This window comes from Sinomonas mesophila (assembly GCF_001999765.1).
GTDB classification, from domain to species: Bacteria; Actinomycetota; Actinomycetes; order Actinomycetales; family Micrococcaceae; genus Sinomonas; species Sinomonas mesophila.
Map to the genome: position 1 here is coordinate 1 of NZ_MTIC01000003.1, position 56,318 is coordinate 56,318.

Sequence of the window (56,318 nt, forward strand, 5' to 3'; positions counted from 1 at the left end):
CGCTCACCCATCCACCCAGCCAACCGCAGACTCGGCCTCGATCGGTTTAGCAACACGCCCTAGGCCCGGGAGCCGGTGAGGGTGGCATGCAGCGCCTCGACACGCGCCTTGATGTCGTCGCGGAGCAGGCGCATGCGCCCCATGCCTTCGATGCCGCGCGTGGACGGCTCGTCGGTCTCCCAGAGCTCGAATCGCGTGTCCTCCCGCGGCTCGAGCTTGGCCTCGGTCCCGAGCACGACGACGACGTCGACCGCGCCCAGGACGTCCTCCGTCACGGGCTTGGGGTGCTCGCCGGCGACGTCGATGCCGAGCTCCTCGAGGGACTCGACGGCGAGCGGGTTCAGCTCCCTGCCCGGCTTCGTGCCCGCCGAGTAGACGTCGACGGCCCCGCCCGAGAGCTGGCGCATGAGGCCCGCGGCGAGCTGGGACTTGCCTCCGTTCTTGCTGCAGACGAACAGGACGGCGGGCTTGCGGCCCTCGACAGCGGCGGTGGCGGGATCGGTCATGAAGAAGTTCCTTCCGTAGACGGGGCGGGCTTGTCGAGCAGGGACGCGACGAGCGCCCTGACGTGGTCGTGGATCTCGTCGCGGACGGCGCGCACGGCCTTGAGGGACTGCTGGGCGGGGTCAGCCAGGTCCCAGTCCTCGTAGTGCTTTCCGGGGTAGATCGGGCAGGAGTCGCCGCAGCCCATGGTGATGACCACGTCCGAGGCGCGCACGACGTCGTCGGTCAGCGGCTTGGGGTAGCTGGCGGAGAGGTCCAGGCCCATCTCGGACATGGCGGCAATGACGGCGGGGTCCAGCTCCGCGGCGGGCATGGACCCGGCGGAGCGGACGCGGATCCGTCCCTTGGCCTCGACGGTCAGCAGGGCCGCGGCCATCTGGGATCGGCCGGCGTTCCGGACGCAGACGAAGAGCACCTCCGGGACCTCGGACGGCGCGGGGTCCCTGGACGTCGCGAGGGCGCTGAGGCGGTCGTTCGCGAAGTGCTCGGTGGTGGCCGGCAGGTGGGTGCTGATCCTCGCGGTGCGGGCGAGGGAGGTGTAGGACTCGAAGACGTAGCGCTCGACGGTCTCGGCGGCGAAGACGCCGGCGAACCGTTCGGCCAGTCGTGCGCTGATGCGGTAGAGGACCTCGGTGCTGTCCTGCAGCCCTAGGGCGGTGTGCTGTTCGGTCATGGCAGGTGTCCGTTCCTCGCAGGGTTTCAGTTCTCGCCGGACCGGCCGTGGGCCAGCCCGGTCGGGAAGCCGATCAGCTGCGGCTCCGGGGCCGTGCAGCATCCGGCGTCCGTCGCGGCGGCGGTCTTGGCTTCGGCGCCGACTCCCAAAGACGACGGCGCGTCGCAGCTCGTCCCCGCGCCGGCGGAGCAGACCCCAGTCTCGGGGAGCTCGAGCTGCACGGTGTCCGCGGCCTCGCGGTCCCCGGCCAGGGCGGCGACGACTGAGCGGACCTGCTCGTAGCCGGTGGCCAGCAGGAACGTGGGGGCCCGGCCGTAGGACTTCATGCCCACGATGTAGAAGTCCTTCTCCGGGTGGGCCAGCAGCCTGGCCCCGTGCGGAGGGACGGTTCCGCAGGAATGGAACTCGGGGTCGATGAGCGGCCCGAGCTCCCGGGGCGCCTCGACCGCCGGGTCCAGCTCGAGGCGCAGCTCCCGCAGGATGACCAGGTCGGGGCGGAAGCCGGTGCAGGGGACGACGACGTCGACGTCGAGCGTGCGCCCGTCGACGGCCTCGACGACGACGTGGGTGTCGAGCGCCTTGAGCGAGCCGACGCCGAAGCCCGTGTACAGTTCGATCGTGCCGGCCTCGACGAGGCGGCGCAGGCGGGAGCCGAGCTGGCCTCGCGCGGGCAGCCCGTCGGCGTCGCCCCCGCCATAGGCCTTCTCGGCGGACGCGCCGCGGACGGCCCACAGGATAGTCGTGTCAGGCTCCGCCCTGGCGAGGTCGGCGAGGCTGACGAGCGTGTTCGCCGCCGAGTGGCCCGCGCCGACCACGAGGACCCGGCGCCCCGCGAAGCGCTCCCGGTCGCGTCCGACGACGTCGGGCAGCGGCGAGGAGATCCGCGCCTCGGCCGCCACCTCGCCTTCCGCGGGCAGGCCGGAGGTGCCGAGGGGGTTGCGGAGGGCCCACGTGCCCGAGGCGTCGACCACGGCCGAGGCGGCGACGTCCCGGACGGTCCCGTCGGCGTGCCGCACCCGGACGGTGAACGGGGTGCCGTCGCGGTCGCTGGAGTGGGTCTTGTCCAAGCCGCGGCGGGTGACGGCGACGACGCGAGCGCCGGTCTGCAGCCGCGGGGCGATCTCCGGCAGCGCGGCGAGGGGCGCGAGGTAGCGGTCGACGAGCTCGCCCCCGTAGGGGAGGGCAGTCGGCCGGGGAGCCTCCCAGCCGGACGCCTTGAGCAGGCGGACGGCGGCGGCGTCGAGGTTGAACCGCCAGGGGGAGAAGAGGCGGACGTGCCGCCACTGGTCGATGGCCGCGCCAGCGGCATGGCCGGCCTCCAGGATGAGGGGCTCGAGCCCGCGTTCGAGCAGGTGGGCGGCCGCGGCGAGCCCGACGGGCCCGGCACCGATCACGACGACCGGGAGCGTGGCCTTCTCATCCATGGGGTGTCCTCTGCGTGCTCTAGGCGTGAATGGGTTCGTCGATGAGTGCGGTCGCGAGGCTGTCGGCGTCCGCCAGGGCGGCGAGGTACCGTTCGGCGTCGAGCGCCGCGGCGCAGCCCGTGCCGGCCGCGGTGATGGCCTGGCGGTAGCGGTGGTCCACGGCGTCGCCGCATGCGAACACCCCGGACAGGCTCGTGCCCGTCGTGGGGGAGTCGACCTTGATGTACCCCTCGGGGTCGAGCTCGACCTGCCCGGCCACGAGGTCCGTGCGCGGTACGTGACCGATGGCCACAAAGACGCCGCTGGCCGCTTGCTCGCGCGTCTGGCCGGTGCGGGTGTCCGTCAGCGTGACGCCCGCGACCTTCCCGTCGCCGTGGATCGCCGTAATGGCGGAGTTCCAGGCGAAGCTGATCTTGGGGTTGTCCTTGGCCCGCTGGGCCATGATGCGCGAGGCGCGCAGCTCGTCGCGGCGCACGACGACGGTCACGGACTGCGCGAACCGGGTCAGGAAGGTGGCCTCCTCCATCGCGGAGTCCCCGCCGCCGACGACGACGATGTCCTGGTCCTTGAAGAAGAACCCGTCGCACGTGGCGCACCAGGAGACCCCGTGCCCGCTGAGCCTCTTCTCCTCGGCCAGGCCGAGCTCCCTGTAGGCCGAGCCGGTGGCCAGGATGACAGCCGGAGCCTCGTATGCCTGTCCGCTGCCGGTGACCACGCGCTTGAGGTCGCCCTTCAGCTCGACCTGCGTGGCGTCGTCGAACACCACCTGCGCGCCGAACCTCTCGGCCTGCTCCTGCAGCCCGTCCATGAGCTCGGGGCCCTGGATGCCGGACGCGAAGCCCGGGAAGTTCTCCACCTCCGTGGTGTTCATCAGCGCGCCGCCGGCGGTGACCGACCCGGCCACGACCACGGGCTTGAGGCCCGCGCGGGCCGCGTAGATGGCCGCCGTGTAGCCGGCGGGGCCCGAGCCGATGATGATCAGCTGCTCGGTGCTGGGGGTCTCAGTGCCCATGGGCCGTGCTCCTCGTCGCTCCTCGTCCGTTCCGGCTACTGGGCGTCCGGGTGCCGGGCCGGCAGGAGCTCGGCGACGAGGGCCTCGATGCGGCCGCGGATCTCGTCCCGGATTGGCCGGACGGAGTCGACGCCCTTGCCGGCCGGGTCCTCGAGGACCCAGTCCTCGTAGCGCTTGCCGGGGAAGTACGGGCACTCGTCGCCGCAGCCCATGGTGATCACGACGTCGGACTCCTTGACCGCCTCGGTGGTCAGGACCTTGGGGATCTCGGCGGAGATGTCGATGCCGAGCTCCGACATCGCCTCGACGGCCGCCGGGTTGACCGTGTCCGCGGGCTGGGACCCGGCGGAGCGGACCTCGATCGCGCCCCGTCCGAGCGAGGTGAGGAACGCCGCGGCCATCTGGGAGCGGCCGGCGTTGTGCACGCAGACGAACAGGACGGAGGGCTTCTTGGCGGTCTCGGTGGTCACAGTGGTTTCTCCTGGATTCGGTGGTGGTTCTGTTCGGTTCAGGCGACGGACAGCCGCCCCGCGAGGTCGCCGACGCGACGGGACAGGTCCTCGTAGGCGTGCTCGAACGCCTCGTCTGTCCCCCGGCGCACGGGATCGGGCACGGACCAGTGAACCCGGCCGAGGCCGGCGAGCTCCTCGTGCGCGTTGTCGCAGACGGTCACGATGAAGTCGCCCTGCCCGAGCACCTCGTCGAGGCGGCGGGGGGATGACTTGCCGAGGCTGAGCCCGTGGCGACGAGCGACGGCGGTGGCCCCCGCCGCGATCCGCTCAGCCGGGTGCGTGCCCGCCGAGGCGGAGGGGATGGCGCTGGCTCGGGACCACAGCGCCGTCGCGAGCTGCGAGCGCGCCGAGTTGGCGGTGCAGACGAAGACGACGCGCCGCGCGTCGTGCCCGATGCCCGGAACCAGCCCATGCAGCGCGCCGTCGGCGAGCCGGAGGTAGCTGCGCCGTCGGTCACCCTCGGAGCGGTGCCGCGTGACGAGGCCCGCGCCCTCGAGCGTGCGCAGGTGGTGCGAGAGCAGGTTCGAGGGCATGCCGAGCTCGGCCTGGAGCTCCGTGGGGGAGAGGTCCCCCACTGTCAGCAGGTCGACGATGCGCAGGCGCCCCGCATCGGCCAGGGCCGCGTGCTTGGCGACGCGCTCCCTGAACCCCGGAGTTTGCTCAATGTCCATTGGTTCAAGTTTGACTGAGCTAATTCCTCTGGGTCAAGCTGGTTCGCATGACTTCCTCCCAGCCGCCGCTGTGGCGCCGCGCCGTCGCCGAATTCCTCGGCACGGGCCTCCTCGTGACCGTCGTCGTCGGCTCGGGCATCGCCGCCGAGCAGCTCTCCCTGGGCGACGTCGGCCTGCAGCTGCTCGAGAACAGCACCGCCACGGTGTTCGGGCTGACCGTGCTCATCCTGGTGCTCGGGCCGGTCAGCGGGGCGCACTTCAATCCCATCGTGTCCCTCGCGGACTGGATCCTCGGCCGGCGCAGCGGCACGGGGCTGAACCTTCCCGAGCTCGGCGCGTACGTCGCGGCCCAGGCGGCCGGCGCCGTCGGCGGCAGCGTCCTCGCCAACGCGATGTTCGAGGTCGGCACCTCCATCTCCGGCAAGGAGCGGGCGACGCCGGGCCACCTCCTCGGCGAGGTCGTCGCCACCGCGGGGCTCATCCTGCTGGTCTTCGCCCTGGCCCGCACGTCCCGCGGGCTGCTCGCCGCCCCGGCCGTCGGCGCCTACATCGGGGCCGCGTACTGGTTCACGTCGTCGACCTCGTTCGCGAATCCTGCCGTGACGCTCGGGCGTGTCTTCAGCGACACGTTCGCCGGCATCGCGCCGGGCTCGCTGCCCGGGTTCGTCGCCGCGCAGCTCGTGGGCGCCGCCGTCGGCCTCGGCCTCGTCCTGGTCCTCTTCCCGGCGGCGGGGCGCTCGGCGGGCGACGTCGTCGTCCCCCATGCCGCAGAGGCCGGCCCCAGACATTGACGGCCGTCGGTGCGGGCGGCCAGTGTCGCTTGGACCGCCCCACCCCGCCGATAGAGTAGCCGCATGGCTATCATCGGCATCGGCGTGGACGTCGTGGACATCGCACGGTTCGAGCGGCAGCTCGAGCGCACCCCCGGCCTGCGGGACAGGCTCTTCGTCCCCGCCGAGCGAGAGCTGCACCCGCGCTCCCTCGCTGCCCGTTTCGCGGCCAAGGAGGCCGTGGCGAAGGTCCTCGGCGCCCCGGCCGGCATGAACTGGCAGGACTGCTGGATCGGCCTGAGCCCCGCCGGCCCCGAGATCCAGGTCAAGGACACCGTCCTGGCAGTCGCCGAGGCCCGCGGCGTGAAGCGCTGGCACCTGAGCATGAGCCACGACGGCGGGATTGCCACCGCGATGGTCGTCGCCGAGGGCTGAGGCCAGCGGCGCCCTCAGCGCGACAGTCGCTCACATCACCATCGAGTCGGCGCTGAGCGAGTGCCAGGACCGGTTGTGGTAGACGAGCGGACGGGCCTGCTCGGCGTCGGGGTGCGCAGCGGATTGGCTCTTGACCTGCAGCACCTGTACTGCGACCACCGTCGAGTCGCCGACGTTCATCTCGCTGACGATCCTGCCACGGAGCCAGGCGCTGGCCCTGGGCAGGACGGGCTCCCCAGTGACCAGGCGTGACCACATGGAGGTGTCCTCAAAGCGGTCGATGCCGCCGGTGGCGAACGTCGTGGCGAGGTCAACCTGATCTGCCCCCAGCAGATGGACGACGACCGTCCCGGCCTCGCGGATTGCGGGTGCCGCGGATGAGTGCGCGGAGAGCGAGAAGACCAACGTCGGCGGGTTGGCGGAGACGGAGAAGACTGAGCTTGCCGTCAGGCCTACCGGACCGCTCGGGCCTTGGGCGGTGATGATGGAGACGCCGGCAGGATGGTTGCGGAAGGCTGCCTTGAAGTCGTCGACGGCGACCATGTCTGCGGAGTGGTCGACCGTGCGAGGCAGCCGGCGGGCTGCGAGGACGTGCTGTGTTGCCATACGAGTGCCTTGGGGTTGTGGGCGACGAAAGAGGGACCGCCTCCAATGCTCGACCGCGGCGATGGCCAACCCCCTGGCACATCACAGCTCGAGATTGAATGTTTCCTGGCGTCCCCTTCCATCTACGATCACCGGACAATGTGCTTTAGGTAAGCCTTACCTTGTTCCGCTCAAGGTAGCAGTGTTCTGAATTACCTCACAACCGCGTGGCGTAATAGAAGGACTAGCGTCTGATGGTCAGCGCGCGCCCTTCCCGCCGTGGGGGGCACGGGCCTACCATCGGCGCATGCGCTGGGGGTCAGGCACGGCCAGCGTGCCGGGGGCGGGGGCTCTGGGCCGGCGACGGGTCTCTCCGGTGGCCATCGGAATCGCCATGGCCCTCGGCGGTGCCCTGTGGTATCTCTACGGGCTCTCCCTCATGGAGCCGATGGGCGCGGCGGTGGTGTGGCGCGAGGAACTGCGCTACACCCAGATCCTCCAGACGGGACTGTGGGTCCTCTACAGCCTTCCGGGGATTCTCGCCGTCGTCCTGACCGCAGGGGCAGGCCTGGTGGCGCTGCCGGCATGGGCCTCAGCCGCAGGCGGCCGCTGGCTCCGGCAGGCGGGCCGAGCGTTGCTCGTGGCAGCGCTGGGCTTCGCCGCGCTGGCCGTCCTCGGCCTGGCGGTCCGTCTCGATGCGCCGGTGACGGGGGGCCTGTCCTTCGGCACTGTTGCGCTGGGGACCGGGATGCTGCTCGGCGGGCTGGGGCTGAGGCGGGCGGCCACCGGCCAGCAGGGCACGGTGCCTGCCCTGATGATCGCGGTGGGCCTGCTGGGAGTGCTCTCCCTGCTCATGTGGCCTCTTCTGTATGCGCTCCGGCTGCTGCCCGTGTACATGGCCCTGATCGTCTACGCGGTCTTCGGCCTCTCCTGGGCCGTCCTCGGACTCAGGGCCCGCGACGTGGCCGAGACAGGCCTGTAGGACCGCACCGCCAATGCCCGCTTCGTTTCGCCCGATGCTGGGCTAGCGGAGGGTTTCGTGGATCTCCCGGCGGATGAGGCGCCGGGCGCTCTCGTCCAGGTCAAGGTTCAGAATGGCGTTCAAGGCCCTGGCCATCTGGGGTGCGGCGGCCAGGAGCTCGGCGAGCTCGGGGTCGTGGGCGAGGTCAAGAGATGCCACGTCGGTAGCGGAGAGGCGATCCGCGACGTGCGGGTTGGTCAGGACAGCGGAAACGGCCATGGGGGCTTTCCTCCACTCGAGCCAGTGCTTGCACCCATGGTGGCTTCCGTGGCGTTCGCGCCGCACGCCGAAACGCCGGTCTTCACGCGAAGTTCACCGGACCTTTGGCCGGTGCCGGGCGCTGGCGTTCAGGCTACCGCCCCGCCGGCTGCGGCACGGTCTGTGGCAGGCCCGCGCCCCGGAAAGCGGGGAGCGGGCGCGGCACCGCGGCGGCGGGGCGGGCGACGGCGTCCTCCGCGGCCGGGCGCAGGGCGTTGCGGTGCGCTGTACGCGCCTGCCGGACGGAGGCGAACCCGAGCACGAGCCCGAACAGGCCGACGGAGGCCCACACCAGGAATCCGAGATCGAGCGCAGGCCCCGCCAGAAGACCGGCGACGGTTGCGGCAAGAGCAGTGACGGCAGCGGCCAGCGCAGCGCGCTTCATGTATGTGTCCCCCCATGGAACCCGGCGGAGCCGGTGCTTATACGACGTCGCCGGAGACTGCAAGTCACATCCGGCGGCTCTGCCATCCTATCTCGGCCCGAGCCCCCGTAAATCCACTCGACGCATTTTTTGCGCCCAGTTCAGCCTCCACGACCCACGGTCACGTCCCGCCGCATGCCATGACCGGTCTCGCTCCGAGGCCGGTCCTTTCCTGCGAGGCCGGTCTGCCGAGGACCGGTGTCGCGGCAAGGCACCGCTCTCATGACGAGACCGGCGCCAAAAAGGCAGCCAGTTCCGCCCGCTGGACCGGAGGAGAAGAAGGGCACGGTTTTTACGCAGGGCGTCTGCCGAAATTTTCCTGAGGGTCTTGTAAGGGGCACCGGGGATAAGTGTCAATAGGAGTGACAGGATTCCGGGTCCAGTGGGGGAGAACGCGGTTGGGAGAATCTCGGGGCAGGGATGCGCGGCCGTCGGCAGCACACAGGTTCTTCTACGAGATGTCTCCCAGACGACGGGTCATCCTGAGCCAACTGCCCCTGACCCTGGCCACCGGCCTTGCGGCAGTCATCGTCGCGGTCTGGCACCCTGACATGGCGGCAGGCCCGCTGTTCCAGATAGGGCTGCTCTTCCACGGGGCCATGCTGGCCCTCGCCTGCGCCGTCCCGTGGCAGAGGCTGCCGGCGGCAGCTGCGCTGGCCATGCCGCTGCTGGACTTCATCCCGGTCGGCATGGTCGGAGTCGCCGGGTTGGGCACGGTCATCCAGCTCGGCGTGCTGGCCGTCATCCCTGTGGTCTGGCTGGCCTGGTCGGGGGTCCTGACGCGATTCTGCCTGGCCATGACGTTCCTGGGCCCGCTGGCCGTGGTGTGGCTGCCGGTGGTCGCGGCCGGCTCCAGGGAGCCGGCCGAGTACGCGGACGTCCTCATGCTCCCGGCGATGATGCTCGCCACTGGCTGGGTGGTCCACATGCTCTCGACCAGTGCCAGGGACCAGCATGAATCCGTGGCCGCGGCCCGAGACGATCTCCAGAGCGCCCTGGAGGCCCTGCGCCGCGAGCAGCGCCTGCGCGATGCGGTCCTGGAGACGGTGGACGTGGGCGTCCAGGCGATAGACAGCGAGGGCCGCACCGTCTTGGCCAACCGGCAGCAGCTCCTGAACGAGGCCCGTGCCGGCAGCGTCCCGGGCAACCAGGGCCGCGAGTGGCCCGAGGTCTACGGGCCGGAGGGAGAGCCGCTGCCCCCGGAAGCCCAGCCCGCGGTCCGCGCCCTGCGGGGCGAGACGTTCTCGGACCAGGTGGTCCGGCTGGGCACGGGCGCCTCCCAGAGGGTCTTCTCCACGTCGGCCAGGCCGATCCCCGGTCCCAGCCCTGAGGGGGCCGTCCTGGCGTTCACGGACGTCACAGGGCTCGTGCAGGCCCTGGCGGTGAAGGACGACTTCCTCTCCAGTGTCTCCCACGAACTGCGCACGCCGTTGACCTCGGTGCTCGGCTATGTCGACATGCTCCTGGCCGCGGGCGACCTGCCCGACCACACCAGGGAGGGCCTGGACATCGTGCGCCGCAACGCCGAGCGCCTCCAGCGCCTCGTCGCCGACCTCCTCGCAGCGGCCTCAGGCACAGGGAACCTCCGCCCCGAGCCCACGGACCTGGGTCAGCTCGTCCGCGAGGCCGTCGAGGCCGCCGCCGAGGAGGCCGACGCCGCCGGGGTCTGGCTCAAGCACAGGACCGAAGGGCCCCTGCCCGCCGTCCTCGACCCCGTGCGCATCTCCCAGGTCCTGGACAATCTGCTCTCCAACGCGCTCAAGTACACCCCTCCCGGCGGCCGGGTCACGGTCCGGGCCTACCGTGCGGACAGCGGGCACGTCATTGAGGTCGCTGACACCGGCATCGGGATGGGCGCCGGTGAGGCAGCAGGCCTGTTCGAGAAGTTCTACCGCACTGAGACGGCCCGCAAGTCCGGCATCCCCGGCATCGGGCTCGGGCTCTCCATCGCCAAGGCCATCGCCACCGCCCACGGCGGCACCATCGCCTGCACGAGCTCCCCCGGACAGGGCAGCACCTTCGCAGTCCACCTGCCCGACCGCCACCCCGTCCCCGGCCACCGCACGCCGCCCGAAAGGGAGAGGGGGACCCATGCCCGCTGAATGCACCGCCCTGGTCATCGAAGACGACGACGACGTCCGACGCCTCATCTCGGCCCGGAGCAGCGCTCACTAGACTGGCGAACCATGATCGAGGTCTTCACCGGTGCCCAGGTCCGCGCCGCGGAGCGCCCCCTGCTCGACGCCGGGGCCGGCCCCGCGCTCATGGCGAGGGCCGCGCACGGGCTCGCCGGCGCCGTCGTCCGCGAGCTCAAGCGCACCCGGGGGCGCGTGTACGGCGCGCGGGTGGCCGCCGTCGTCGGCAAGGGCAACAACGGCGGCGACGCGCTCTTCGCGCTCGCGGGGCTCGCGCGGCGCGGAGTGCGCACGACGGCGGTGCTCGCCGCCGGATCGGCGCACCCCGAGGGCCTCGCGGCCTTCGGGCGCGCGGGCGGGCGGGTGACGGAGGAGCTCGAGGCGGCGGAGGTCGTCGTGGACGCCGTGCTCGGCACGGGCTTCTCGGGGGACTACCGGCCCGTGCTGGAGCGGCCGGACGCGCTCGTCGTGGCCTGCGACGTCCCGAGCGGGCTCGACGCGGACACGGGCGAGGCCGGGAAGGGCGTGTGGCGCGCGGACGTGACGGTGACGTTCGGCGCGGCCAAGCTCGGCCTCCTCCTGGGCCGGGGACGCGAGCTCGCGGGGCGCGTGGAGGTCGTCGACATCGGGCTCGGCCCGCACCTGCCGGAGCCCGAGGCGCGCGGGCTCGGCCCCGCGGACGCGGCCGCGCTCCTGCCCGCCCCGCGGGACGGCTGGCATAAGTACTCCCGCGGGGTGCTCGGGATCGTGGCCGGCTCGGAGCGGTACCCGGGCGCGGCGGCGCTCGCCACGGCGGCGGCGTCGGCGGCCGGGGTGGGCATGGTGCGGCTCGTCGCGCCGGACGCGGTGCGGATGCTCGTGCTCGCGGAATGCCCGGAGATCGTGGGCTCGCCGGAGCCGGAGGGGCGCGTGCAGGGCTGGGCCGTCGGGCCGGGCATCGCGGACGACGCCGGCCAGCTCCTCGCGCTCGAGGCCGCCCTCGCGTCGGGCCTCCCTGCGGTCGTGGACGCGTCCGGGCTCGAGGCGCTGGGCGAGGGGACCGCGCTGGGGGAGCACGTCGTGCTGACCCCGCACGCGGGGGAGCTCGCCGCGCTCCTGGGCCGGCTATGGCCTGACGCCCCGGACCGGGACGCCGTCGAGGCCGAGCCCCTGCGCTGGGCGCGCGAGGCCGCCGCCCGCATGGGGGTGACCGTCCTGCTCAAGGGCCCGACGACGGTGTGCGCGGCGCCGGACGGGACCGCGTTCGTCCAGCCCGAGGGGCACCCGTACCTGGCCACGGCCGGCTCGGGCGACACGCTCACGGGGCTGCTCGGGGCCCTGCTCGCCACCGCGGGCGGGGGAGCGGGCACTGACGACGGCGGCGCCCCCCGGCCGGTCGAGCTCGCCGCCGCCGCGGCGCTCGTCCACGGGACGGCGGGCCGGATCGCGGCCGAGGCCGGGCCGTTCGGGGCGAACGCGCTGGCCGTGGCCGTGCGCGAGGCCGTGAGGCGGCTGCGCCCGGCGTGAGGCGAGACGCCCGGAGCCACCTCAGTTCTCGACAATCCATTCCGACCATTCCAAGAGGTCCGCGGCACTTGCGCTCTGAAGAGTCCTCGCACTCACGTTGCTCGCGTATCCCGCCCCCGAGGGCAGAGACGCGCGGATCTTGCTGGCGAGCCTCTTCTCCGCTGTCTCAATAGTGTGGTGATCGAAGTCAACGGAGGGCGCCTTCCACAGTCCGCATGCCTTGGCTGTGGCCTCACTGATCAGGGGGATGAAAACGACCCGCTTGTCGTTTCCACCCAGATACCAGCTGCTTGTGGCCCCAACGAGGCGGACCTCCGGATCCTTGCGATCGCCCGCTGCGTATCTCGCGGCCAGGTCCCGGATGATCTTCGCTGCCTTTGGGAGGACGTCCCGCTCTAGGTTGTCGGGGTGCGGAACGCGGGCGTAGCGCGCGCCCACCCACCGGCCGAATCCGGCCCGCTGCGGGGCAGACAGTGGGTGCAGCACTCTGACGCTTTCGTGCAGGATCGCCGTCTTGTCGACACTCGTCACGAACCTCAGATCCGCCACTGGCAGCAGCCCGTCCAACCCCGGGAGCTTGTTGGAGTCCGGGAACGCGAAGAACCGTGGCGACGTAGGTCCCGACGCGAATCTCTGCCACTCTTGCTTCGGCACGTACTTGATCGGGCAGACCACCAGACAGGGCTCGATGCTCGGGTCGCGAACTATGTCACAGTCCTGAGTGATCACGACGTACCACTCGACGTCGCTTTCGATGCTCAGAGACCAGAGTTCTTCTCCGGGCTCCCGCTCAGGCATGCCCTCGTGTTCAGCGATCGAATGCCACGCAGCACTCGCACCCACCCCAACAATGTTCACCGCTCCCAAGGAGATGACATCACCCTGCCCGATCGTCTTGAGGATCTGACCGACTCGGCGTAAGTCAGGGGCTGAATGCTGCGCGACATTCTCGTTCATTTTGTCTCTTCCGATTTTGAGGGCGGGGCCTCCGTCTCAGCTATCTGCCAGCTGCGACCAATACCCGTCGTGAATGAAACAGTACTTCGTCAATTGCAGAATTCGGCTCCTCATCAACCGGCTCGGGAAGCTCCATTTCCTTCGCAGTTCGGGTGGCGCGGAGATCTTCTCTAAGGCGGGACTGCGGGCTCATCGCCACTTCGGGGCCGGCAACAAGCCGCCGGCTCCCCGCAGGCCGTGCCTGCAGCCTTTCCTTGGCTGAGGACCTCTCGGAAGCTAGAGCCTCCATGACCTCCTCGATGTCAAAGCGGCGGTGGCCCTTAGGTGTCGTGTCGAACGGGATCAGGCCTTCTCGTGCATACCTGCCCACCGTGTCAACGGAAATCCCCAAGGCTGTTGCAACTTCCCTGGGGAGGTGCGTGCGGGAAACCTTGGTATTCATGGTTTATCCTTTTGTATTTCTTGCTATTTCAATATGATATTTTTAGATGATGAGAATTGTTCTTTATTCATATCAATTGCTCATGGGTCTTTGAATGTCGCTAGTGGCAGCACCTAGTCACACAGGGTTCGCAGGTTTTGCGGCATTTGCAGGGTTCCATCATGGGTCAGCCCGGAGGAGGAGTCAAGGGGGCTGCAGGTCGCGATCGCCGGGTCGCCCAACCCTCTGGTCAGACCACCCTATTGGTCCCGCCGTGTGGCTGTGCCTCCCGGCTCAACGGCAGTTAGGGGAGCTTCTCGAGGATCTCGGCCGCGGCCCGGTAACCGGAGCGGATGGCCCCGTCCATGTAGCCGTTCCAGACCGTGGAGGTCTCCGCGCCGGCCCAGTGGATCCGGCCCACGGGCACGGCGAGTGCCCTGCCGTACTGGGTCCAGACGCCGGCTCCGAGCCGTCCGCCGTAGCAGCCCCGGGTGAACTCTTCGGCCGTCCAGTCTTGCTCGACGATGTCGAACGGGTTCGCCGCCTTCGGACCGAAGTACTTCACCAGTGCCGCGATCACGAGCTCGCGGCGCTCGTCGGCGCCCATCAGGCTCGCGGTGCGGGCGTGGGCGCCCTCCAGAAAGCCGACCAGCACCCCGCAGGAGCCGTCGTGCGGGCTGTTGTCCAGGACCACGGTCAGCGCGTCGTCGAGGCTCAGCACCAGGCCGCTGAGTCCGTCTTCGCGCCAGAACGGGGCGTCGTAGCCGACCTGGAGCTTGATCACCGACCCGGCCGGCATCTGCTGGGTGAGCCCGTCGCGCAGCGCCGGCAGCGGGGGGACGTAGCGCAGCCGGCCGGCCAGCGTCTGCGGAACGGCGACCACGACGCGCCCGGCCGTGATGCTGCCGCCCTCGTACTCGACGAGCACGCCCGACTCGTCCTGGCGGATAGTCCGGACCACGGCGTTGAGCCGCACCGCGTCGCCCAGGTCGGCGGACATCCGCTCAGAGATCTGGTGGGTGCCGCCGAGGACGCGTCTCTCCTGGGCGCCCCCTGTGGTGGCCGCCAGTGTCTCGAGGCTGGTGCCGGACCTGACGTAGAAGAGGAAGTGCAGGAACGAGAGCTCGGGGGTCTCGGCCGAGAACAGCACGGGCACCAGCACGCGGAAGAACCGCCGCGCGATGCTGTCCTCGGTGTTGGCGACCAGCCACCCGTCCAGCGTCTGCCGGTCCAGCTCCTCCGCGCCGTCAGTGTCCCACGGCGCCTCGACCGCGACCGCCGAGGCCAGGGCCTCCAGCTGCTCCCAGAGTCGGCCGACCTCCGCCGCCGATTCCGGCGGAAGGCCGAAGTCCTCATCGGAGTACCGAACGACGTTGCCGTCGAAGACGGTCAGGGCGTCGCCCTCGTCGAAGGTGGGGAAGGTCTTCAGGGCCAGCTCCTCAATGAGCTCAAGCGCCGCCAACTGCGTCGGACCAACCCATTGGCCGCCCATCTCCACCGGCACACCGTTGCTGAGGAAGCCTCCCAGTGTGCGCCCGGCCACCCGGTCGCGCGCCTCCAGCACGGCAACAGTCCGACCGGCCCCAACCAGCGTGCGGGCCGCGCTCAGGCCGGCCAGCCCCGCACCCACGACGACGACGTCCACATCGTGCATCCCGGGATCCTCCCCACTCGGCTCAGTTGCACGTACGAGCTTGGATGACGAGCCTACAGAAGTAGGTTTCGGGATGCTCACCACAGGTCCGATGTTTGCCGGAACCGGGGCTCGGCCACTTCCGGCGAAGCAGGAAGGGGTGTCATCGTGGCGTCATGAGCGGTGCAGCCGGTGGTCCGGTCTCTTCGGGGGGTGCAAGCGCTCCCGGGGGTGGCGGGCGGAACAGCGTCCGGAGCCGTCGCCTCCTCGCTGCCGCTGTGGCCCTCGTGCTCGTGCTCGGCGCTGCGCTGGTGGCGATCCTTCTCGCCACGCAGCGCCTGTCCCCTCCAGCGGCCGGCCCTACCCTGCCGGAGCTCCGGCAGGGGCCCATGAACATCCTGATCATGGGCAGCGACATCCGCGGGAGTGCGCAGCAGGCCCTGCAGGGCCAGGCGGCCACCGGGGGAACCACGGACCAGCACGCCGACATGATCATGCTGATCCACATCCCGGAGGATCGTCGCCGGATCTACGGGATCTCCATCATGCGCGACAGTTGGATTCCCGTCCCGGGCCACGGCGACTCGAAGATCAACGCGAGCCTGGGGTCCGGCGGGCCCCAGCTCGTTGTCGACGCCGTCAGCGGGCTCCTGAAGACCCGTATCGACCACTATGTGCTGACGGACTTCGACGGCTTCAAGGCGCTCACGGACGCGCTTGGAGGCGTCGACGTCAACGTGACGGTGCCCTTCACCGCGGACTTCGACACGCATCACACGTTCACGCCGGGGATGAACAAGCTGGATGGCCAGGCTGCCCTCGAGTTCGTCCGAGCGCGCTACGTGTTCCCTGACGGCGATTTCCAGCGTGTTCGGAATCAGCAGACTTTCGTCCGCGCGGTCATCGGTCAGTTGCTGAGCACCGGGAAAGTCCGGGATCCAGCGAGTGCCATCGGGATCATCGCCGCCGTTTCGCCTCATCTCGTGGTGGACAAGTCCTTCGACCCGATGACCATGGCGGCCCTTGGCTACGCGCTGAGGGACGTGGATCCGGCGTCGTCGGTCTTCTTCACCCTCCCGACGTCCGGCACAGGCACGTCGCCGGACGGGCAGTCCATTGTGCTGCCCGACCACGCGGGGATCGCTGAGGTCTCGGCGGCCCTGGCCTCCGATGGGCTCGCAGACTACGCCGCGGCCCACGGGTTGTGACGGAATCGTAGAGGCGTCTGAAACTGCACAACTCAGGGCGGAAACAGGGCGCAGACCTGCGGCCAGCCGCCTGAATTATGCACCTTCTGACACCGGACCACCCGGGCGGGCTCGGGGTGGGGGAACGAATCACCCCATCCCTGGCATCCCCGGCATCATTGGTGTCACTGGCGTCAACGCCACGCCAACCGCGATCGCGGCCAACGCGAAGGCGACCGAACGGTTGGCAAGCCGCTGCCATGGAAGCATCTTCTCCACGGCGATGAAGGCCCCCACCACCGCCATCCAGCCGACACTCATGACCCCCAGCGCGAACAGCGCCACCATGAGCGCCCAGCAGCACGTGATGCACCACGTGCCGTGCTCAACTCCCAGGCGCAGCGCTCCGACGTACCCATGCCGGAAGCGACGCAGGATGAAGTCAATGGGCGTCCGGCATTTCATGAGGGCCATGTTCTTGGCCGGCGTGAATTGGTAGATCGCCGCTCCAAGGATCACCCCCGCTGCCACGTAGCGGCCGCCCGGCTCCGAGGCGAGGAAGCCTGGGGCGAGGGCCGCGACTGCCGCGTAGAGCGCATAGGCAGCGAGGCCGAACACCGTCCACGCGATCAGGTAGCCAGCCACGAAGACGGTCGTGGAACCCAACGGGGCATGACGCCCAGTCGCGCGACGATGGCGGCTGATCCGAGCGTACGCGACGACCATGGGCGCGACCGACGGAAACATCATCGCGGCCAGCATCACGACCCACGTGGCGAGGAAGAAGCCCAACGATCCCGGGTCCGTCCAACGCCCCATGTCCATCCCGGACATCTGCACGGCATTGACGGCCCAGCCCACGGCGGCGAGCACGAGCAGGACCACGACCAGGCCGGCTGCCCGCAGATCAACTCCGAAAAGCGTGGCGCGCGCCGAAGCACGCGCCACGTTTCCCGGGTTCAGTTCCCGGCCCATGTGCCACCCGCGATCATGCCCGGCCCTTGGGGGCGCCTTCGGCCATCTCGCTCGCGAAGGTGAACTCTGCGCTCTCGCCGTAGACACCTTCAAAGTCGAGGCCGAAGAGACCCATAGGCCCTGGTGACCTTCCGATCATGAACTCGGGGGCGAAACCGAACATCGCGTTCTTGACCGTGGTCACGCCGCCGTCAGGTCCGCGCAATGGCTCGAACTGGATCGTCTGCCCGGTCACAGTTCCCTCGCCGTCCGAGACCGCGACTCTCCCGCGCTCGACGCCCAACCACTCCCCGAACAGCCCCGCAAACTCGGCGAACGGTCCGCCTTCGTCGCCGTGCAGGATGCGTTCGAGAGCGGCCGCCTGGCCATCCGACGCCCCTTCATCGATGACGATGCCCACCTTCCAGCCGCCTGCGCTCAAGTTCGAAGGAAACCAGTTCGCGAAGGCGAAAGCGACTCCCGAAAGATCCGTGCCATCGGAATTCCCGCTCGCAATATGGAACAGGGCGACTCCGCGGCATTCGCCGTTCGGACCGGTGGGCGGACCGTCATACGGGCACGGACAGATCAAGGAGCAGCTGCAGCTTTGCACATATTTCCCGGACATTTCCCACGACATTTGGGACCCTCCTCGCTGGCGATATCGCCTAGCGGAGCGCCCCCAGCTGCGCAGCGCCGGACACACATGCTGAACGGGGCCGGAAGCCCGTTCATGGAAAAGGTACTCCCGCTCTCGGGCGTGTCACAATAGCCCGCTCAGCGGAGTGGCCGGAGCGCCGTCGGCATGCCCGTCGCGGCGGCGACGGGCCGTCCGGGCGTGCACCTCGACCCCTTGAGAGCGAGGCAGAGCGCATCCCTGCATATCGTCGCGTGCTCCACCCAGGAAGCCCACAGCCAGTTCGACTGTCTTCGCTACGCTGGTTGGGCGCAGTGGTGCGGCCGACGTTGTCTCGGGTCGAGCCAGTCCGCATAGAGTTTGTCGGCGGATTCGTCGGTACTGAATTGACGGCTAGTGATCAGACTAGATGCTTCGCGTTTTTCAAAAGGGCAGCCCCAAGATGAGCCTTGTTTAGTCAAAACCTTCCGGGAGGCGGGACGGCCCGGGTGGGAGGTTTTTGGCGGCTGGTCCTTGGATGACGGTGCCGTCGGTGGCGAATCGGGAGCCGTGGCATGGGCAGTCCCAAGTGTTGTCGGAGGGATTGAAGCCGACGGTGCAGCCCAAGTGGCTGCAGGTTGCCGAGAGGGTGTGGACCTGCCCACCTTCGTCTTTGTATACAGCAGTCTCCTGGCCGCCGACGTTGATGACTGCTCCCGCCCCGGGGGCCAGGGCCAGGACCTGGTGGCCAGGTCGCCCGCTGAGCTTGCCCACCAGGACTGCCATCGTGGTTTTGACGTTCTCCCTGATGAACCGGTTGGCGCTGGCCTTGGGGGTGATCCGGTTGCTGTTGAACACTCGGGCCCACCGGTTCTCCTGGCCGCTTAGGGTATCGGCGAGAATAAGGGCTGCGGCGGTTCCGTTGGACAGGCCCCACTTGCGAAGGCCTGTGATGACATACACGTGCTTGGCGAGGGGGGACATGAGTCCGACGTAGGGCAGCCCGTCGAGCGGCATCCCGTCCTGGGTTGACCAGCGGTAGTCCACTTCGCCGACGCCGAGGCGGTCGTGAGCAAAGGCTGCGAGTCTCCTGTAGCGCCCCGCTGTGTCTTCGGCCTCCGACACGCGATGGCCTTCGCCGCCGGCAAGCACGTAACTCGTGCCGCCGACGTTGACAGTCAGAATGGATCTCAGCGGTTCGTCGGCGCTGATGAAAGTTGCGTCCAGCGTCGAGGTGTCCCCCCGTCCGGCGACGATGTAGGAACGGTGCGGGTGGCAGCGCAGGTAGAACAGGCCGTGGCCGCCGAATGGCACATTGGTGGCCACGATAACGTCATGAGCGTGGACTGTGCCATGCTCGGCGTCGACCATCCCCGGGGAGCCGTCGTGCACTTGGTGCGCACGTGTGTCCTCGAAGACGAAGCTGCCCTCGCCGTTGACCGCCCGGGCAAGTCCTTGGAGGTATTTCACGGGGTGGATTTGCGCCTGCCCGTCGAATCGGATCGCGCCCTTGACCGGGAAGGGCAGCGGCACGTCAGTCGTGAACGTGGAAGGTAGGCCGAGTCGCGCGGCAAGGGAGGCTTCGGCACGGACGAGTTCGAGCGCGTCATCGGATTCGGCGTAGGTGTAGTTTGCGACTCGGCGGAAGTCGCAGTCGATGCCCTCGTCGACCACGACGTGCGCGACGTGGTCGATCGCCGCCTCGTTCGCCTCCCCGTAGGTGCGGGCAGCGTTGGTGCCGTGGCTGCGCGCGAGTCCTGTATAGACCTGACGATGCAGGGAAGTGATTTTGCCCGTCGTATGGCCGGTGACGCCGGTCCCGACGCGGGCGGCCTCGATGACCGCGACCGTGCGGCCCGCGCGTTTGAGCGCAAGCGCGGCGGTCAGGCCCGCGATGCCCGCGCCGATCACCGCCACATCGACTTCTATATGCCCGCGCAGGGCGGGGTAATCGGTGGTTCCGGCGGTAGCAACCCAGAGCGAGACGGGCTCACCTTCTGGCCGTGCATCGTTCGATGGGGGAGTCACTCCGACACCTCCGGATCATTCGGCAACACTTTGCAGCGTTGAGGCCATCAGGAGCGGCCGATTCCAAGGGCCGTCAGTAACACCAGCACGATGGTCGTGACAGCAAGCAGGCCATGACCGTAGACGAGGGCAACCGGGAACCGCGCTTCCGGGGTGGCCTCCTTCCGGCTACGCCACCAGCGCAGGAACATCACATCCCCGAGGATCGCGACGACGATCAGGAGACCAAAGGCGATCCAGGTCAAAATATCGCTGTCGATGATGACGTAGACGATCCACAGAACCAGGCCGCCGCCCGCGAGGAGGAAATGAGAGAAGATCAGCGGCGGTACAAGTCGCGTGGGGATGGTCGCGTCGCTTTGGGCGGCACGCAAACCTCCTTTGCTCAGCCATAGGCCGAGCATGGTGGACCCGAGTGCAGCAGTGAGTATCCAAGTGACGAGCGCTGCGATGGCCATGCAAGTTAGTCCTTCGCTGTAGAGGTCGGGTCGAAACCGGCGGCCTGGGCTTCCTGGTCGACTACGCGGATGCCGTATTGGAAGGCGAGCTTGCCGCCGAGGTACCCGGAAACGCCAAGCGCAGCGATGCTAAGGGCGGACATGACGATCAGTCCGGTTGGAACCGGACCTTGCCCGAGTCTCAGGAGGAAGTTGACCAGATAGGCGGCGGTGATGGTCACGTTGAGACTCATGTGGACCATGGCAGTGCGGAAGGCCGGCGTACGCGTGGGGATGGCAAACAGGTCCAGGAACCCGATCAGCGCCGCTGCCGCCGCGCCCAGCACGCCGATCGCGATCAGCCACCTCGAGCCGGTCGCCAGTGCGGCCGCATCACTGTCCACGAGGCGTGAGCCGATATCGAAGACGAGGCTGGCCACCCACGCGCCGATCGGGACGGTGACCAGAATCGGGTGGAAGGGGTGGCCGTATGGGCCAGCGAGGACAGTTACGGGTTCCTTACCCCGACCTAGACCATTCATGGACATCCCCAAAATGGGGCGTCCAGATTCGCGTCGTACTCCTTCAGGACAGAATCGAGATCCACGGAAACTCTCCTGCAATCCTCGTGGGACCAGCGAGTCTACCTCCGCCATTGCCTTAGGTGTAGGGATGAGAGGCTGAGCTTCAGGGCCAATAAGCCACTCCGGAATAGTCGTCTATGCCGGTAGCCAGAATTCGGTGAGCCGCCCGGCAAGGTCTCTGCCCTGGTCGTAGCCGGCTCGAGCAGCGGGCGGACGCAGGGACAGATCCATCGCATTGGCGCCGAACATGTGCTCGGAGTCGCTGCCCGGGAAGATCGTTTCGACCCTGCTGCCGCGTGCGCGGAGTTCGTCGACCTGTGCTGCGAGATGCATGCCCCAGTCCACTGGAGTCCGTGATCTGCCGCCGAAAGGTGACAGCACCAGCACCCGTGCGTATCCGGTGGCCAGATCGGCATTCTCGGCGTTGGATCGGTAGCCGCCGTCGATGTATCGGCCACCGCCGATCTTGTAGGCGAAGCCACTGGCACAGCTGGCGGCCACTGCGTCCACCAGGTCGACCCCGCTGTGGCGGTCGAACACGACCGGCTCACCGGTATGGGCATCGACCGCCGTGATGAGCACCGTTCGTTGCGGCCAGTGCTGGCTGGGCAGCCGGGCGGCGACGGTGGCGCGCCACCGCGTCTGCCCGGAGCCGTCTGACGCCGCATCCATCTCGAGCGCCGCCGCGCCCATTCTGCGGCGCATGTCGGCCGCGTCCTCAGCGGCGGCGATGATCCTGCCTGTCCTCTCCAGATGGTCCGCTGCCGATCTGACCGGCACGCGTCCGCCGTCGGCTCCGGCCGGAGCTGTACGTGGCTGGGGTGCCGCGGCAAGGATGGCGGCAAGCAGGTCGGCTGGGGCCGCGCCGGTGATCTGGGCCGCGGCCGTCGAGCCGGCCGACGTCCCGACGATCAGATCGGCCTCGGTCACGTCCAGCCCGGCATCGAACAGGCCGGCGACGACGCCGATCAGCCACGCGTTGCCTGTCGACCCGCCGCCGCCGAGGACCAGCGCTCGCTCGCCCGTGAAGCGCGGAGCTGAAGAAGGGGTGGTGTTCATGGGAGTCGCCTTTCGCGAAGTGCCTGACGGGCGCTCCCGGTGGCGACTACCTCAGTCGCGCGATCGTGGACTGCGGGGGAGCACCCACTGCGGATACTGCGTTCATGGGTCTCACCTCCTGTCCTGGAACACGATCGCCACCACGATGGCACACGGGCGGCGCAGGCGCAATCGCCTCACGCCGACTGCCATTCATGGGCCTACTCCAGGTGATCAACTCTCCACCCCATGCGAAAACCGCGAACACGTTTGAGAGCGGCCCGTGACTATTGTTCCGTCAGCGCGGGCGGCGGGCGGGGGCGGACGACGGCGGCGTCCCCCGCCCGGTCGAGCTCGCCGCTGATGGTCTGGCGCAGGAGGATGGTCATTGCACGGGAGTTCGTTGGAGAATCGCGCCATGGGCGGATCGATGTCCATGAAGGACTTTGACCAGCTACAGGCACAGCTTGGGCGGGTGTGGGCCCTGAACCGGCCGGGCATGGCTGTCGAGCACGTGCTGGTGGTGCTGCCGTCCTTCAGTCTTGGCGAGTCACTGCTGCACCACTACGCCTCTCGGATTCCGGCGCTCGAGCATCGCTATCTGGTCACCCACCTCATGCTGCACCGGATCCAGTCATGTGAGCTGGTGTTCCTGACCTGTCAGGCACCCGGCCAGGAGGTGATGGACTATTACACCTCGCTGGTGCCTGCAGACCTTCGGGCAAGCGTGCGAGCCCGCTTCCGGCTGACGGTCGTGCCTGACGACACGCCCCGTCCCATCGCGGCCAAGTTGCTTGACCGGCCCGAACTGCTCAAGGAGATTCGGAGTTCGTTCGGGGATCGGCCTGTCCTTATTGCGCCGTGGAACGTGACCGACAGTGAGGTCGAGGTGGCCCTGCAGCTGCAGGCGCCGATCGAGGGCACCGCGCCCAACCTGTGGCCGCTTGGCTACAAGAGCGCAGGCCGACGGCTGTTCGCCGAGGCAGGGGTCCCGGCCCCCGTCGGATGTGAGGACGTCCGCAGCGTCGAGGATGTGGTGGCCGCCATCGCCGCGATCCGGGCTGCGCGGCCAGCCTCCCCTGGCGTTGTGATCAAGCACGACAACAGCGGCGCCGGTGACGGCAACGTCGTCGTCGACCTGCGGCACGTTGGCGGCGGACCCGCAGCGGGCGAGCATGTCCGCAAGCGGGTGGCGGCGCTGCCGGAGTGGTATCTGCGCGATCTTGGTGCCGGGGGCGTGGTCGAAGAACTGATCGCCGGCGCCCGGTTCGCCAGCCCCAGCGTGCAGCTGGACATCTCGCCGTACGGTGAGGTTGCGGTGGTGTCCACCCACGAGCAACTGCTCTCCGGAGAAAGCGGCCAGGTGTACGTCGGGTGCCGGTTCCCAGCCGACCCGGCGTATGCGCGCGACCTCGCGCGTCACGGGCGGGCCGTCGCCACCCAACTCGCCGCGCGTGGCGTCATCGGGCGCTTGAGTCTCGACTTCGCGGCCGCGGGCGATGGCGCCGGCGGCTGGCAGCTGTTCGCGCTGGAGGTCAACCTTCGCAAGGGCGGCACCACCCATCCCTTTGCCGTGCTTCGCAACCTGGTTCCCGGCCACTACGACGCCGACGCCGGGCAATGGGTGGCCGACGATGGCACCGCTCGTTGGTACTGGGCGACTGACAACCTGGTCGACCCGGGCTGGCTCGGACTTCCGCCCGCCACGGTGATCAAGGCCGTCGCTGACGCCGGCCTGCAATTCGACTACCGAACTGGGACCGGTGTGGTGCTGCACATGCTGTCCTGCCTGGCCATCGACGGCCGTTTCGGTCTGACCGCGATTGGGCGGACCCCCGAGCAGGCGGCCGACCTCTACCACGCCACCAAGGCCGCCATCGACGGTCACGCCAACCCTGCCAGACGTGATAGTCCGCACCGCTGAGCTCTTCCGTGGACGAGATTCACTCAAGGGATTCCCCGGTCGGCTGATGCAGCTCCCTCGATGCATTTCATTGGGTAACCCTGGAAATTGATAAAGGCAAAACTGAAAAGGGCCGACGGCAGCAAATATCCGCCCGATGGCGAAAACCGCGGAAGAATAGAGAACGGCCCGTGACGAATAATCCGTCGGTTCGGCCGAAGCTCTTCAGCAACGCCAGGTTAGCCGGCAGCCGGTTGTGCTGGCATCCAACCCCCCAAAACATCCCCCATGTACGCGCCAAGCGCAACCAATATTAGCCCTCTCGGCTAGCTCGTCAAGCCCTCCGGCGATCCTGTTGAGCTATTGACACTGATCACTCGACTTGCCAGCATTCGGTCTGTCAGTTCGATTGGTCCCAGCGAAATTCCGGATCAGTCGACGGCGGTCTCGAGAATTTTGATCAACACCGTATTTTGATCAGCCCTGTATTTTGATCGACAGTGTATTTTGATCAGCACTGTATTTGGAATCAGACTGCGCCTCCGGGGGGACGGGACGGGATGATTGGCTGGCCAGTTCGTTGTAGCTCCTGGCTTGAGCTTGCGCCTGAACGTTCTCGCCGTGGCGTATCTGCCGGCTGCGCTCCACCACGCCATGACGCCATGAGTCGGCCAGGAGCCTGCGGTCGGCGTGGACCGGCGGAAGAGCTCGCCGCTTCCCGGCCCGACACATCCGCCCGAAAGAAAACGGAGTCCAGCAATGAGCGCGTCCACCACGTTGTCCGTCATGCCCGCCCGCACGAGCCGGCCGACCGGCACGACTCAACCGCGGGCGACCGTCCAAAACTCCTTTGCCCCGGGAGCGGTCGATCTGCCGTCGCTCGTCCCGACCATGTTCACCTTCATGTTCCGGAACATCGCCAGCGACGGCTTCATCTTCAGTGATCCGCAGTCGCCGGGCGACGTCTCCCGGGACTCGAGGCCGGGCTGCATCATCGCCGCCCCCTCCTTCCCGGCTGAAACCCCCGGCACCGACGAGGACTACGTCTTCAACTGGGTGCGCGACGGGGCCATCACGGCCATGGAGGTGGCCAAGGCCATCCTGCCCACCGACCAGGACGGGTCGGTGCAGACCCTCAACGACTACGTGACGTTCGCCAACCTCTGCCACTCCAACGCCCAGCCGACCAAGGGCCACGCCTGCTTCGCCATCGCCGGCGACGCCCGCCCCTGGACGGAGCAGAACGACGGCCCGGCCCTGCAGTCGATCACGCTCCTGGCCGCCTACGACCAGCTCGATCCCAGCACGCAGAAGGTGGCGGTCGGGCTGGTCAACGCGAACGTGGCCTTCCTCCTCGGCGTCTACGAGGACCCCACCACGAACCTGTGGGAGGAGCACACCGGCTACAGCTTCTTCGCCCGCTCCGCCCAGCTGCGCTGCTTCGAGGAGATCCAGGCCTCGACCGTCGCCGGCATCGAGAAGCCGGCCGGGCTGCAGCCGGCCATCGACTGGCTGCGCCAGGCCATCGCAGGCCACTGGGACGGGAGCAAGTACGTGAGCATGATGGCCGATCCGGGCAACGGCGCCCCGCCGTCGCCGCAGGACCCGGTCGTCGCCGGCTACGACCCGAACATCGACATCGTCCAGGCGGCCGTCTACGGCGCCGTTTCCGTCACGGACCCCAAGCTGCTGGCCACGGCGGCCCAGCTGCGGTCCCAGTGGGAGGAGGGCGGGATCGCCTTCTACCCGATCAACAAGGTGGACAAGGAACAGTTCGGCATCGGGCCGATGTTCGGCCGCTACCCGGGCGACGTGTACGACGGCGACGCCGCGCACCCGGCGCTCGGGGAACACCCCTGGGCGCTCTCGACGTGCAACGTCGCCGAGCTGCACTACAGGCTGGCCGCCGAGATCGCCTCCAGCGGCACGGTGCCCGTGGACGAGCTGTCGGCACCTTTCTTCGCCCAGTCCGGCATCGACGGGACGACGAAGCCGGCGGCGGCCGCGGCTGCCCTGGCGGCGACCGGCGACGCCATGGTGCGCGCCGTCGTCTACCACAGCGACCACCTGGAGCTCTCCGAGCAGTTCGACGGCACCACCGGCTACGAGCGCAGTGTCCGCAACCTGACGTGGAGCTACGCGGCCTACCTGTCCGCCATGCGGGCCCGCGCCGACGTCGTCTGAGCCGTCGCAGAAGGAGGGAGTGACATGTACGTGAGATTCCCCCACGGGGCGGCGAACCGCACCGATCCCGCGGCGGCGGCCGAGGTCCTCTACGACGCCGTCATCGTCGGCGGCGGGATCGCCGGCTCCATCATCGCCTCGCGGCTGAGCGAGGCCGGCAGGAGAGTGCTCATCCTCGAAGCGGGCTCGGCCCAGGACCTCACCCTGAAGGGCTACGAGGCCTACCTCGAGCGCTTCTACTCCGCGACGAGCAAGGACAACCAGGCGCCCTACCCTGTGGTGCCCAACGCCCCGATGCCCCGCGGCACGGACGCGCGGCGGATCGCCCCGGGAACGCCCGACTCCTCCTCCTACATCGTCCAGAGCGGACCCTTCGCCACCGACACCACCTACACGAGGGTTCTCGGCGGCACGACCATGCACTGGGAGGGCAAGACGCCGCGGATGCTGCCCGAGGACTTCCGCATGCGCACGCTCTACGGCGAGGGTGCCGACTGGCCGCTCACCTACGAGGACCTCTCCCCGTACTACGACGAGGCCGAGCGCGAGATCGGCGTCTCGGCCGACGTCGAGGACCAGGCCTACCTCGGGACCACCTTCGACGAGGGCTACGTGTACCCCATGAAGGGCCTGCCCCTCTCGTACCTGGACCAGATGGTCGCCAGGGACGTCGACGGGATGCCGGTCGAGCTCGACGGGGAGAAGCGTCAGCTGCGCGTCCGGCCGTGGCCGCAGGGCCGGAACGGGATACCGAACCCGGCGTACGACGGCGGGAAGGGTTACGTTCCGCGGGGGGCGGTGAGCACCTTCCAGGTCGAGCTCGGCCAGCGGTGCCAGGGCAACAACAACTGCGTGCCCATCTGCCCGGTGCAGGCCAAGTACAACGCCGGCAAGACCCTCGCCGTGGCCCTCCAGAGCGGCCGGGTCGACCTGGTCGCGCAGGCGGTGGCCTACAAGGTGCACGTCGACGAGCAGACCGGACGGGTGACCGAGATCGAGTACCGCCGCTACGAACGGCCCGACAGCACCAGCTTCACCACCCTGAGGGCCCGGGGCCGGCTGTTCATCCTGGCCACCAACGCCGTCGAGAACCCCCGGCTCATGCTGGCCTCCGGCCTGCGCAGCTCGAGCGGCCTCATGGGGCGGAACTTCATGGACCACGCCTACCTGCTCGCGTGGGCCCTGCTCCCGGAGGTGGCCGGCACCTTCCGCGGCACCAACTGCACCGGCGGCATCACCGACCTGCGCGGCGGCCACTTCCGCCGCCGCCAGGCCGCCTTCAGCGTCGACATCCACAACGACGGCTGGGGCTGGGCCCGCGGGGCACCCATGACGGACCTGATCGACCTGGTCGACGCCGGCGGCCGCTACGGCGAGACCCTCCGGCAGGGCCTCGTGGACCGGGTGTCACGCCAGCTGCAGCTGGCCTTCATGGTCGAGGTCCCCGCCAACCCGAGCAACCGGATCACCGTGGACCCGGCCTACACCGACCATCTGGGGAACATGCGGCCCATCCTCACCTACGACATCCCCGACTACACGATGCGCGGCGTGGCCTACGCCAGGCAGCTGTCGAAGCGGATCTTCGCCCGCCTCGGGGCCGAGGACCACACCGAGTACGATCCCACCTTCTGGGGCTACGCCGTCCACGAGGGCGAGGGGTACGAGATCCGAGGAGGCAACCACCTCGCCGGCACCCACATGATGGGCCGCGTCCCGACCAATTCCGTGGTCAACCCGGATCAGCGGTCCTGGGACCACGCGAACCTCTACCTGGTCGGCGGGGGGAGCATGCCGACCGTGGGCACCTCGAACATCACGCTCACCCTCGCGGCCCTGTGCCTGCGGAGCGCCCGCGCCATGCTTGCCCAGCTCGACGCCGAGAGCGCACCGATCGAGGTCTCCTCGAAGGGCGCCACCCGTCCTCAACACCAGGAGGTGTCCCAGTGACCGCATCGACCATCAACACCCGCGACGACCTGATCGACTACCTGCACGTGGCGATCGCCCTCGAGCACGCCACCATCCCCCCGTACCTGACCGCGCTCTACTCCATCCATCCCGCCACCAACTCTGACGCCGCCCACGTCATCCGGGTAGTCGTGGTGGAGGAGATGCTGCACCTGACCCTCGCCGCCAACGTGCTGAACGCCATCGGCGGGTCTCCCGACCTGACCCGTCCCGGCTTCGTGCCCTCCTACCCGGCCCGTCTGCCCGACGGGGAGGACGACTTCTACGTCGACCTGCGGCCCTTCTCCCCTGAAGCGGTGGAGACGTTCCTCAATATCGAACGGCCGGGCGCCGCTCCCAGCGGCAGGTCACGGCTCGTGCCGACGCCGGACGGCGGGAGGCCGTTCCTCGTCTCCAGCCCGACGGTCGAGGGGATGCACTTCTACAGCATCGGCGAGTTCTACGAGGAGATCATCGAGGGGCTGGAGAAGGTGGCTGCGGCCGACCCCGGGCTCTTCAGCGGGGACCCGGCCAGGCAGGTGGGGCCCGAGTACTTCTACTCCGGCGGCGGGGCGGCGATCCCCGTCGTCGACCTGGACTCGGCGCGGCGGGCGCTGCGCTTCATCGCCGAACAGGGCGAGGGCCTCGACTCGGGCATTTACGACGACGACGGCGAGCTCGCGCACTACTACCGGTTCCGGCAGCTGAAGCTCGGCCGCTACTACCAGGCTGGCGACCACCCCGACTCGCCCTCCGGCCCGCCTCTCAGCGTCGCGTGGGACGAGGTGTTCAGGGTGAAGGTCAGCGCCAAGCTGGCCGACTATCCGCCCGGATCGGAGCTCGAGGCTGCAGCGCTGGACTTCAACGCCGACTACGAGGCTTTTCTCGCCCTCCTCACTCAGGCGTTCAACGGCCAGCCGGGCCTCCTGCTCGATGCCGTGCCCTACATGTTCCGCCTGCGCGACGCGTTCAACCGCCTCGTGCGCAACCCCCTGCCGGGCAGCGGCGGGCACCATGCCGCCCCCACCTTCGAGGTCCCGACGGTGGCCGGGTCGGGCCCGGAGGCCTCCCAGGCCGCCAGCGACACAGCCCAGGCGGTGGGGCGGTGAGCACCGAGCCGTTCGACGAGTTCCTCCGCCTCTCGGCCGAGCTCACCGCCTTCGAGGAGACCGACCTGCTCGGCACCGGGCTGGCCCACCAGTACCTGGCCAAGGTGCGCGCCGCCTGCGGTGACGACGTCGTCGTCGCCCTTCTGGACGCCTACCGCGCCGCCCGCGCCGACGCGGAGGACGACGGCGGACGCCGCGACCCGATCCTGCTCGACCGGGCCCTGCGCCACCGGATCTTCAGCGACGACCGCCTCGGGCCGGTGGCCCGCAACGTCGTCAAGCTCTGGTTCGCTGGGATGTGGTACGGGCTGCCACCCGAGTGGACGGACCGCTACGGGGCCCACAGCGCGGCCGAAACCTCCACCGTCACCTCCGCCTCCTATCAGGAGGGGCTGCTGTGGCGGGCCATCGCGGCCAACCCCCCGGGCGCCAAGGCGCCCGGCTACGGCTCCTGGGCCGAGCCACCCCGCATCGAGCAGCGCTATCTGAAAGGGGCAGGAAAATGACAACACTAGCGGATGGCCTCGGTCCGGACAGGGTGAAGCTCGGCGTCTGCTGCACGCTCTGGTGGAACGATGATTTCCCCACCATCGACGCCGGCATCCCCTTCGGCCAGGCCGTGAGCGAGATGGCCCTCGCGGGCTTCCAGGGCTGCAGCATCGGGCACAAGTACCCCTCCGACGCCGCGGTGCTCAAGGCCGCCCTCGACCTCCGCGGACTGCAGGTGTCCGAGCCCTGGACGAGCACGTACTTCACGATCAAGAACATGCGGCAGAAGACGATCGACGCCTTCGAGCAGACGCTGGCGCACATCAAGGCCCTCGGCGGAACCGAGCTGGTCGTGGCCGAGTTCGGAGCCTCCTCGCACCTGCTCCCCATCGACCTGTTCGCCAATCGCCCGGTCTTCACCGACGCCCAGTGGGACGACCTGACCTCCGGCCTGGAGGAGCTAGGCAAGATCGCCAACGCGGCCGAGATGAGGCTCAGCTACCACCACCACATGGGCACCGGCGTCATGTACCGGGCCGATATCGACCGGCTGATGGCCTCGACGGATCCGGAGCTGGTCCACCTGCTGCTCGACACCGGCCATGTCGCCTTGGCGGGCGACGATCCGCTGGACGTGGCCCGGGCCCACGCGGACCGCATCGGCCACGTCCACCTCAAGAGCGTCCGCCCCGAGTTCGTGAGCCAGGTGCAAGAAGAAGGCCTCTCGTTCCAGGAGGGCGTCGAGCTCGGCGTCTTCACCGTGCCCGGCGACGGCACGATCGAGTTCCGGCCGATCCTCGAGGCGCTCGCCGAGGCCGACTACGAGGGCTGGCTGGTCGTGGAGGCCGAGCAGGACCCGAACAAGGCCAACCCGCTCGAATATGCCCAGAGGGCCCGCGCCTACCTCGCGGATGTCCTGGGCTGGTAGAGGAGATCAGGAATGGACACGACACCCCAGCGAGACGTCTTCTTCAGCTTCTTCATGTTCACCGCCGACCTGAGGCCCCAGGACCCGAGCTACACGAAGGTCCTGATCGACCATCTGAAGGTCCTCACCGAGATGGGCTACGACGGCTTCGACGTGCACATCGCCTCCCAGCCGGCGACCGTCGACCATCGGCGCGAGGTCGAGGCCTACGCCGGCCTCAAGAAGGCGTTCGACCATGCGGGGCTGAGGGGGACGAAGTTCACCACCAACGTCGGGACCACGCGGACCTTCGACCCGACGTCACCCTACGAGGAACAGCGCAGGCAGGCCCTCTCCTACCTCACGTCGCGCGTCGACATCACCCAGGTTCTCGGCGGCGACTCGATCATGTCCGGGCCGTTCCTCTACCCCTACGGAGTGTTCCCGCTCACGGACGCCAATGAGCAGATCTGGTCCGATGCCCTCCAGGACTGGATGAAGCCGCGCTTCCGCGCGGCGCGCGCCGTCTTCGAGGAACTGGCGGAGTATGCCGCGGCGCAAGGGGTGAAGCTCGCCGTCGAGCCCGTCAAGAGCTGGGAGACGCCCCCGCCCAACATGGTCTCGGAGGCGCTGGACTTCCTCGACACCCTCGGGAACCCGCACGGCGCCGGCGTGACGATCGATACCGCGCAGGTCGTGATGGAGAGCCAGGGCCCTGGGGTCTTCAGGGAGAACGTCGCCCGGGCCGCGAGCCAGGACCGGCTCCACTATGTCCACATCTCCGCGCCCGATCGGGGTGCGGTGCATGACAGCTGGATCCCGTGGGAGACCATCCTGAACGAGGTCGAGCCGGTCTACCGCGGGCCCTATCTGGTCGAGGTGTTCAACGCGATCCCGCCGTTCGACAGCTCCATGCGGATGGCCCGCCGCCGCTTCTGGCGCCCCGGCGAGGACGCGCCGTCGTCCGCCGACAGTGCCTACGACGTCGCCAAAGCCGCGCTGGAGGAACTCCGGGAGCAGATCGCCCTGTCCGCCCGAACCCGGTCGGATGCGACGCTGCTGGCCTACACCGGAGAGGACGACTGATGTTGGCCCAGGTGTCAGATCCCATCAGCATGGTCGTGAAGCAGACGGGCGACGTCCGTCTTCACACCTTCGTCTCGTCCTTCGAGTACAGCAACATCGCCAACGCCACCCACATCGTCGAGACCGCGAACCAGCTGGTGCTCGTCGACTCGCAGTTCCTCGTTCCCTACGCGAGGGCCTTCAGGGACTACGCGGACAGTCTCGGCAAGCCGATCAAGAGGCTGTACCTTTCCCACCGGCACCCCGACCACTGGTTCGGCACGGGGGCCGCGTTCGCCGACACCCCGATCTACGCGCTGCCCGAGACGATGAAGTTCATCCAGGAGCACGGCGAGGACTCGAGGAGCGACCATTGGAAGCTCGGCGACCTCGTCCCGGATCAGATCGTCGTCCCCGGAGAGGTCGCGAGCCTGGGGGAGGAGACCATCGACGGGGTCAGGTATCTCTTCGACCGCGTCACGGACACGGAGATCGACGTCACCCTCACGATCCGGCTTCCCGAGCTGGGCGTGTACTTCGCCCAGGACCTGATCTACAGCGGCACCCACCTGTACCTGTCGGAGGACCTGGGCCACTGGATTCGGGTTCTGCAGGACATGCTCCTGACGGACTATGAGCTGTTCATGCCCGGCCACGGTCTGCCGGCCGACAAGAATGAAGTGGCCCGCAACATCGAGTATCTCAATGCCGCGCAGCAGGCCATCGGCAACGGGGTCACGGACGAGGCCTTCAAGGAGTTCATGCTCCAGCGATACCCCGAACGCAAATGCCCGGGGATCTTTGACATCTACCTGCCCCGGCTGTTTGGCGGCGCGAGCAGCTACTGATTATGGAGGCGATCACACCATGGACGCGGGATACACCGTAGGGAAATACCTCGTCGAGCGGCTGCATCAACTGGGGCTCGAGCACCTGTTCTCCATCGCCGGGGACTATTCGATTGATTGGCTGAACCGGTACGTCACGCCGAGCAGCATCGAGATCATCGAAGAAGTCAACGAGATGAACGCCGGCTATGCCGCGGACGGCTACGCGCGGCTGAAGGGAATCGGTGCCCTCTGCGTGACCTACTCGGCAGGCGCACTGTGTGCGGTGAATGCACTCGCCGGTGCCTACGTCGAGAAGGTGCCGCTCGTGCTGATCAACGGCACGCCGAGCATCAAGAAGACCATCACCTTCGAGCAGACCGGGTTCAGCGCGCATCACTTCATCACCGGGCGCGAGACGGACCTCCAGTCGTTCGAGCACATCACCGCCGCGGCGGTCCGCGTGGACAGTCCGGATCTGGCGCCGGTGCTGATCGACTATGCGCTGACGCGGTGCATCAGCGAGCGGCGCCCGGTGTACATCGAGCTCCTCCAGGACATGGTCGAACTGGAGTGCGAGCCGCCTAGCGGTGTGCTGAAGCCGGCCAGGGCGATATCGGATGAGACGAGCCTCGAAGAGTCGGTCGCGCAGATCTGCTCGAGGCTCGAACGCGCCGATAATCCGCTCATCTGGGTCGGCGTGGAGGTGGACCGCCTCGGCCTGCAGGAGAAGACCACGAGCTTGATCCAGCAGCTGAACGTCCCCTTCGTCACGGAGCTCCTGAGCAAGGCCGTCCTCTCCGAGGACGACGAGCTGTTCGTCGGGGTGCTGGACGGCCAGGCCTCATCGGCAGCTGTTTTGGATCTGGCCAAGACGTCCGATTTCATCCTGGCCCTCGGCGTGTGGCTGACGGATATCAACTCGCTGGGCTGGGACCCGGACTTCGACAAGACCGCCTTTGCCTCGATGGATGCGGTCAAGCTCGGAACCTATTTCGGCGGGCAGGTCGCGCTGGAGCACCTGATCGACGGGATCCTGGCACAACAGGTCGCGCCCAAAGTTCGGAATCTGGAGGCGACACTGGCTTATACCGGGCAGACCGTGGCCTTAACCGATGAGATCACGTACCAGGGATTCTACGATTTCATCCAGCCGTACATCGACGAGAACACCATTGTCGGCAGCGATTCGAGCCTGAACTACTTCGGGAGCATTCTGCTCGAGGTGCCCACGCCGGGCGCGTTCATCGCCCAATCGTCCTATTCCTCGATCGGCTACATTGGGGCGGCCGCGACCGGTCTTTGCTTGGCAAAGAGCCCCCACCAAAGGGTGATGGTCTTCTCTGGGGACGGAGGCTTCCAGATGACCGCCCAATGCCTCTCGACCCAGACGCGTTTCCAGCTCAACCCGATCGTCTTCGTCATCGACAACGGTGTCTACGGGGTGGAGCAGTGGCTCGCTGATGCAAGTGTCTTCCATGACGACAAGCCGTTCTACAGGTCGTGCATCCTGCACCCGTGGAATTACAGCAAGCTCGCGGAGGTGTTCGGCTACCAGGGGTGGAAGGTCAGCACCTATTGGGAGCTGGAGGAAGCCGTGGCGGGTGCACTGGCGAACTCGAACAGCCCGTCCATCATCCAGGTCGTGGTGCCCGACCATTCCATTCCCGAGAATGCGGAGTGGAAGGCGCAGTAGCTGCTCCTGATCGCGGATGCTCGTGCTGGCGGAGTGCCCCGAGATCGTGGGGTAGCGGCCGAGCCGCAGGTGCGGGTGCAGGCGTGGGCGGTCGGGCCCGGAATCGCGGACGACGCCAGCCAGCTCCGCGCGCTCGAGGCGCCCTCGCGTCGGGCCTGCCCGCGGTGGTCGACGCGTCCGACTCGAGGCGCTGGGCGAGGGGACCGCGCTGGGGGAAGATGTCGTGCTGAACCCGCACGCAGGGGAGCTCGCCGTGCTTCTGCACCGCCTCGGGCCAGAACCCCGGAAAGCGCGGAGGTCGAGGTCCGGCGCGTGGGCTGGGCGAGCGAGACCGAGGCCCCCAAGGGGGTGACCATGCGGCTCAAGGGCCCGGCCACTATGTGCGGGGTCCCGGCCGGGTGTGGTCGTCGGCATATGGGCACCCGCACCTCGGGCCGCAGGGATGGGAACTCCGGCCCTGCCGCCCGTGGAGCTCGCCGCGGCAGCGACGCTCATCCATGAGTAGTGCTAGCAGAACTGCGGCGGAAGGAGGCCCATACGGCGCGCACGTGCAACGGGTTATGCGGGGGGGCGTCCGGCGGGTGTACTCGTCCTTAGCGAAGCTGTGAGTCCATGTATTCTTCTCGGGTGAATGGGGAATTTCGGTGCTTCGTGGCCAATCTGGCAGGGTCTCCCGCCTTTTCGGTTAAGGCCAGGTGGGCCATGCTTCGGCTCGCTGGAGTCTCAATCGGCCGGTCCCGAGTCTGGCATGGAGGGGCCATCGTTGGGGATCCGTCCAAGCTGAGAATCGGGAGCGGCGTCTTCATCAACGTCGGCGCCTCGTTGTTTCCCACCGGTGGGATCACGATCGGGGACGGGGTGGCGATAGGGCCGCGGGCACTCATCATGACCGGAACACACGACATCGGCCCGTCCGACCGCCGCGCCTCCGAGCCCACGCGGTACAGCCCCGTTCGCATAGGTAAGGGGGCGTGGCTCGGGGCAGGTGTCGTCGTCCAGCCCGGCGTGAGCATCGGCGAGGGATGTGTTGTCGCGGCCGGCGCTGTCGTGACCAAAGATCTCGATCCAAACGGGCTGTACGCGGGGGTTCCCGCCAAGTTGGTGCGAAGCTTGGCAGGCGAGCCGGAGGGTACAATTCCGGCGGTTAGGCCTCGTCTGCTGGGGGCGCGTCCCGCGCTTCCAACTCCTGATTGAGACGGGCGATTTCCGCCTCAGCCGCGGCGAGAGCCCGGCCCAGCATCTCGATGACGTACGCGGTGCCGTTCATTTGCCGACCCATCCGGTGTTCCCGGTCCCCGCCTCTTTCACGTACAGCGTCGTCGCTGACCCGCCGTCTGTGCGGAGGTATACGGACCCCACGGAGGCTGTCTGCACGCCGTTGGGGTTGCCGGCGCCCCATAGGATCCGGCGGGATGAGTCGGACTGTTGACGGAACTGAGCACCCAGGACGTCGCCCGAGGCGCTCATTGCTCCGGTCATGATCAGGCCAGCGTCCAGCCCGAGTGCCGTGCTACTTCCTTGGTAGAGGCGGTGCCCGCCGATGTACGCGCTCTGCGACTGGGCGACAGTCAGCCCCGCGGCCGCTGTGATGGGGCCAGCGAACCATGACTTGCCGCCTTCGACGAAGATGGCGTAGGCCTCGGCCGATCCGAGCGCGCCGGCTGGGACGTTGTCCACGTAGAGGGCGTAGACGTAATCAGCCGTCGCGGTGGTGGCCCCGTCTTTGCGCTTCGGCACCCCAGCTTTGAGCGAGGTCATGTTTCCGACGTGGGCGCCGTCGGATGATGCTCCCATGAACGCGGCCTCGCCGTGGAGGCCGATGACCCTTCTGATGTTGGACCGGGAACGCACGGAAGCTTCGATGAGTGCCCCGAATATCCAGTTTGTTCCCTCGCCGTCCCCCGGGGCCGTACCTGTGGCGGTGAAGACGTTCATCCCCCATAAGAATCCGGGATTCGTGGACGGGGCGCCATCGTATTTGCCGGCGATGATGGAGCACATCGCGTGCCCAACGAAGTCCTGCGTCCCCGCGAGGTCGGGTGTGAGGTGCTGCCGAGACTGAAACGGGGCTCGGGGGTAGGCGTTCGCCGACCCGAAGCCCGGAAGCTGCCGAGACGCGAAGGAGGCGGACAGGTCGGGCAGCTGTGCCGCCGGGATCTTGGACGCGCCATCCAGTGTCGCGACTCCGGAGGGCGCGCCCTTTTCGGCGATGGGGACGTAGCTGTTGGGCTGGGATTTGTCGCCCGGTGCCGCGTGGGCGGCAGCAGCCGACACCACTGCTGCCCCAGTGGCAGCAGCGGCCGCCGCCCCGAACTTCATAGCGCCGCGGCGGCTGGTCTTCCGGGCAGCCGTCACGCTCGTTTCCCTATCGTTCATGCAAAGAACCTAGGACCCGTAGATGCCTTTCAACCAGCGTGAGCGGTACGCGATTATGGGGTTCTGGAGCCGTCGGGCTACTTGGTCAGCCAGCCTAGGTACTTGGTCTCGCAAGGGTAGAATCGGCTGGTCTGCGGCATCGTCCGGTTGGGGGTTCTGAGAATGGCTGCTGTGTTGGCGCTGTACGCCCTCGCGTGCCTGCTGGTCCTGGCAGTCAAGGACTACACGGTCCTTCTACTGGCTGCCGTCGCCGCTGGGCTCCTGCAGGCCCCGCTTCTGTCGCTGACGCATGACACGGCGTTCCAGTTCGTGGATGACATCCCCGCGGCACTGGTCCTTGTCGGGGCTGTGCTGACAGCGCTGGGCGGGCGCTTGAGGTCTGGCCGGCGTGCGCTTCTGCTTCTGGCCGCCCTGTTGGGCCTGGTCGCGTTCGGCGTGGCCCGGTCACCGGACATTGGGGTCGGGCTCGCACAGGCGAGACAGGTTCTGCTACCGCTCGGGCTGGTGTTCGCCGGGTACGTGCTGCGGGACCGGATCCGCTGGCGGGTCCTCTACGGCGGGGTGGCAGTCTTCGCCGCCGCGGCGGTCGCCTGGACCCTCACTGAGGAGGCCATCCAAGCGCCGCTGATTGACCCGGTGTGGTACTACGTCGAGGCGGTCGGCGGGAAGCCGTCCAGCCTGCGTGAGGGGCTTCCCCCGGCGTACTTCGCTGACGGGGTGGGCGGGGAGACGGTGTTCCGCCCGGGGGGTCCGTTCATGAATCCGCCAGTGCTCGGGTTCTTCCTCGGCCTCGGCTCTCTGGCCGCGAGGTTCGCGATCCACTCCATGCCGCTGCGGTGGGCGTTCTACGGGATGACTGCGCTGGCCTTGTTCTTCTCCTACGCCCGGGCCGGGATCCTGATCTTCCTCGTGCTGACCGTCGTGTACATGATCTGGGTCAAGCTCGGCCGATTCGCCGGCACTGCAACCGGGGCAATGCTCGGCCTGTATCTTGCGGCGACGTTCATCGAGCAGGGCAACACGGCCTCACACTCGAAGGGGCTTGGCGACGGGCTCATGGCCGGGGTTACCAGTCCACTAGGGATCGGATTCGGCAGCACGGGCTATCAGGCTGCGCTCGAGGGCGCCGAGAATGCGGGGGTCAGCGAAAGCCTGCTGGGGCTGTACTTCGCATGGCTCGGACTCCCGATGATTATCGCCGTGGTGGCCTATGCGTGGGCGTGCTGGCGTCGGATCCTAGCCGCTCCCCGGAAGCTGACGAGCACCCTGTGGGTGTCGCTCGCGATGGCGCTCGGAGCGGCCTCGTCCGAGTCGGCTTCCTCTATGGCTGCCACACCGGTCCTGTGGTTCGTCTGTGGGGCCGTTCTGGTGTCAGCCCCACAGACGAGGCGGGCGGTCAGTCGACGGCGGTCACCTTCATTGAGGATGCTCCGTAGTTGGGACCCTGGGAGAGTGCCACTGTGACGCCCGAGGTGTTGGCACGCATCGCCCACTTGTAGGTGTAAGACGTCCCCGGTGTCAGGCCGGTCACGAGGATTTCGTCGTAGTTCCGGCGGGGGTTGGTGCCCTTGCCCATGAGCATTTCCGTGTTGGCGACGTTGGATGCGCCCTCGCGGAGTGCCCCAATAGTTGTTGGGCCCTTCGGATCTAAGCGTGGTTGAGGGATCCGGCGGCGTGGCGTTGCCGGGGTGAGAGAGGTCGAGGTCTTCAGGATGGGAAGCGACGAAGCCGCCCAACTGAAAACCTCGACATGGACCACTGTACTTGTGGGCCCGGAGCGCGCTGGTGCGCCCGTGCCGATGCCCTGTTCCATTTCCCCGGCCTGCATGTGCTCGATGTGGGCTGCGACGATGGCGACGGCCGCTTGAGTGTCACGGTGGAGACCGACGCCGATGTCGGTGGCTGCCCGGAGTGCGGGTGCGTCGCTGTCGGCCACGGCCGCCGCGTCCACACCGTCGCGGACACGCCCTGCTTCGGGACCCCGGTGCGGGTGCAGTGGGCCAAGCGGATCTGGCGCTGCCAGGAGCCGACGTGCCCGAGGACAACGTTCTCCGAGGCCCACGCCTTCGCCTCCCCGCGGGCCAAGCTCAGCGCCCGGGCGGTCTCCTGGGCCACGGACGCGCTCGAGCGCGACGACACGTCCGTCTCGGCCCTGGCCCGGCACCTCGGGGTGGACTGGCACACCCTCTGGGACGCCGTCGCGGCCGAAGCCCGCCGCCGGCTCGAGGCGCCCGAGCGGCTGGCCGGGATCGACGCGCTCGGGGTCGACGAGCACGTGTGGTCCCCCACCGGCCTGCCCGGGTCCGGGATGGTCACGGGCATCGTGGACCACACCCGCGGACCCGACGGGAAGCCCAGGGCGAGGCTGCTGGACCTCGTCGAAGGACGTTCCGGGCCGGTCTACCGCAGCTGGCTCACCGACAGGGGCGAGGAGTTCAGGGCAGCGGTGAAGGTCGCGGCCCTCGACCCCTTCCAGGGCTACAAGAACGCCATCGACGACACCCTCCAGGACGCCGTGGCCGTGCTGGACGCCTTCCACGTCGTGAAGCTGGGAACCCAGGCGGTGGACGAGGTCCGCCGCCGCGTCCAGCAGCAGACTCGGGGGTGTCAGATGGTTTGTGTGAGGGCGGTGTCCCCGACAGAAAGCCGAGACACTGATGACCATGGTCGACAAGGAAGCACGCGAGGAACGCCGACGCGCCCAGCGTGAGGGGGTGGAGGCGCTGGAGGCATCCGGTGCGCTGGATGAGCTGTACTCGATGATCGATTCGGGTCAGGTCCAGCTCGAGGGCAAGGACGGGCTGATCCAGCGGCTGATCAAGGCCGGCCTCGAGCGCGGCCTGCAGGCAGAGCTGAGCGCCCACCTCGGCTACGAGAAGGGCGACCCGGAAGCGGCGCTGTTCCCGAATTCGCGCAACGGCGTGTATTCCAAGACGGTCGCGACCGGGGCCGGGGGGCGTCGAGCTGGCCGTGCCGCGGGACCGGGAGGGCACGTTCGCCCGTCCCTGGTCCCGAAGGGCTCCCGCCGCCTCGGCGGGCTCGATGACATGATCGTGAGCCTCTACGCCGGTGGGATGACCGTGCGCGACATCGAGCACCACCTCGTGTCCACGATCGGGTCGGAGATCAGCCGCGAGACGATCAGCAAGATCACCGATGAGGTCCTCGAGGAGGTCATGGCCTGGCAGCGCCGCAGGCTGGAGGCCTTCTACCCCGTCATCTACCTCGACGCGATCGTGGTCAAGGTCCGCGACGGGGCGCACGTGCGCAACAAGGCAGCGCACATCGCCGTGGGCGTGGACATGGACGGGATCAAGCACGTGCTCGGGATCTGGGTCCAGGCCACCGAGGGCGCGAAGTTCTGGGCCGGGGTCTGCGCCGAGCTGGGCAACCGCGGCGTGCGCGATGTGCTCATCGTCTGCTGCGACGGGCTCACCGGCTTCCCCGAGGCGATCGAGGCGACGTGGCCCGACTCGCTCGTGCAGACCTGCGTCGTGCACCTGATCCGGGCCTCGATGCGCTTCGTCTCCTACGGCCAGCGCAAGGCCGTCGCCGCTGCCCTGAAGATCTCAACTCATACCAGAACGAGGCGATGCGCACGGCGATCTACCCGCCGGACACCGCCATCGCCTACACCGCCCTGGGCCTCCGAGGAGGCCGGCAACGCGCAGTCAAGGTCGGGGTCGGGGTGAGCAGGTGCTTGCAGTTCTCCGCCGCCGGAGGGGGAACGTCACCCTCATTGCCGTCGGGCCCGGCACCGGCAAGTCCGCCCTCGTGCCCTGCGCCCAAGAAGCGGGTCCGGATCAACGGGTACGCCTACGTCTCCATCATCAGGACGCCGTTCAGCTACGGCGGCATTGCGGGCCCCCAGGGCCCCTGCCTTGATCCAGGTCACATCAGGACCCTTTGAACGAGGCCATCATAGATCTCGCCAAAAGTGAAGCCCTCGTGCGCAAAGACCGTGTACCAGGCCCGAACGAGGCCGCCGCGAGGACGGCCCTGGAGGAGTTCGCGGCCTCGGAGCTGGGGAAGAAGAACCCCAACACGGTCAGGGCCTTCGAGGACGCCTGGGGCCGTTTCACCCCGTTTCTGGCCTTCCCGCCCATGCTGCGCCGGGTCATCTACACTACCAACGCGATCGAGTCGCTGAACTACCAGCTGCGCAAGATCATCGAGAACCGCGGCCACTTCCCCTCCGACGACGCCGTCGTGTGGTGCTGAAGTTGACGTCGCTGCCGGTCGGCCGGTACGTCGTCACTTCGAGGACTGTGCCCGGCCGTGAGGTAGTGCCCCGGGGGATCGGCGCGACGGGCAGGGAGCGGATCGCGTCGAGGTATCCGAAGCCATCCTGCTTGTTCGGGATCAGGCCCGCTCCGCTCTCTGCCCACTCGGACACGTTGTAGATCGTCACGATGCGGCGCATCTTGTTTCGGATCACATGGGAGACGGCCTTGCGCAGAACCTTCTTGAACAGATCCGGGGTGTTTCCGTTCAGGTCGAACTCGCTCGGGTGCGGGTACTGCGTGTTCGCCGCGGTGATCACGTTGAAAATGCCCTTGGTCGGGAACGTCACGTTGTTCGCGTAGTTGGAGTACGAGTTGCTAGGTCGCGTCGGTGGCGTATCGGGTCTCGTAGCCTGCGTTCACGACCAGCGCCCCGTCCTTGCGGAGGCTCGAGAGCGTGGACGAGGTGGCAGTGATCGTCCCGCCGTTGGGTGCCATGACTGCCATGACCATCACGCCGTCGTAGCCGATCGTGCGGAACTTCCCCGCGAGCGCCTTGAGGTACGCAACTGTGTTCGTCGACCCGACGAAGCTGTCGTAGACTCCATGGATCGCCTCGGGGTCCCACACGAACACGGCCGCGTACGTCTTGCCGTCCTCGTTGTAGGCGTACGCGTCTGGGTAGGCCGAGTACGTGGCCACGAGGTCGTCGTTCTGCGCCTCAATCTCTTGGTCGTGCCGGCGTACTTGAGCCAGAGCATGTACTGCAGGGCGCTGAAGTTCGCGATGTTGTTGAACAACTGGTAGGCTCAGTGGTTGAGGTTCACCGGGTCGGACCAGCCCGTCGAGGTGAACCCCGGCGCCTGGGTGATGCTGACGATGTTGACGCCGGCCTCGCCAGCCAGAGGCACTGCCACCCGAAGATGTCGGGGTCGTGGCCCTTGTAGGAGCCCTGAATGGGGTGGCGCGACCCGTCGCAGCCCATCCTGGTCGTGCCGTTGCCCGTGTTCGTGGTGAGGTTCCACTGCCAGTGCTACCAGCCGTACCAGCCGTTCGCGGACGACGAGGACAGTGCCACGGCGTCAAGGCCGAAGTCGTTGTGCCAGTGCGCCACGATGTCGAACCCCTTGCTAGCCGGGGCGAGCGCGGGCGGGGGCGGGGTCGACGGCCCGAAGTTGAGAAGGTTCGGGTAGGAGTAGGTAGTCCCATCCTCGTGCTGCGGGGTGCCGATCTCGTCGTATCGGCTCGCGGCGGCGCCGGGGACGGCCTGCTTCGCTATAGCGGCGGATATTGCAGTCGCAGCCTCAGCCTTGTCCAGCTTCGGCTCTAGTGCCGGCGCGATGATGGGAGCCAGATCGGGCAGCTGTGTCGCTGGGAGCTTGGACGTGCCGTCCAGCGTTGCAATTCCGGAGGGAGCGCCCTTTCGGCGATGGGGACGTAGGCGCTGGGCTGGGCCTTGTCACCCGGGGCGGCATTGGGAGCAACAGCCGACACCACTGATGCGCCCGTTACAGCAGCGATCATCCCGCAGCCCATGACGCGGAGTGTCCGGCCCTGCATCGGGGGGAAGTCTTCCCTATCGATCATACAAAGAACGTATTGCCCCCGGCAGTCACGAATCAACCGTGGTGAGCACGCGTCTTTTGCGTTCCTGGCAACCTTGGATACTTAGTTAACCGTCGAGGTACTTCTACTCGCGGACCCCGTACGAGGCGCACTTGCTTGCACTGGCCGTGCGGGAGGTCGTTCGGCGGCCGCAGCCCGAATGAGAACGGCCGCCCGCCATATCGGATCAGTCCCCTCCGGCGCTGAGGACCTCGGGGAGCTGCGCGAGGACGGCCTTGGCCATACGGCGCCCGCCGGCGTCGTTCGCGTGGATGCCGTCGGCGCTCATGCCCGGCAGCCACGTCCCGTCCTCCATGGCGACGCAGGTTGTGACATCCACCCAGCCGAGGCCCTGGACGCGTGCCCAGGCGGACAGCAGGGAGTTCACCTCGAGCACCTCGTCGCCGAGAGTCTCGGATGGCGGCACGGAGACCAGGATAGGTCGCGCGCCTGCCTCCTCGACGGCCCGAACGAGCGCCGCGACGTCCTTGGCAGTCTGGTCCGGAGAGGAGCCTGTGAGGAGCATGTCGTTGGTGCCGGCCTGGATGAGCACAGTCCCGCCGCCCGCCGTCGTCTCCCGGACCCACGTGCGCAGAACGACGGAAGTCTTGCCGGGGTGGGAGGAGAGCACGCCCGGGGCCACGCCGGCCAGAGTTCCGGCGGCGACCGTCCGCTCGTACCACGATCCGGGCCAGCTGGAATGGGAATCGCCGAGGACGTTTACGATTGTCAGCTCGCCGACGGGGCCGGCGGCGACAGTTCCGCCCCCGGCGCGCCCGGCCGTGGCGGGCGACGGCGCGGTGTCGTGCGCCGGGGCGGGGGAGCAGGCGGCGAGTGCCAGCACGAGGGCGACCGCCGCCGTCAGCGGTCTGGGCACGAGGACTCCATGACTCCTATGATGCCGCTGGTTCCGCTTCCGCGGTCCCCGGCGCATCCGCGTGTGACGTGGCGGGTTTGGTTAACAACGGGCTCTCGCGGTAGATGTTGAATTGGGAGCGTGCATCTAGGCGCGTGCAGAAAACCATCGGAGGGGGCATCGATGAGTCGCGAGAAGACGACCGAGCGCGGGCGCTACGACCGCGAGAAGTGGCGGATGCAGAACCAGCGGAGGATCGACACGGCCAAGACCGTGCTCGTGCTGGGCCTCGTGGTCATGACGGCCGGTTTCATCATCCTGAACTGGCGATAAGGCGAAAGAGCCCGGCGCCGTCGAGTCCCCTATGTGGGACTCGACGGCGCCGGGCTCTGTCTGTCCAGGCTCAGTAGGCGCCGGACTTACCGACTACGGCACGGAAGGTCCGCATGAGGATCATGAGGTCCTGGGTCATGGACCAGTTCTCCACGTAGTAGAGATCCAGCCGTACGGTGTCCTCCCACGAAAGGTCGCTGCGGCCCGAGACCTGCCACAGCCCGGTGATGCCGGGCTTGACGAGCAGCCTGCGGTGCGCGAAGTCGTCGTAGCCCTCCACTTCCTTGGGCAGCGGCGGTCGTGGCCCCACGAGGCTCATGTCGCCCGTGAGCACGTTGATCAGTTGGGGGAGCTCGTCGATCGAATAGCGTCGCAGGAACCGCCCTATCCGCGTGATGCGCGGATCGTTCTTCATCTTGAACATCACCGCATTGCCCTCGCTCTGGGCCTGGAGGGCCTTCAGCCGTGCCTCGGCGTCGACGACCATCGAGCGGAACTTGAGCATCTCGAACGGCGCTCCCGCCTTGCCGATCCGCTTCTGCCTGAAGATGGCTGGCCCCGGATCGTCCAGCTTCACGAGACCAGCGACCAAGAGCATTGGTACAGCCAGGACGAGCAATATGCACCCAGTTGCCACGACATCGAACCCGCGCTTCAGGAGCCTCTTGGCGCCGACGAGCTTTGGCGTCGTGACGTGGATGAGCGGCAGCCCGGCCACAGGCTGAGTGTGGATGCGCGGTCCCGCGACGTCGGTCAATGCCGGGGCCATGACCATTGCAACCTCACGCGCGGACAGCTGCCAGCCGAGCTGCCGCAATGCGGTCGGCTCCAATGCGGCACCAGCGGAGATCGCGACCGTGTCCACGCCACTCTCCTCGATCGCATCGAGGATGTCATGAGGCTCCGAGCTCGTACCGACAACGGGCAGGGAACCCGCCTCCGAGTGGACGGAACTCCTTCCCGGGTAGCCCGGCAGGTAGGCCGCGACGGGCAAGTAGCCTGCCTCAAGGTGGCCACCGAGTTGACGGTGCAGGTGGGCGACGGAGTGCTCGCCGCCGATCAGCAGGATCCGCCGCAGGTTACGGCCTAGATTGCGGGCCGAGATCAGAAGGGCACGCATCATCCACCGTGCAAGGAGCAGGGAGAGGATCCCGATAGGAAGCGCGATGGCCACATATCCGCGGGCCGTTTCCAACTGGAAGACGTACGAAAAGATCGCGATTCCGCCGAAGAGCCACAGTGTAGCCGAAATGACCCGCCTATACTCCTCTGCACCGTAGCCAAGTACGCGCGGTTCGCGACTCCCCCAAAGCCCAAGCATGAGCCACCATGCGAGGATGAGGAGCAGGGAGACAAGCGCATATGGGGCTTGTTGATTTCCCACGTCTAGTGTTTGATTCGTTCCGCCGAAGCGCAATACCTGCGCTCCTGTCGTCGCCCACGTGACGCAACCTAGATCGACGAGGACGAGCTTGGCACGATGCGAGCCCAGCCAGTTGGAGAGAGTCTGCGTCCGGACCGCAGAGTGCGGCTGTATGGCTGTCTTCATCTCTGCACCTTCTGGACAGCTGATGAGTTGACTCTTGCCGAATTGTTGGTGGCCGTGTGCCGCCCGCGGCGAGTACTTTGAGTCGATCATGAGCGCCCCCCCGCGCTTCTCGCTCTGCGAGAAGATTCTGTACTAACAAATCTCGCACCGGTCGAACCGGGACGAGGGACCTACGATGAAGTCAACGCGCGACAGCAGGGCCATCAGGTACCAATCCTGCTCCCAACTGACTTGCCCTCGATCCCTTGCAACGGCCTTCAATGTAGCACGTGGCACTTCGCTTACTACTGGCGTTAGTGCCCAGCAGGGAGCCGCCGCCGCACGGACCGGAAGAGTGCCAGTGCTGGCTCGTAGTGAAGTAATGCACAGACCGGAGAGCCAACCCTCTGGGGTAGGATGAGCACTGCATACTTAGCCTCTCGGGGGGATTCGAGTCCAAGTATGGAGTCAGTGGGTCGGACGTCCTTGGAAGGTCTGACCATCCACAGGCCCTCCGAGTGCTGCATCCCGCAGCTTGGCACAAGTAGAGCGCTACACCCGGGCGCAATTGTCCGGTGCCGAAAGTGTTTGGCCATAAGGAGCAGCAATTGAAGGCGACTCTGAAGCGACTTCTCCCTGAGAACTTGCTGAACATTCTGCGTTTCGCCCGTTCGAGAGCTGCCAAAGGTATCGACTACCCGCGCGAGTTTGCCCAGGATCTAGCGAGGTACATCCGGCATTCTGGTCCGGATGATCAGGGCGTAAGAGCTTCGAGCCATTTCAAGCACATCGAAATGCAGCTCACGAAGGACTATCACCGGGTCGAGAAGGGTCTGGCCCTGGCGGCTCCCCGGAGACCGTTCGGGAACGCGCTGATGGACCGTCTGGAGCTTCTTGTTCCGGCCGCTGAACTGACACCTACCGGCCGGGGCGAGTACGTTGCTCATGCGCGCGACGCGCTGTCGGCCTTAAAGAAGTGGAACTCCGGCGGCGACGTGACCGATTTGGTAAGCCCGGAAGTGGAAGTGGATCGTCCACATATTCCCGCCGAAGAATTTTTCAAATCCCGGCATAGTATTCGCAACTTCTCCCACAAGCCCGTCGACCAGGCCGTTTTCCATGAAGCCGTTGAGTTGGCGCTCCATTCGCCCTCCGTATGCAATCGTCAGCCGTGGAAAATTCGCTTCTACAACACCCCAGAAGCGGTCCGGCAGGCGTTGTCCTTCCAAAATGGCAACAGCGGATTTGGCCAAACGACGCCAGCTGCGGCTCTCATCACCGTGGATCTGCGGCTGTTCGCAGGCGCCGGCGAGCGGAATCAGGCCTGGATCGAGGGCGGGATATTTTCCATGTCCCTAGTGTGGGCGCTACATGCACTCGGCATTGATTCATGCATGCTCAACATGAGTCTGCCGAACAAGAAGATTTCAAACCTCAGGCGTGACCTAAATGTCGAAGACAACGAATTGGTCGTCATGTTCATTGCGATGGGATACGGTGCCGCCGGTCGTCGTCGCGCCCGATCTCCAAGACGTGGAATCGATGAAGTAGCGCTTTGAATCGCGTACAAGTTCCGAGGCATATGGCGGTAAAGCGGCCTCCACCAATTGCGATCTTCGTCGGAAGTGTGTGCCGCAGAATCATTCTGCCGGCCGGCTCGCAAATCGTGGCAAGCGTGGCGACGCTAGTGCTCTCCGTCTTTGCGGCCAGCTCATTCGAGACGAGCGAATTCGGCGCTTTGGGACTTTTAGTTGCCGGTCAGGCGATCGTATTAGGATGCGCTCGTTCCCTAACGTCTGAGATAGTGGTCTACCATTACTCATCCGAAGCCGGCAGAAAGCTCGCAAGGAAGATAGATTCGTCAACTGCGGCCGCCCTATTTTGGGGAATAGCTGCCGGCATTATTACGCTCGCCTTCGCGTTTTTGGCTTCCGACGCCGGTGGCTATCTTTTCGTTTTCGCATTGTCGCTCCCGGGGCTTTTCATGCAGGATCACTTTCGTCAATGCCTCATTGCTTGCCGCAAGGGATCCATCGCGCTCCTCGTGGACATTGCTTTCGTTTCATTATTGGCGATATCCCTGTGGCTATTGAGGCCGACAGGTATGGCGACATTTCTGGGAATTTGGGGCGCAGTGGCGGCAGGGGCCGCCATTGCGGCCGGCCTGGCGTTGCGTACGCGGCCACGAGTTGACATAGCACGGGATTGGATAGCCAAAGAGTTTCTGCACGGAAAGTATTTTCTGGGCGACTTTCTTACGACAAATCTCATCGCCCAGGGTGCGATCTATCTTGTGGCACTGGTCGGAGGCTTATCCGAGGCAGCAGGTCTGCGCGGAGCCCAGGTCCTCCTTGTTCCAATCCTTCTGGTAAGCAGGGGACTGCTGATTGCTTTGGGGCCAGAATCAGCGTCAAGGGCTCGTGAAGGAAAGCTTCGTTCGCTCTTCCTTCTGTGCATGGGATACTCCGTCGCGTGCGCTGTTACCTGCGTCGCTGCCTTAGTCTTCGTAACCTCCTTGTCAATTGATACGCTCGTGATATTCCTTGGCGATTCGGCAATGGCGTCAAGGGATGTCTTTCCGTCAGCTGCCTTGGCCGTGGCAATGCTTGGAATTGCGGGCGGGGGCGCATTGGGGCTCCGTGCGCTAGGTGATGTGCGTCAGGCCATGATAATGAAACTTTGGAGTGTACCCATTACTGGAGTCGGAGTGGTGGCAGGCTGTCTTTATGGGGGTGCTGCCGGGTCTCAACTGGGGCTTGCGAGCGGTGAAATCCTTCGAACAATCTTGAACTGGCGAAGCTACACGCGAGCTGTTCAGAAATAGACTCATATCGGCTCGGTCGGGGTGGAGGAAGAATGCGTAGATGGGTCAAGAAGTTGGCGTCTAGCGATGTCTCTTTGATGGCTATTTCTTGGCTGGACGGGCTCATTGCAAGAGCACCATCAGTAGAAACTTCGGAGAGCGACCGATTCCATGTATTGCTCGCAGCGACCGGTGACGGCAACATCGGCGATCAGGCCATGCTGGATGCGTTCTTGCGCCTAGTTCCTGGGCGAGTAAAAGTTCTGTGCAGCAGTCACGAGGCTTTGCAGATCCCGGCCGAATTTCTTGACCGGGTTCAGGTCGTTTCGGTTCCCGGCCTCATAGGCGCCCCAGGCTTTCGTCGTGCCGCGTCGCTAAGAACTTTTGGGCGACTCATGAAATCCGCGATGAGCTTTACCGTTACGGGTGCGGATGTCATGGACGGAACTTATTCAGTTCTTCATTCCGCTGCGCGTATCTCCTTGCTACGAATTGCGCGTAGACATCGCGTGCCGTGTGAAGTGCTGGGCTTTAGCTGGTCTGCCACTCCTTCCAAGTCAATCGTCAAGCAGTTGCGGGACGTGTCAGGCTACACTCGCCTTCTCGCAAGGGATCCTCGATCTCGTGAGCGTCTCAGAGAACATGGGGTTCCAAATGCTGAGCTTGTCACAGATGTCGTATTTTCTGACTTGACCAAGGATGATCTTCCGCCGAAATTGAACGCTTGGCTCGAGCAAGCCAAGGAGGCCAATCAGCGCATAGTTGCAGTGAATGTCAGTGGTCTCATCGGACGGAAGATGGCCCAACTATCCGAGTACGAGACCATCGTTGCGGCGCTTCGTAAGCATGACTGTAGGATATTGTTCCTGCCGCATGTGCTGCGTCTGAATGATGACGACCTTCTTGAAACGCGGAAGGTCTTTGATGCGCTGTCGAATGAGAACGATTTTCTTGTAGAATCGATGCTTTCCCCTGGTCAGGTTCGCTCTATTGTGCCATTCCTGACTCTTACCCTCACAGGTCGCATGCATTTGGCAATCATGAGCCTAGCGCAGGGTACGCCCGCCGTGACCTTGGCTACGCAGGGGAAGGTCGAGGGACTCTACGAGCTTTTTGAGCTTCCACAGCTGCGGATCAGTCCAGTTTCAGGATTTGGCGCAGAGGTGGGCGACGTGGCTAGTCAGCTTTTGGACGGGGATGAGGCCTCCGTGCGAGGGGCCATCATGACGGCGCTGCCCAGGGTCATGGAGCTTTCATCAGAGAATGGACGTACGGCCCGGGGTGCGGTGTGAGCGTGGTGAATGATGTCCTCGTAGGCAACCCTCTCCCTCAAGCGCTCCGTCACTACGTCGTTGAACTCAACGACACCCTTGAACGAATCGGCGTGGGCATGACAAACGCGAATGTGCCGTCGGCGGAGGGTCTGTCTCGTACCGATAAGGCTGCTTTCCTTCCGCGCACGCTCCTGAAGTCGGTGGGTCTTCGAAGGAGCCCTCAACCGTTTATCCAGCTGTGGCCGTCGTTTGGATTCGCGGAACTCGGCATATGGCGGTCGGGTGAGGACCGGGCTTCTTCTGTGATCATTCATGATCCGGTCCCGCTGCGAAGGCAAGTCGGATATGGTGCCGTTGGAAGGTACATCGGCCGCTTGTCCCTTTACGGACGGGCGCCGGCGATTGTCTCCCACTCTCGGGACGCGAGTGATGCCATCCGTGAATTGCTCCCCGGGGGTCGGATTTTCGACGTTGCACACCCCGTAAGGACAACCCAGGTGCGGCACGCCGAAGGTACATCGCCGAAAGTGGTGGTGGCGGGACAATTCAAGCCTGTTCGCGATTTGGAAATGCTCCGGTGGCTCGGTCCCCGGCTCAGGCGGCGTGGATATATTCCCCAGATCATTGGCCGCGGGTGGCCTGCGGATCTCGAAGGCTGGGACATTGATTCGCGTTTTGTATCCGAGGCAGAGTTGGATCAGGTGCTCGGGTCCGCCGCAGCGGTCGTCATTCCATATAAGCGATATTTTCAGAGTGGCATCATGTTGAGGGCCCTCGAGCAGGGTACGCTCTCGATCTCTCCGAATACGTCCTTTGCGCGCCAAGTGCTTGGTGCTAGCAGCGGATGCGTTCTAGAGGATTCCGAGGACGGGTCTGCCTGGCTGGACGCCATCGATTCAGTGGTCGGACAACCAGAGCAGGTTGCAGATGTTTTTGATCGGTACAAGGATCTGTGTGACGACAGTTGGAGATCCCTTATAGCGGATCTTCCAAGGCCGGAGTAACGTGCAAAAAGATTGGATGGAATGTCGATGAAGCCGTCAGTAGCCATCATTGGCACGAGGGGTTATCCAAGTTATTATGGCGGCTTTGAGACGGCCGTGCGAGAATTAGCACCCTATCTGGTGGACGCAGGCTGGGATGTCTCGGTTTACGGACGTTCGTCGGCGATTTTCGCCGATGACCCGCTTAGGGACGCACGTGTCAATTCGGTCTTGACACGCGGCGTTGACCTCAAGTCTATTAGCACCCTCAGTTATGGTTTTACGGCGGCATGGGACGCTTCCAGACGCAAACCAGATGTAGCGTTAATCATGAACGTTGCAAACGGATACTTCTTGAGAATGCTCAAGCGCGCTGGTATTCCGACCGTGGTTAATGTGGACGGAATTGAGTGGGAGAGGGCAAAGTGGGGCACCGCAGCCAAGAATGTGTTCAAGAACGGTGCTCGACTAACAGCCAAGCACGGTGACTTTTTGGTCTATGATGCTGACGCGATTTCCCGCCGTTGGCAGTCTGAGTATGGTCGCTCAGGAACTGTGATCCCCTACGGTGGCCACGAGCGGCCCACGCTGAATTATGCCGATGAGTTCCCTGCGCACGGCTACGTTCTTCTTGTTGCGCGCTTCGTGCCAGAAAACTCTGTGCCCGAGTTTCTCACCGCCAGCGAAGAGATCGCGGCGCGATGGCCCGTTGTAATCGTGGGATCAAGCGGCTATGGTGGCGAGCTAGATGAACGAGCTGAGTACCTTAGCAGAACAAACGCGAACATTCATTGGCTCGGACATATCAGCGATGACGATCGACTGCACAGTCTGTGGCAGAACGCTGGAGTTTATTTTCACGGACACAGCGTCGGGGGCACTAATCCGACACTGGTCCAGGCGATGGCCCTAGGCGCTCCGACTGTAGCTCGGGACACGGTTTACAATCGAGAAGTATTGGGAGATCTCGGTATATTCGCGTCTCCCGATCGGAAGTCCATCGTTGAGTCGATATCCCGGGTGATGAGCATTCCATTCTCAGAACGAGAAGTTGTCAAGGAGCAGCTCAGGGCTCGAGCTCGAGACCGCTATGGTTGGGGCTCCGTGTGCTCTGCTTATGAGAGGCTACTTAGGGTTGCGGGAGGCATTCCGGTGCAGGATGTCAGTCGACCCGCTGAGCAGCTGAAGAGTTGAAGGACCGCGCATTGGACGCCTGCTTTTGCCGAGTGATCGTCCAAGCTGGCCCGACTTTCCACATTAAAGAGTCAAAACATGATTGAATTCGCAATTCTGGGGATTTTTGGATTGGGCCTCTTAGGCCTGTAGCTCCGCGCTTCGGGGTGGGCAGCACCGATTCTTGCATTGGTGCTGCTCTCCCTGTGCGTTGCACCCGCGCGCGTGCTCGGTGATGCAGTTTCACATGATGGCATTGCGGGTTTGGGGCCCCAGCCAATGACATTCGGCTTGGTTCTCATGCCGGTCGGCGGCGGAGTTATCGCCTTCTAGCGGTAACGCTCTGGCTTGATTGGGTGGCTCGCGAGGCTTCCATGGCTCAGGCGTTCCATTCGCTTCTGTTAGCGGTCGGTCGAGTGTCGGGCCCGCATGCTTACGACGTTCGTCGTCGAGCCCCTTGGGAAAGCGTCGATCGTTTAGTCGCTCAGATAGCGAATGCGTAGGCCCCCAGCCCAATGGTCACAAGGATGAGGATCGCCAGGCCAACGATCTGCAGAATGGCGTGTCGGCGCTCTCGGCCCGAGTTGAAGCGCTTCTTGGGCATGGTGGACATGGTGCGTTCCCCTTCTTCGGCCCCGCGGCGGCCGGTCCCCGAGTGATTCCCCGGGAGTAGGGTACAGGACGGGCAGTCTTTCTATGCGGCGTTCTGTTTATCTGCCGTTTGACTGGCATCTCGGGCGCTGCGCCTGCTATTGGCCTGAGCCGCAATCTTTCCCGCGCCTTCGACCAAAGCGTCCCTGACCCATGGATGCCTCTGCTTGTTCGAGAGCCAGTTCATGATCCGTGAGCCCGTCACTGCGCGCTGGGCCGGCTTCCGCCTGGCCGCGTCGTAGGCCGCCAGCCCCTCAGGGACGCTGCCCGCGGCCAGGAGCGCGTCCGCGAGGGCGAGCCCGTCCACGAGCGACTCGCAGCCGCCACGGCCGAGGTGCGGCGCCATCGCGTGCGCAGCGTCCCCGACGAGCGCGACGTGGCCGGAGACGAAGCTCCGCAGCGGGACGGCCTCCTCGATCTGTCGCCGGTCGACCTGCACGGACGTCACCGAGGCCAGGACCTCGTGCACCTGCGGGTGCCAGTCCCGGTAGAGCCCGCGCAGCACGGCGAGCGGGTCGTCGTCGCGCGCCCCGGCCAGGTCGGCGCGCACGCCCGCGTACCAGTTGGAGCCGCCGCCCGGGAACGGCGCCCGTCCGAAGATGAGCCCGCGGCCCCACGTCTCGGAACCGGTGGCCGACTCGATCGGCGCCACGCCGCGGAAGGCGACCACCCCGGCGTCGCGCAGCCGCGCCCCCGGGAAGGCGGCGGCCCGCACGGCGCTGTGCACGCCGTCGGCCGCCACCACGACATCCGCCGCTGGCAGATCCTCCAGCGAGCCGAAGGGGGAGTCCCAGCGCACGGTGCCCTCGGGCAGCCCGGCGAGGAGCGACTCGAGCAGCCCCATCCGCGCCACGCCCCGCGAGCCCTCCGGCAGGGCTAGGCGCGCGAGCACGCGCCCGTCCAGGCGCAGGAGCTCGCCCGAGCCGACGCTCACCGACGCGAGCCCCTCCGCCGCGCCGAGCCTCTCGAGCGCGGTGTACGCCGTGGGCCACAGCGCCAGGAGCGTCCCCGCCGTCGAGAGCCCGGCGTGGCGCTCGCGCACCTCGACCTCCCAGCCGCCCGCCACGAGCGAGCGGGCGGCCGCGAGGCCCGCGATGCCGGCGCCGACGATGACCGCAGTGCCTCTCATGCCGCCACGGTACTACGGCTGTAGTAATCCTGTCAGCAGTGCGGCACCCCGCTCTGGGCGGACCGGCCGATCGTGGTGCCCGCGGTGACCTGCCAGCGGCCCGAGTAGCTCTTGCCCTGGGTAGCCTGCCGCCCACGATGTAGTACCACTCGTCCGTGCCCTGGTACTGCACGGTGCGCACGTCATAGCACCTCACCGTGATCACGGTCCCCGGTTAGAGCCAAGGCCGGCCGTTGGTCACGCCGTCGCCCCGAGACCATGCCCTAGGCCGGGGGAGAACCCCCCGGCCTCCTAGAGTTGGTCCCATGTCTGCACGGGAGAGGGCCCTCGACGCGGCCGTGGAACTGCTCGGGACGCAGGGCCTTCGCGCTCTCACCCATGTGCGTGTCGATGCCGCCGCGGGCTTGCCGCGCGGCTCGACGTCCAACCACTTCCGCACGCGCGCCGCGCTCCTGGCAGGGGTCGTCGAGCAGATCGTGGACCAGGAGGTCGGCGGGGCCGACGCCGAGGGCGCCCTCCCACCGGATCCCGAGGCCTTCGCCGAGCTCGTCACCGCCATGGTCCTAGCCCTCACGGGCCCGTTCCGGGTGCGCACGACGGCGCGGTACGTGCTGTTCCTCGAGGGCACGCACGACGACGACGTCCGCGCCCCGCTGCTTGCCGGCCGCGCGCGGTTCCGTGCCCTGGCCGAGGCGGCGCTCGCGCGGTACGGGGCGCCCGCGCCGTCGGTCGCCGCGACGGCGGTGATGGCCGCGGCCGAGGGGATGATCATGCACCGCCTCGCCGTAGATCCCGACGCCGAGGTCGGGGAGGCCGTGCGCCTCGTGGTGCGGGCCGCCGTAGCCGGATAGACCCCGGGGCCACCTCCCTGAGCGTCTGGGCCAGCCCAGACGCTGGACGGCCTGTGGCGGCGGCCGTAGTCTCGTCCCACAGCGGGGCCGAGGGGGACGCCATGGTGCAGGGGCAGCCGGAGACGCCGGAGACAACGGAGCCGGAGGTCCTCGAGCTCCGCATCCACGGGATTCGGAACACCCCGCCGCACGAGATGCTCGCCTGCCCGGCGGACGAGACTGTCCTGGTCACGGCCGCCGGCATTCCGCAGGGGGACCGACTCGCAGGCTTCTACGAGCACGCCGCCCCGTCCACGCCCGACGCCCCCACGCCCGCCAAGCCCACGCGCGTCGAGGCCTACAGCTGGGGGAACTTGGCCCGCACCGCTCCGGACCTCGGGTTCCTCCAGGTCGCCGGGCGCACCGTGAGCAACCTCGGCTGGCTCCTGCTCGTCCCGTTCGGGCTCGCCAACGCGGCCTACTGGGCGAGGCCCATCCGGCGCCAGCCGCGGTCCAGGGGAGAGGCACCCGCCCCAGGGCAGCTCCGGGCGGGCCCCGGGGCCGGCGCGGTCCGGCTCTTCGCCCTCCTGCTCACACTGCTGTACACGACATCGTTCGCGACGGTGTCCCTGGACCTCGTCGGTGCCCAGTGCTTCGATGCCGGGGCCCGCGTCTGCAGCGCCCTGCCGGGGATCGCCGACCCGCTCACGGCCTGGACGCGGGGCCAGCGGCTCGTGGCGCTGACGGCGGTGCCGGTGCTCGCCGTCGTGCTCCTGATGGTCCTCTCGGTCTTCGGCAACGCGCGCTACCAGCGCGTCGTCGCCTTCTCCGCGGGCGGCGGCGCACTCGAGGCCACGGTGCAGCCGGGCACCACCGGGGCGGCCGCGGGGCGAGTTCTAGCGGCGGCGCACTTCTGGGACAGGCCCTTCGTGACGTCCCCGACGGGGCTCGTGCACATCGGCGCGAGCCTCGCGCTCCTGGCCGTCCTCCTGTGCAGCGACCGGCTCGCCGCCCTGGTCCCCGAGGCCGCCGGCGGCGTGCCCTGCCGGACGGTGGCCGGCTGGTACACGCCTGACTGCTACGCGGTGTCCATTTCGGCGTTCCGGGCCGACGGCGTCACCCTCGTCGCGCTCCTGGCCTCGGCACTCCTGCTGCTGGCCGGCGGCGGGCTCGTGGTCGCGTGGTCGCGGGACCTCCGCTTCGCGCCGTCCGGGCCGTCCGGGAGGCACAAGCGCGTCGCCTGGGGCTACGCGGTGACCTCAGGGGCGGCGCTCGGCGTCGTGCTGTGGAACGTGGGCTGGGGCGCTGCGGCGGCGGGGGTGGGCGACGGGCGGCGCGAGTTCTCCGGGACGGCGACCGCGGCCCTGGTCATCATGGGGCTGCTGACGATCCTCGCCCTCGTGGGCTGCGCGGTCCGGAGCTGGGTGCCGGCCTGGGCGGCCTTCGCCCTCATCCTCTGCTCGACCCTCGGGCTCCTGTACTGGGCCGCCGTTGACACAGGGCACCTCTCGCTCGTGGTGCCGGGCGCCGCCGTCGCCCTCTTCGCCGTCCTCCTCCTGGCACGCCGCACGGGTGACTACACGCGGCAGGCGTGGGCCGGGGCCGGGCCGGGCGTCTTCATGTTCCTGTCCCTGTTCGGCGCCGCGTTCCTCGCGAGCGCCCTGCCCGTGGGGTTCGCGTGGTTCCTGCGCACGGCCGGGACCACGCGCACGCCGCTCGAGGAGGACACATACTGGAGCACGGTCACCGCCCCCGGTGCGATGCGCGCCGTCGTCCCCAAGGCCTTCGAGGCGATCGGCGGCATGCAGGTGTTCTTCGTCGTCGTCATCCTCGCCGCCACCCTCGCGGTCCTCGCCGTGCGGCTCCTGCGGCCGTCGAGCATCGCCGCGCCGCCCGTGGTGGACACGGAGAGTTGGTTCGCGCAGGCGATCCTGCGCCGGCGCGCCGTCAGCGCGATCGCGCACCGGGCCGAGCCGATCCTCGGCGTCGTCGCGGTGGGCGTGTGGGCCGCCGTGACGGCGGCCCTCCTCGCCTCGGCCGCCGTCCGCGGATCCGGCTTCGGGAAGCAGTGGCTCGCCGACTTCACGGTGTTCCTCGCCGACGTCCTCGCCGACTGGGGCGTCCTGCTGGGCGGCGCGCTCCTGCTCCTCGAGGCGATTCGCGCCGCGGCGACGCATGGGGGCCGACCCGTCGGGCTCCTGTGGGACCTCATGTGCTGGCTGCCCCGCGCCGCCCATCCCTTCGGGCCCTCGTGCTACGGCGAGCGGGCGGTCCCCGAGATCGGTGATCGGCTCGTGGCCTGGCTCGAGGGGCACCCCCAGCGCCGCGTGCTGCTCTCGACCCACAGCCTGGGGACCGTGCTGGCCGTGTGCTCGCTGTTCGAGCTCTGCGCGCGGCAGAAGGAGGAGCTGCTCGGCCGGGTGCAGGTCCTCTCGTACGGCATCCAGCTGCGCCCGTACTTCGGGAGGCTGTTCCCCGAGCTGCTGGGCCCGGATGAGCTCGGCCTGCGGCCGGCGCGGATGCCCGCGCTCGTCGCGGGCGACCCGTGGGGCCGGCAGATGGAACTCGACGCCGCCGCACCGGCGCGGGACGTCCGCGAGGGCACCCTCCTCGCACTCCTCAGCGACAGCACGCAGCCC

At 67.2% G+C, this 56,318-nt stretch carries 52 protein-coding genes and 1 pseudogene (1 of these 53 running past the window's edge); 27 read left to right on the plus strand and 26 right to left on the minus strand.

Annotated elements, in window-relative coordinates; translation table 11 throughout:
• Nucleotides 1-59: 59 nt before the first annotated feature.
• From BV907_RS11405 to BV907_RS11430, 6 genes are read right to left on the minus strand one after another with little or no spacing between them, the layout of a single operon-like run.
• On the minus strand, nucleotides 60-506 hold the full coding sequence (locus tag BV907_RS11405) for an arsenate-mycothiol transferase ArsC (RefSeq protein WP_077489858.1): 447 nt from the start codon (nucleotides 504-506) through the stop codon (nucleotides 60-62).
• Nucleotides 503-1,177, minus strand: a complete 675-nt coding sequence (locus BV907_RS11410) for an arsenate reductase ArsC (RefSeq protein WP_077489859.1) — start codon at nucleotides 1,175-1,177, stop codon at nucleotides 503-505. Before BV907_RS11410 ends, BV907_RS11405 begins: the two co-directional genes overlap by 4 nt.
• 26 nt (nucleotides 1,178-1,203) lie before the next feature.
• Complete coding sequence (locus BV907_RS11415) at nucleotides 1,204-2,601, minus strand: FAD-dependent oxidoreductase (RefSeq protein ID WP_077489860.1); 1,398 nt, start codon at nucleotides 2,599-2,601, stop codon at nucleotides 1,204-1,206.
• A gap of 19 nt (nucleotides 2,602-2,620) precedes the next feature.
• On the minus strand, nucleotides 2,621-3,613 hold the full coding sequence (trxB, locus tag BV907_RS11420; protein WP_077489861.1) for a thioredoxin-disulfide reductase: 993 nt from the start codon (nucleotides 3,611-3,613) through the stop codon (nucleotides 2,621-2,623).
• Between the two features lie 35 nt (nucleotides 3,614-3,648).
• Nucleotides 3,649-4,083 carry an arsenate reductase ArsC gene (locus tag BV907_RS11425; RefSeq protein ID WP_077489862.1) on the minus strand — a complete coding sequence of 145 codons (435 nt, stop codon included), beginning with the start codon at nucleotides 4,081-4,083 and terminating at the stop codon, nucleotides 3,649-3,651.
• 38 nt (nucleotides 4,084-4,121) lie between these two features.
• Complete coding sequence (locus tag BV907_RS11430) at nucleotides 4,122-4,796, minus strand: arsenate reductase/protein-tyrosine-phosphatase family protein (protein ID WP_077489863.1); 675 nt, start codon at nucleotides 4,794-4,796, stop codon at nucleotides 4,122-4,124.
• 47 nt (nucleotides 4,797-4,843) lie between these two features.
• Here BV907_RS11430 and BV907_RS11435 point away from each other — a divergent pair, with 47 nt between their 5' ends.
• Together BV907_RS11435 and BV907_RS11440 are read left to right on the plus strand one after the other, a co-directional pair.
• Nucleotides 4,844-5,587: an aquaporin gene (locus BV907_RS11435; RefSeq protein ID WP_077489864.1), complete on the plus strand. Its 744-nt coding sequence runs from the start codon at nucleotides 4,844-4,846 to the stop codon at nucleotides 5,585-5,587.
• Nucleotides 5,588-5,650: 63 nt separating this feature from the next.
• Entirely contained in the window at nucleotides 5,651-6,001 is a 351-nt protein-coding gene (locus BV907_RS11440; protein ID WP_077489865.1) for a holo-ACP synthase, read from the plus strand.
• 30 nt (nucleotides 6,002-6,031) lie between these two features.
• On the opposite strand, the gene BV907_RS11445 is transcribed toward BV907_RS11440, so the two are convergent.
• Nucleotides 6,032-6,607, minus strand: coding sequence for a flavin reductase family protein (locus tag BV907_RS11445; RefSeq protein WP_077489866.1), 576 nt, complete (start codon nucleotides 6,605-6,607; stop codon nucleotides 6,032-6,034).
• Between the two features lie 355 nt (nucleotides 6,608-6,962).
• On the opposite strand from BV907_RS11445, the gene BV907_RS11450 reads away from it, so the two are divergent.
• Nucleotides 6,963-7,568 carry a hypothetical protein gene (locus BV907_RS11450; RefSeq protein ID WP_139346735.1) on the plus strand — a complete coding sequence of 202 codons (606 nt, stop codon included), beginning with the start codon at nucleotides 6,963-6,965 and terminating at the stop codon, nucleotides 7,566-7,568.
• Nucleotides 7,569-7,610: 42 nt separating this feature from the next.
• Here BV907_RS11450 and BV907_RS11455 read toward each other — a convergent pair whose 3' ends face one another.
• Both BV907_RS11455 and BV907_RS11460 read right to left on the minus strand, forming a co-directional pair.
• Nucleotides 7,611-7,826, minus strand: a complete 216-nt coding sequence (locus BV907_RS11455) for a hypothetical protein (protein ID WP_077489868.1) — start codon at nucleotides 7,824-7,826, stop codon at nucleotides 7,611-7,613.
• Between the two features lie 133 nt (nucleotides 7,827-7,959).
• Nucleotides 7,960-8,250: a hypothetical protein gene (locus tag BV907_RS11460; RefSeq protein ID WP_077489869.1), complete on the minus strand. Its 291-nt coding sequence runs from the start codon at nucleotides 8,248-8,250 to the stop codon at nucleotides 7,960-7,962.
• Between the two features lie 497 nt (nucleotides 8,251-8,747).
• Here BV907_RS11460 and BV907_RS11465 point away from each other — a divergent pair, with 497 nt between their 5' ends.
• Together BV907_RS11465 and BV907_RS11470 are read left to right on the plus strand one after the other, a co-directional pair.
• Entirely contained in the window at nucleotides 8,748-10,391 is a 1,644-nt protein-coding gene (locus tag BV907_RS11465) for a sensor histidine kinase (protein WP_139346736.1), read from the plus strand.
• A gap of 84 nt (nucleotides 10,392-10,475) precedes the next feature.
• Nucleotides 10,476-11,930: a bifunctional ADP-dependent NAD(P)H-hydrate dehydratase/NAD(P)H-hydrate epimerase gene (locus BV907_RS11470; RefSeq protein WP_077489871.1), complete on the plus strand. Its 1,455-nt coding sequence runs from the start codon at nucleotides 10,476-10,478 to the stop codon at nucleotides 11,928-11,930.
• 21 nt (nucleotides 11,931-11,951) lie between these two features.
• On the opposite strand, the gene BV907_RS11475 is transcribed toward BV907_RS11470, so the two are convergent.
• The 3 genes from BV907_RS11475 to BV907_RS11480 form a co-directional block, all read right to left on the minus strand.
• A complete protein-coding gene (locus BV907_RS11475; protein ID WP_077489872.1) occupies nucleotides 11,952-12,887 on the minus strand; it encodes a hypothetical protein in 936 nt (311 codons plus the stop codon).
• Between the two features lie 40 nt (nucleotides 12,888-12,927).
• On the minus strand, nucleotides 12,928-13,329 hold the full coding sequence (locus BV907_RS18380; protein ID WP_139346737.1) for a MerR family DNA-binding transcriptional regulator: 402 nt from the start codon (nucleotides 13,327-13,329) through the stop codon (nucleotides 12,928-12,930).
• Nucleotides 13,330-13,612: 283 nt separating this feature from the next.
• On the minus strand, nucleotides 13,613-14,962 hold the full coding sequence (locus tag BV907_RS11480; RefSeq protein WP_077489873.1) for a flavin monoamine oxidase family protein: 1,350 nt from the start codon (nucleotides 14,960-14,962) through the stop codon (nucleotides 13,613-13,615).
• 257 nt (nucleotides 14,963-15,219) lie between these two features.
• Between BV907_RS11480 and BV907_RS11485 the strand changes: the two genes are divergently transcribed.
• The gene (locus tag BV907_RS11485; RefSeq protein WP_245827935.1) at nucleotides 15,220-16,149 is read left to right on the plus strand and encodes an LCP family protein; all 930 of its coding nucleotides are present in this window, start codon (nucleotides 15,220-15,222) and stop codon (nucleotides 16,147-16,149) included.
• A 129-nt stretch (nucleotides 16,150-16,278) separates the two neighbouring features.
• On the opposite strand, the gene BV907_RS11490 is transcribed toward BV907_RS11485, so the two are convergent.
• The 6 genes from BV907_RS11490 to BV907_RS11515 form a co-directional block, all read right to left on the minus strand.
• Nucleotides 16,279-17,103, minus strand: a complete 825-nt coding sequence (locus tag BV907_RS11490; protein WP_077489875.1) for a DUF2182 domain-containing protein — start codon at nucleotides 17,101-17,103, stop codon at nucleotides 16,279-16,281.
• A 13-nt stretch (nucleotides 17,104-17,116) separates the two neighbouring features.
• Nucleotides 17,117-17,722, minus strand: a complete 606-nt coding sequence (locus BV907_RS11495) for a DUF1326 domain-containing protein (RefSeq protein WP_077489876.1) — start codon at nucleotides 17,720-17,722, stop codon at nucleotides 17,117-17,119.
• Nucleotides 17,723-18,172: 450 nt separating this feature from the next.
• The gene (locus BV907_RS11500) at nucleotides 18,173-19,615 is read right to left on the minus strand and encodes an FAD-dependent oxidoreductase (RefSeq protein ID WP_245827936.1); all 1,443 of its coding nucleotides are present in this window, start codon (nucleotides 19,613-19,615) and stop codon (nucleotides 18,173-18,175) included.
• A 158-nt stretch (nucleotides 19,616-19,773) separates the two neighbouring features.
• On the minus strand, nucleotides 19,774-20,184 hold the full coding sequence (locus BV907_RS11505) for a hypothetical protein (protein WP_077489878.1): 411 nt from the start codon (nucleotides 20,182-20,184) through the stop codon (nucleotides 19,774-19,776).
• A 5-nt stretch (nucleotides 20,185-20,189) separates the two neighbouring features.
• On the minus strand, nucleotides 20,190-20,819 hold the full coding sequence (locus tag BV907_RS11510; protein ID WP_342745550.1) for a DUF2231 domain-containing protein: 630 nt from the start codon (nucleotides 20,817-20,819) through the stop codon (nucleotides 20,190-20,192).
• A gap of 63 nt (nucleotides 20,820-20,882) precedes the next feature.
• Nucleotides 20,883-21,806, minus strand: a complete 924-nt coding sequence (locus tag BV907_RS11515) for a patatin-like phospholipase family protein (protein WP_077489880.1) — start codon at nucleotides 21,804-21,806, stop codon at nucleotides 20,883-20,885.
• A gap of 397 nt (nucleotides 21,807-22,203) precedes the next feature.
• Between BV907_RS11515 and BV907_RS11520 the strand changes: the two genes are divergently transcribed.
• Entirely contained in the window at nucleotides 22,204-23,709 is a 1,506-nt protein-coding gene (locus BV907_RS11520) for a peptide ligase PGM1-related protein (protein WP_077489881.1), read from the plus strand.
• 456 nt (nucleotides 23,710-24,165) lie between these two features.
• Here BV907_RS11520 and BV907_RS19115 read toward each other — a convergent pair whose 3' ends face one another.
• Nucleotides 24,166-24,339 carry a hypothetical protein gene (locus BV907_RS19115; protein ID WP_217697924.1) on the minus strand — a complete coding sequence of 58 codons (174 nt, stop codon included), beginning with the start codon at nucleotides 24,337-24,339 and terminating at the stop codon, nucleotides 24,166-24,168.
• A gap of 108 nt (nucleotides 24,340-24,447) precedes the next feature.
• On the opposite strand from BV907_RS19115, the gene BV907_RS11525 reads away from it, so the two are divergent.
• The 9 genes from BV907_RS11525 to BV907_RS19785 all read left to right on the plus strand — a co-directional run bounded on the left by BV907_RS11525 (nucleotide 24,448) and on the right by BV907_RS19785 (nucleotide 35,109).
• The gene (locus BV907_RS11525; protein WP_139346738.1) at nucleotides 24,448-25,872 is read left to right on the plus strand and encodes a glycoside hydrolase family 15 protein; all 1,425 of its coding nucleotides are present in this window, start codon (nucleotides 24,448-24,450) and stop codon (nucleotides 25,870-25,872) included.
• 24 nt (nucleotides 25,873-25,896) lie between these two features.
• Nucleotides 25,897-27,822, plus strand: coding sequence for a GMC family oxidoreductase (locus BV907_RS11530; RefSeq protein WP_139346739.1), 1,926 nt, complete (start codon nucleotides 25,897-25,899; stop codon nucleotides 27,820-27,822).
• A complete protein-coding gene (locus BV907_RS11535) occupies nucleotides 27,819-28,931 on the plus strand; it encodes a ferritin-like domain-containing protein (RefSeq protein ID WP_077489882.1) in 1,113 nt (370 codons plus the stop codon). The genes BV907_RS11530 and BV907_RS11535 overlap by 4 nt, the downstream gene beginning before the upstream one ends.
• Entirely contained in the window at nucleotides 28,928-29,437 is a 510-nt protein-coding gene (locus BV907_RS11540) for a hypothetical protein (protein WP_077489883.1), read from the plus strand. The genes BV907_RS11535 and BV907_RS11540 overlap by 4 nt, the downstream gene beginning before the upstream one ends.
• Nucleotides 29,434-30,348: a myo-inosose-2 dehydratase gene (gene iolE, locus BV907_RS11545; RefSeq protein ID WP_077489884.1), complete on the plus strand. Its 915-nt coding sequence runs from the start codon at nucleotides 29,434-29,436 to the stop codon at nucleotides 30,346-30,348. Before BV907_RS11540 ends, iolE begins: the two co-directional genes overlap by 4 nt.
• Before the next feature lie 12 nt (nucleotides 30,349-30,360).
• The gene (locus BV907_RS11550; RefSeq protein WP_077489885.1) at nucleotides 30,361-31,413 is read left to right on the plus strand and encodes a sugar phosphate isomerase/epimerase family protein; all 1,053 of its coding nucleotides are present in this window, start codon (nucleotides 30,361-30,363) and stop codon (nucleotides 31,411-31,413) included.
• 11 nt (nucleotides 31,414-31,424) lie between these two features.
• Nucleotides 31,425-32,240, plus strand: a complete 816-nt coding sequence (locus BV907_RS11555; protein ID WP_217697925.1) for an MBL fold metallo-hydrolase — start codon at nucleotides 31,425-31,427, stop codon at nucleotides 32,238-32,240.
• Between the two features lie 19 nt (nucleotides 32,241-32,259).
• Nucleotides 32,260-33,915, plus strand: coding sequence for an alpha-keto acid decarboxylase family protein (locus BV907_RS11560; RefSeq protein WP_077489887.1), 1,656 nt, complete (start codon nucleotides 32,260-32,262; stop codon nucleotides 33,913-33,915).
• An 885-nt stretch (nucleotides 33,916-34,800) separates the two neighbouring features.
• Nucleotides 34,801-35,109, plus strand: a complete 309-nt coding sequence (locus tag BV907_RS19785; protein WP_281250869.1) for an acyltransferase — start codon at nucleotides 34,801-34,803, stop codon at nucleotides 35,107-35,109.
• A gap of 69 nt (nucleotides 35,110-35,178) precedes the next feature.
• Here the strand turns inward: BV907_RS19785 and BV907_RS18385 are convergent, their stop codons facing one another.
• Nucleotides 35,179-35,850, minus strand: a complete 672-nt coding sequence (locus BV907_RS18385; protein WP_139346740.1) for a hypothetical protein — start codon at nucleotides 35,848-35,850, stop codon at nucleotides 35,179-35,181.
• Between the two features lie 603 nt (nucleotides 35,851-36,453).
• On the opposite strand from BV907_RS18385, the gene BV907_RS11575 reads away from it, so the two are divergent.
• The 4 genes and pseudogenes from BV907_RS11575 to BV907_RS18390 form a co-directional block, all read left to right on the plus strand.
• Nucleotides 36,454-37,755 (plus strand): hypothetical protein, encoded by a 1,302-nt coding sequence (locus tag BV907_RS11575; protein WP_139346741.1) that lies wholly within the window; start codon nucleotides 36,454-36,456, stop codon nucleotides 37,753-37,755.
• Nucleotides 37,756-38,167: 412 nt separating this feature from the next.
• Nucleotides 38,168-39,001 carry a transposase gene (locus tag BV907_RS11580; protein WP_175637446.1) on the plus strand — a complete coding sequence of 278 codons (834 nt, stop codon included), beginning with the start codon at nucleotides 38,168-38,170 and terminating at the stop codon, nucleotides 38,999-39,001.
• A gap of 49 nt (nucleotides 39,002-39,050) precedes the next feature.
• On the plus strand, nucleotides 39,051-39,983 hold the full coding sequence (locus BV907_RS19120) for an IS256 family transposase (protein WP_425441638.1): 933 nt from the start codon (nucleotides 39,051-39,053) through the stop codon (nucleotides 39,981-39,983).
• Nucleotides 39,984-40,266: 283 nt separating this feature from the next.
• A pseudogene (locus tag BV907_RS18390) lies at nucleotides 40,267-40,503 on the plus strand (transposase); the annotation flags it as partial.
• Here the strand turns inward: BV907_RS18390 and BV907_RS18395 are convergent.
• The 3 genes from BV907_RS18395 to BV907_RS11610 form a co-directional block, all read right to left on the minus strand.
• Nucleotides 40,460-40,864 (minus strand): hypothetical protein, encoded by a 405-nt coding sequence (locus BV907_RS18395; protein WP_139346742.1) that lies wholly within the window; start codon nucleotides 40,862-40,864, stop codon nucleotides 40,460-40,462. The pseudogene BV907_RS18390 and the gene BV907_RS18395 overlap by 44 nt on opposite strands.
• A 28-nt stretch (nucleotides 40,865-40,892) precedes the next feature.
• Entirely contained in the window at nucleotides 40,893-41,216 is a 324-nt protein-coding gene (locus tag BV907_RS11600) for a hypothetical protein (protein WP_077489894.1), read from the minus strand.
• A 1,090-nt stretch (nucleotides 41,217-42,306) separates the two neighbouring features.
• Nucleotides 42,307-42,996 carry an SGNH/GDSL hydrolase family protein gene (locus BV907_RS11610; RefSeq protein ID WP_175637447.1) on the minus strand — a complete coding sequence of 230 codons (690 nt, stop codon included), beginning with the start codon at nucleotides 42,994-42,996 and terminating at the stop codon, nucleotides 42,307-42,309.
• 162 nt (nucleotides 42,997-43,158) lie between these two features.
• On the opposite strand from BV907_RS11610, the gene BV907_RS18870 reads away from it, so the two are divergent.
• Entirely contained in the window at nucleotides 43,159-43,308 is a 150-nt protein-coding gene (locus BV907_RS18870) for a hypothetical protein (RefSeq protein ID WP_175637448.1), read from the plus strand.
• A 70-nt stretch (nucleotides 43,309-43,378) separates the two neighbouring features.
• Here BV907_RS18870 and BV907_RS11615 read toward each other — a convergent pair whose 3' ends face one another.
• Nucleotides 43,379-44,947: a sugar transferase gene (locus tag BV907_RS11615; protein WP_245827938.1), complete on the minus strand. Its 1,569-nt coding sequence runs from the start codon at nucleotides 44,945-44,947 to the stop codon at nucleotides 43,379-43,381.
• 497 nt (nucleotides 44,948-45,444) lie between these two features.
• On the opposite strand from BV907_RS11615, the gene BV907_RS11620 reads away from it, so the two are divergent.
• The 4 genes from BV907_RS11620 to BV907_RS11630 all read left to right on the plus strand — a co-directional run bounded on the left by BV907_RS11620 (nucleotide 45,445) and on the right by BV907_RS11630 (nucleotide 51,090).
• The gene (locus BV907_RS11620; RefSeq protein WP_077489898.1) at nucleotides 45,445-46,395 is read left to right on the plus strand and encodes a nitroreductase family protein; all 951 of its coding nucleotides are present in this window, start codon (nucleotides 45,445-45,447) and stop codon (nucleotides 46,393-46,395) included.
• A gap of 128 nt (nucleotides 46,396-46,523) precedes the next feature.
• Complete coding sequence (locus BV907_RS18400; protein ID WP_139346743.1) at nucleotides 46,524-47,660, plus strand: MATE family efflux transporter; 1,137 nt, start codon at nucleotides 46,524-46,526, stop codon at nucleotides 47,658-47,660.
• Between the two features lie 32 nt (nucleotides 47,661-47,692).
• Nucleotides 47,693-48,931, plus strand: coding sequence for a polysaccharide pyruvyl transferase family protein (locus tag BV907_RS11625; protein WP_077489899.1), 1,239 nt, complete (start codon nucleotides 47,693-47,695; stop codon nucleotides 48,929-48,931).
• 1,007 nt (nucleotides 48,932-49,938) lie between these two features.
• The gene (locus tag BV907_RS11630) at nucleotides 49,939-51,090 is read left to right on the plus strand and encodes a DUF1972 domain-containing protein (protein ID WP_217697928.1); all 1,152 of its coding nucleotides are present in this window, start codon (nucleotides 49,939-49,941) and stop codon (nucleotides 51,088-51,090) included.
• Between the two features lie 463 nt (nucleotides 51,091-51,553).
• Here the strand turns inward: BV907_RS11630 and BV907_RS19600 are convergent, their stop codons facing one another.
• Nucleotides 51,554-51,682 (minus strand): hypothetical protein, encoded by a 129-nt coding sequence (locus tag BV907_RS19600; RefSeq protein WP_281250862.1) that lies wholly within the window; start codon nucleotides 51,680-51,682, stop codon nucleotides 51,554-51,556.
• 81 nt (nucleotides 51,683-51,763) lie between these two features.
• Nucleotides 51,764-52,849, minus strand: a complete 1,086-nt coding sequence (locus BV907_RS11635; protein WP_077489900.1) for an FAD-dependent monooxygenase — start codon at nucleotides 52,847-52,849, stop codon at nucleotides 51,764-51,766.
• Nucleotides 52,850-53,154: 305 nt separating this feature from the next.
• On the opposite strand from BV907_RS11635, the gene BV907_RS11640 reads away from it, so the two are divergent.
• Nucleotides 53,155-53,700, plus strand: coding sequence for a TetR/AcrR family transcriptional regulator (locus BV907_RS11640; RefSeq protein ID WP_077489901.1), 546 nt, complete (start codon nucleotides 53,155-53,157; stop codon nucleotides 53,698-53,700).
• A 101-nt stretch (nucleotides 53,701-53,801) separates the two neighbouring features.
• Nucleotides 53,802-56,318, plus strand: partial view of a hypothetical protein gene (locus BV907_RS11645; RefSeq protein WP_077489902.1) — the 5' portion only. 234 nt of this gene lie beyond the right edge of the window; the window shows 2,517 of its 2,751 coding nt (coding positions 1-2,517); the start codon lies at nucleotides 53,802-53,804; the stop codon falls past the right edge of the window.

Bases quoted from the DNA above. Each gene is read 5' to 3' on its own strand.
- BV907_RS11615 (WP_245827938.1), bottom strand. From the start codon at position 44,947: ATGATCGACTCAAAGTACTCGCCGCGGGCGGCACACGGCCACCAACAA.
- BV907_RS19785 (WP_281250869.1), top strand. From the start codon at position 34,801: ATGACCGGAACACACGACATCGGCCCGTCCGACCGCCGCGCCTCCGAG.
- BV907_RS11470 (WP_077489871.1), top strand. From the start codon at position 10,476: ATGATCGAGGTCTTCACCGGTGCCCAGGTCCGCGCCGCGGAGCGCCCC.
- BV907_RS11575 (WP_139346741.1), top strand. From the start codon at position 36,454: ATGGCTGCTGTGTTGGCGCTGTACGCCCTCGCGTGCCTGCTGGTCCTG.
- BV907_RS11520 (WP_077489881.1), top strand. From the start codon at position 22,204: ATGGGCGGATCGATGTCCATGAAGGACTTTGACCAGCTACAGGCACAG.
- BV907_RS11495 (WP_077489876.1), bottom strand. From the start codon at position 17,722: ATGTCGTGGGAAATGTCCGGGAAATATGTGCAAAGCTGCAGCTGCTCC.
- BV907_RS11490 (WP_077489875.1), bottom strand. From the start codon at position 17,103: ATGGGCCGGGAACTGAACCCGGGAAACGTGGCGCGTGCTTCGGCGCGC.
- BV907_RS11635 (WP_077489900.1), bottom strand. From the start codon at position 52,849: ATGAGAGGCACTGCGGTCATCGTCGGCGCCGGCATCGCGGGCCTCGCG.
- BV907_RS11440 (WP_077489865.1), top strand. From the start codon at position 5,651: ATGGCTATCATCGGCATCGGCGTGGACGTCGTGGACATCGCACGGTTC.
- BV907_RS11445 (WP_077489866.1), bottom strand. From the start codon at position 6,607: ATGGCAACACAGCACGTCCTCGCAGCCCGCCGGCTGCCTCGCACGGTC.
- BV907_RS11530 (WP_139346739.1), top strand. From the start codon at position 25,897: ATGTACGTGAGATTCCCCCACGGGGCGGCGAACCGCACCGATCCCGCG.
- BV907_RS11480 (WP_077489873.1), bottom strand. From the start codon at position 14,962: ATGCACGATGTGGACGTCGTCGTCGTGGGTGCGGGGCTGGCCGGCCTG.
- BV907_RS11405 (WP_077489858.1), bottom strand. From the start codon at position 506: ATGACCGATCCCGCCACCGCCGCTGTCGAGGGCCGCAAGCCCGCCGTC.
- BV907_RS11410 (WP_077489859.1), bottom strand. From the start codon at position 1,177: ATGACCGAACAGCACACCGCCCTAGGGCTGCAGGACAGCACCGAGGTC.
- BV907_RS18385 (WP_139346740.1), bottom strand. From the start codon at position 35,850: ATGAACGTCTTCACCGCCACAGGTACGGCCCCGGGGGACGGCGAGGGA.
- BV907_RS18870 (WP_175637448.1), top strand. From the start codon at position 43,159: ATGAGTCGCGAGAAGACGACCGAGCGCGGGCGCTACGACCGCGAGAAG.
- BV907_RS11640 (WP_077489901.1), top strand. From the start codon at position 53,155: ATGTCTGCACGGGAGAGGGCCCTCGACGCGGCCGTGGAACTGCTCGGG.
- BV907_RS11560 (WP_077489887.1), top strand. From the start codon at position 32,260: ATGGACGCGGGATACACCGTAGGGAAATACCTCGTCGAGCGGCTGCAT.
- iolE (WP_077489884.1), top strand. From the start codon at position 29,434: ATGACAACACTAGCGGATGGCCTCGGTCCGGACAGGGTGAAGCTCGGC.
- BV907_RS11625 (WP_077489899.1), top strand. From the start codon at position 47,693: ATGCGTAGATGGGTCAAGAAGTTGGCGTCTAGCGATGTCTCTTTGATG.
- BV907_RS19120 (WP_425441638.1), top strand. From the start codon at position 39,051: ATGATCGATTCGGGTCAGGTCCAGCTCGAGGGCAAGGACGGGCTGATC.
- trxB (WP_077489861.1), bottom strand. From the start codon at position 3,613: ATGGGCACTGAGACCCCCAGCACCGAGCAGCTGATCATCATCGGCTCG.
- BV907_RS18380 (WP_139346737.1), bottom strand. From the start codon at position 13,329: ATGAATACCAAGGTTTCCCGCACGCACCTCCCCAGGGAAGTTGCAACA.
- BV907_RS19600 (WP_281250862.1), bottom strand. From the start codon at position 51,682: ATGTCCACCATGCCCAAGAAGCGCTTCAACTCGGGCCGAGAGCGCCGA.
- BV907_RS11630 (WP_217697928.1), top strand. From the start codon at position 49,939: ATGTCGATGAAGCCGTCAGTAGCCATCATTGGCACGAGGGGTTATCCA.
- BV907_RS11465 (WP_139346736.1), top strand. From the start codon at position 8,748: ATGTCTCCCAGACGACGGGTCATCCTGAGCCAACTGCCCCTGACCCTG.
- BV907_RS11515 (WP_077489880.1), bottom strand. From the start codon at position 21,806: ATGAACACCACCCCTTCTTCAGCTCCGCGCTTCACGGGCGAGCGAGCG.
- BV907_RS11435 (WP_077489864.1), top strand. From the start codon at position 4,844: ATGACTTCCTCCCAGCCGCCGCTGTGGCGCCGCGCCGTCGCCGAATTC.
- BV907_RS11455 (WP_077489868.1), bottom strand. From the start codon at position 7,826: ATGGCCGTTTCCGCTGTCCTGACCAACCCGCACGTCGCGGATCGCCTC.
- BV907_RS11475 (WP_077489872.1), bottom strand. From the start codon at position 12,887: ATGAACGAGAATGTCGCGCAGCATTCAGCCCCTGACTTACGCCGAGTC.
- BV907_RS11430 (WP_077489863.1), bottom strand. From the start codon at position 4,796: ATGGACATTGAGCAAACTCCGGGGTTCAGGGAGCGCGTCGCCAAGCAC.
- BV907_RS11550 (WP_077489885.1), top strand. From the start codon at position 30,361: ATGGACACGACACCCCAGCGAGACGTCTTCTTCAGCTTCTTCATGTTC.
- BV907_RS11525 (WP_139346738.1), top strand. From the start codon at position 24,448: ATGAGCGCGTCCACCACGTTGTCCGTCATGCCCGCCCGCACGAGCCGG.
- BV907_RS11415 (WP_077489860.1), bottom strand. From the start codon at position 2,601: ATGGATGAGAAGGCCACGCTCCCGGTCGTCGTGATCGGTGCCGGGCCC.
- BV907_RS11460 (WP_077489869.1), bottom strand. From the start codon at position 8,250: ATGAAGCGCGCTGCGCTGGCCGCTGCCGTCACTGCTCTTGCCGCAACC.
- BV907_RS11510 (WP_342745550.1), bottom strand. From the start codon at position 20,819: ATGGCGGAGGTAGACTCGCTGGTCCCACGAGGATTGCAGGAGAGTTTC.
- BV907_RS11505 (WP_077489878.1), bottom strand. From the start codon at position 20,184: ATGGCCATCGCAGCGCTCGTCACTTGGATACTCACTGCTGCACTCGGG.